Consider the following 57671-nt stretch of genomic DNA (forward strand, 5'->3'; position numbering starts at 1 on the left):
ATGTGAAGTATTTACCTTAATTTTACCATTTACATCGATTTCCTGAAGGACAACAGCGCGACCGGCTTCAATTAACGAATCTAGAGTTTTGTCTTTTTGTTTGCTCTCTTTAACACAAACAATTCCCAGAGCAATATGGTTTTCATCGATATCGAAGACTTCATGAGGTAACTTGCCTACCAACATATTAAGATCTCCGCCTTCTTGAACAAACTTCAACACCTCGGGTTTTAACTGGCGATAACCTTCTACATTTTTCTCGACCCAGTCCAGTGTATCCTTCATATTTTTTCCAACAGAGCTATAGGCTGACCTCTTAATTTCAATAACTCCATGCACACTCTGTTGCGGAACTAACGCAAAGCCTGCAGTATCAAATATCGCAGGTAAAGGTGTAGGACTCCAAATCATAAGATCCAACTGCTTTAACTTCTCTCCTACTTGAGCTGTACCGATAAGACTTCCTGTAGAGCATATATGTGGTGTCATAAAATTTCGAATTAGCTCAGTCACCGCAGATTCTGCATATGCACCAATAACAGCTGGATTGCTAGTAAACTTTATAATTTCATTATTAGCGGTAAGCGAATTTACCAGCTGTTCAGTATATGTTTTCCAAAAATAATCGCTCATTTTAAACCTCGAAACACATAACGCCCGCTTAAGGGGCAGCCAACGCTACTACCAACTTACCGCATAACACCGTAATCACAAAAACCAACGCATAGTAAAAATGCCGCGCGTTGGCTGTCCCTCTTGAAGCGTTTGTTATGCGTTTACTCAAAGATTTCATAGTAACGTTCAACATTTACCGTCACTTTGCCCCAGTTAGAAGCCTTAACTCTTTTTTGATGGCGCTCGAAAGCAGCTTTATCAGTGAACTCTTCATAAACGTCAAAACGAAGAGGATTCTCTGAATTTTCAGTGACGCTAAACGTAATACAACCAATCTCTTCTAGAGTAAGACGCTTATGGTTCACCAACTCATTTTTTACCAATTCAAGATCCGATTCAGGAACTAAAATAAAACCTTTTAATGTTACTTTTGACATGAATTCCCTCGTGACGCATAACGCTAAGCTAAGTGGCTAACAAACTTACCACTCACCTCAATTTGAGCACCTTAATCACAAAACTAAACCGAACCGAAAATGCCGAGCGTTTGTTAGTCCGTCTTAAGCGTTTTGTTAGTTTGCTACCGCGATAAACCCAAGGTTTAGCGCCAAGGTGCTGAATTGACAACCAAACTACTGGCTTTGAATGCAGATGTAAAATTGAAAACTACGAATATCAAATTCACACAACAAAACGAGCTTGGCTAAGAAGACTTTCATAGATGCCGACAACCGCAAATGCAATTTTCAATGCTCACACTTAACTTTCAAAACCAAAGAAGCAGCGCGCAAGAACATTGAGAAATGAATCTTACTAACACGAAAGAAATGAGTAACACGGAAGCCAATTAACCGAAAAACGGGCTACGCGAGATGCCTATTTCGCTGAAAAGTCTTTGGGAAATAACAGGTGTATAGCTAAAACGCAGAACCAAGCTTTTAGACCAAAACGCTTTTCTGCCCTTTGCAAACTAACGCTAAGCTAAGTGGCTAACAAACCTGCCACCCCACCCAATTTGAACACCTTAATCACACAACTAAACCGAATCAAAAATGCCAAGCGTTTGTTAGTCCGTCTTAAGCGCTTTGTTAGTTTGCCACCGCGATAAAGCCAAAGGTTTAGCGCCAAGGTGCTGAATTAACTATAAAACTACTTGTTTTGAACGCAGATGTAAAATTGAAAACGACAGAACTCAAAACCAACCAACAAAACGAGCTTGGCTAAGAAGCGACATGCGCGAGACAACCACAGTTTGAAGGATTAGAGCTGGCAAAGGATTCGTCCGATGAACTTAACAGCCAAGTACGACAAAACCTGTTGAGAGCAACTTAGCCCCCACAAAAAAGAAGCCGCGCCAAAGAACGTAGCGAAAAAGTTAGAACCAGTAAACGACTAACCCACCACAAACACTGCACACACAGTGCCCCCGGAAAGTTCGTGAGATTAGAAAACGAACAGGTGTATAGCTAGAACGCAAAAACCAGCTTTTAGACCAAAACGCTTTTCTGCCCTTTGCAAACTAACGCTAAGCTAAGTGGCTAACAAACTTACCACCCAACCCAATTTGAGCACCTTAATCACTAAACTAAACCGAACCGAAAATGCCGAGCGTTTGTTAGTCCGTCTTAAGCGTTTTGTTAGTTTGCTACCGCGATAAACCAAAGGTTTAGCGCCAAGGTGCTGAATTGACGACCAAACTACTGGCTTTAAACGAAGATGTAAAATTGAAAACTACGAATCTCAAACCCACACGCCAAACGTCCTTGGCTAAGAAGCGACATGCGCCAGACAACTACGGTTTGAAGGACAATAACTGGCAAAGGATTCGTTCGATGAACTTAACAGCCAAGTGCGACAAAGCCAGTTGAGAGCAACTTAGCCGCAACAAAAAAGAAACCACACCAAATAACGTGGCGAAAAAATTAGAGCCCGTAAACGACTAACCCACCACAAACACTGCACACATAGTGCCACCGGAAAGTTCATGAAATTAGAAAACGAACAGGTGTATAGCTAGAACGCAAAACCCAGCTTTTAAACCAAAACGCTTTTCTGCCCTTTGCAAACTAACGCTAAGCTAAGTGGCTAACAAACCTACCACCCAACCCAATTTGAACACCTTAATCACAAAACCAAACCGAACCAAAAATGCCAAGCGTTTGTTAGTCCGTCTTAAGCGTTTTGTTAGTTTGCTACCGCGATAAACCCAAGGTTTAGCGCCAAGGTGCTGAATTGACAACCAAACTACTGGCTTTGAACGCAGATGTAAAATTGAAAACTACGAATATCAAATTCACACAACAAAACGAGCTTGGCTAAGAAGACTTTCATAGATGCCGACAACCGCAAATGCAATTTTCAATGCTCACACTTAACTTTCAAAACCAAAGAAGCAGCGCGCAAGAACATTGAGAAATGAACCTTACTAACACGGAAGAAATGAGTAACACAGAAGCTAATTAACCGAAAAACAGGCTACGCGAGATGCCTATTTCGATGAAAAGTCTTTGGGAAATAACAGGTGTATAGCTAGAACGAAGAACCCAGCTTTTAGACCAAAACGCTTTTCTGCCCTTTGCAAACTAACGCCGCATTAAGGTGTGAGCAACGCTACCACGAAACTAAACCATACCACCGTAAACACAAAACCCAACGATGGAATGAAAAATGCCAAGCGTTGGGAATCACTCTTAAATGCTTTGTTATAAGGTTTGTTCACTTGAATACATTTCTGCCCACAACGTTTTCACCGTTAACAAAGTTCCAACTGCATTAAATAGTTGTAAAGCTTCAAGCTTATTCGAGCTTATACGCCCACGACCATGCATAACCCAATGTCGGTTTAAGTCATTAGGAACGCCACCCGAAAATGCTGAAGGTTTAAACAGATTTCTGACATATTCTTTGATAGAAAGCATCTTAAGAGTATCTATTCCTGCATAGTGATTACTTTCAATACCGTTCTTAATTGGATCTTGATAATGGGTTTTATTAACATCGAAATTATATATTTTAATAGACAATAAACCTTCAAATATTACTAAAAGTGCAGGAATACAAATCACATATTTCCCTGCAAGGTAACAGCTAATGCATTCATGCATTAGGTCTTTCCATTGCTCAGGGCAATCATCAAGTATGTCCTCAAGGAGACTTTCGGCATTTTGGTTATAGTTATTTTCCCAAGACTCTATTAGTAGGTTTTGATCGCTTTTCAATGGTTCAAAACTAGTAATACCCAACCAATTTATAAATGCAGGAATCGTCCAACCTTGTCTTGCCAAGTCAGCAACAGGCTCGCTCAACTCTGAGATAAGCCAATCATTGTATTTTTTAGAGAAATCGACAATATCAATATTCTTTAGGAACTCTATGATAGTTTTCGACATAATCTGAACCTTATAACGCCTTGTTAAGGGGTGAGCAACGCAATACCGAAGTTGTCGCATACCACCTTAATCACTTAAAACAACGCATAGTAAAAATGCCACGTGTTGCGAATCCCACTTGAACAATTTGTTATGCGTGTTGTTCCAGTGATTTTGTCATTGGAATACAATCCAGACTAATACCTCTTGGTGAATGGTAAGTAGATACTTTATCCCCCATAAATCCAAAAGAGCGATAGAAAGGTGCAGCATTTAAAGTGGACTCTAATTTTAGCAAGCACAAACCATTTTCTTTGGCCAAGATTTCTAAAAAATTGAGCATTTTTTTGGCCGCACCGACTCCAAAGTATTCAGGCGCTACAAAAATAGCGTCTACCATACCTGTTTCGATATTAAGCTTACCACTACCAATTACTTGACCATCAGTTTCAGAAACGTAAAAAGTATTAATTACATCTTGAACAAAGCCATCAGAAACTCCACCATGCGTCCACAAGGAGAGCTGTTCTTTCGTATAATGGGCTGCACATTTGTCTAAAATAGCGCGTCTTCTTAATTCATAAATTATGTGAACATCAGCTTCAGTAGCTTTTCTAACTACGATCAAAATAACTCCTCCGGTGTTTTACGCATAACGCTAAGCTAAGTGGCTAACAAACCTACCACCTAACCCAATTTGAGCACCTTAATCACGCAGCCAAACCGAATCAAAAATGCCGAGCGTTTGTTAGTCCGTCTTAAGCGTTTTGTTAGTTTGCTACCGCGACAAACCCAAAGTTTAGCGCCAAGGTGCTGAATTGACTACCAAACTACTGGCTTTGAACGCAGATGTAAAATTGAAAACTACGAATATCAAATTCACACAACAAAACGGGCTTGGCTAAGAAGACTTTCATAGATGCCGACAACCGCAAATGCAATTTTCAATGCTCACACTTAACTTTCAAAACCAAAGAAGCAGCGCGCAAGAACATTGAGAAATGAACCTTACTAACACGGAAGAAATGAGTAACACAGAAGCTAATTAACCGAAAAACGGGCTACGCGAGATGCCTATTTCGCTGAAAAGTCTTTGGGAAATAACAGGTGTATAGCTAGAACGAAGAACCCAGCTTTTAGACCAAAACGCTTTTCTGCCCTTTGCAAACTAACGCCGCGTTAAGTGGTGAGCAACGCCTACCACCATACCTAAACCATTGTGACATAAACACTTAACCAAAAATAAGCCGAAAATGCCGAGCGTTGGGAATCCGTCTTAAACGCTTTGTTATAAGCGTAGCCACGTTGCGCTCCGTATGTTGATTCACGTACGTAAACATACCAAACCCACAGAAATACTGATACATGTCGGTAGACACAGTTGCATATTGTTGTAGTATCATACCCATACTAAAACCAAGCTTAAAGAGCGAGAGCGCAGATGCAACTTTCCGTTATTCCAAACACCCTCGAAGATTTTAACTTACACGAGTTGACTACAATTCAACTCGGAGATGAGTTTTATTTTATTGCAGATGAAGTAACCGCTGCTCTTGACTACGCCGATAGAAAAGCACCAATCGATAAGTTAGATGCGGAAGACAAAATGCTGTCTCCTCATCCGATTGGAGGGCACATGTATGTCCTCATCAGTGAAGCCGCACTTTACGAACTAGTTTTCGCGAGTAAGAAACCAAACGCGAAAAAGTTCCAACGCTGGGTAACTAGAGAAGTTCTACCCGAGATTCGAAAGACGGGTCACTACGGAAAGGTAAAACTACCCGGTTTTGTAAACCGATTTAACTTGAACTATGGACGCGTTTCGAGAGGCTACTTTTCAGTAGTTAGTGAGTTATTCATTCGTCTATACGGTTCATTAGAAATGTTAGGCTATGAAATTCCAGACCAAGCTCAAGATGGCAAAGACATTCGACCAGATGTCAGCGTTGGTAGGCTATTTTCCAGTTACCTAACAGATAACCACCCTGAGCATGCTGATAGTTACCAAATGTATAGCCACCTATTTGGCAATGGGCACACTCGTGATGCTCGCGAGTATCCAAACGAACTATTACCGTTATTTATTAAGTTTGTTGATGAAGTTTGGATACCAAGTAAGGCAAAAGACTACTTTAAAGGACGAGACCCAGTAGCTCTTGAATACTTGCCTAAACTAATTGAAGTACACTAAACAGTGCAGAAGAGGTCGAAAGACCTCTTTTTTTTTGAGAGCTTATAACGCCGCAATAACACGTGCGAAAGACCGACTTACAAAACAAATTATACTCCAAACCGCGAATGCCGAATGTAAATAGCATCGTGTTGATTGCTTTGTTATACGAGCCTTGCTTTCGCTCCAATTAACTTGGTAAAGAACTGATTTACCAAGCTTTGCTGTAAATTGAGTTTAATTAGGCTGGCTCAATTAAGCGAGCAAAATATCCAATCAACAGCAATAACTGTGAAACGAAGCAATCCCTTTTTCTTACACCATTTGTACGATTTGGTTTCAGCCAGTTTGGAGCAGATAAACCAAATATCCCAACAACAATTGGGATTGAAAATGTTGAGGGAAAAACACTGATGCAGACTAAAATGAGGCATAACCAAAGAACAATTGAAGCGTAAACTAGCCGCTGAAACACCTGAATTTAGGGCAATAATAGTTCAATGCCGAACCTGATGAAACGAACACCAAAAGGCAACAAAGAAAAAGGAAAACCACCCTACTTTCACACCTAAAAAACTAATGGTTCAATCGCTGAACTGAACCAAAAAACTGCATTCTCAGAGTTCGTATAACGCTAAGCTAAGTGGCTAACAAACCTGCCACCTAACCCAATTTGAGCACCTTAATCACAAAACTAAACCAAACTGAAAATGCCGAGCGTTTGTTAGTCCGTCTTAAGCGTTTTGTTAGTTTGCTACCGCGATAAACCAAAGGTTTAGCGCCAAGGTGCTGAATTGACTACCAAACTACTGGCTTTGAACGGAGATGTAAAATTGAAAACTACGAATATCAAATTCACACAACAAAACGAGCTTGGCTAAGAAGACTTTCATAGATGCCGACAACCGCAAATGCAATTTTCAATGCTCACACTTAACTTTCAAAACCAAAGAAGCAGCGCGCAAGAACATTGAGAAATGAATCTTACTAACACGAAAGAAATGAGTAACACAGAAGCTAATTAACCGAAAAACAGGCTACGCGAGATGCCTATTTCGATGAAAAGTCTTTGGGAAATAACAGGTGTATAGCTAGAACGAAGAACCAAGCTTTTAGACCAAAACGCTTTTCTGCCCTTTGCAAACTAACGCCCGGCTAAGGGGTTGACAACGCTCCGCCGGACTCAAAAAACACACTGTAAACACTGGGCTTCAATTTTGTACTAAAGTCGCCAAGCGTTGGCAATCCCTCTTGAGCCGTTTGTTAGTTGCCCTCGTTCGACTCTAGTGCTAACATTTGTACACACGTAAACTTAGGGAGCTACTCATGGACACTAGAATTCAATTTCGTGTTGATGACGAAATTAAACGTTTAGCCCAACAAATGGCTGAGAGCCAAGGTCGCACACTCAGCGATGCTTGCCGTGAACTTACTGAACAAATGGCTGAGCAACAAAGAAAAACATTATCTCATGACGCTTGGTTAACTGAACAAATAAACCTAGCATTTGAGAAGTTTGACTCAGGAAAATCTTCATTTGTTGAACATAACTCTGCTAAAGCACGGATGGCTGAACGAAAGGCCAAAATTCGTAATCGAGGCCAGCAATGATTTTATGGGAAGAAGAATCGCTAAATGATCGTGAGAAGATCTTTGAGTTTCTTTATGACTTTAACCCTGATGCGGCTGAAAAAACTGATGAAATTATTGAGGCTAAAGTAGAAAACTTACTCGAACAACCATTGATGGGTGTTCAACGGGATGGAATTCGAGGACGATTACTCATTATTCCCGAAATCTCAATGATCGTTTCGTACTGGGTAGAAGGTTCAATTATTCGCATAATGCGAGTTCTACACCAGAAGCAGAAATTCCCTACCGATTGATTGTAATCGGTGGGCAACTAACGCCCAATTAAGGGGTGAACAACGCCTCCACCCAAACCTAAAGCATTGTGCCATAAACACTAAATTTGAAGTAGAAGCAAAAATGCCAAGCGTTGTGAATCCCTCTTAAATTGCTTGTTATGCAAAAATATTACCACCAAAGACAGAGTGGAATTTTTGAGAAATACTTTGGCTGTGCTGAGAGATTTCATCGATCAAATCTCGATAATAATTTGATTGATATTGAAACTCTTCACCAAGCGTCGCAGTTTTTCGCTTGAACTCTTCAATGTCAAATACGCCACTAGGTTCTGAGTCGTGAGCAAACTTATCACTACTTAGCATCGCCATAACCATCCCAAACATCTCGTATTGAGAACACAATGCATCATATTCTTTTCGTTGAGCTTTTGAAAGCTGCTCAACATGCCGAGAGCGTCTAGAGTTAATTGGTTCAATGTACTGAAAAAATGTATCAATGGCTTCAAATATTTTTGGGCAAAAATATTTTATATACCAAAGTTTAAAATATCTTTGTTGAAACTCAGCGTAAGTAAAGGCAACTATATTTGTATTGTTTATGTAGCTAAGCGCACCTTCTTGAAACCCCTCCTTAGAAACTAAAATTCCAATATGACCACCAGTTTCCTGTAGAACTGTTGTGAATGAGTGAACTACATGCTGAGCTACGGGCTTACCCCAGTTTTTGCACTCTATAATGTACTTTATTTGCTCTACGCTATTTCGATCAACTCCATAGACATCAATTTCCACACTTCCCCGAGGCGTTTTGATTTTTTTCTCAAGTTCAGCACTAATACCTACTTCATTGAGGATTTTGCAAACTCCAATCTGCAAGTCTTTCCAATTACTTGGTTTTGGGTCTTCGATCATAACGAAATCCTATTTTGCATAACGCCCAATTAAGGGGTGAGCAACGCTAGCACCCAACCTAAAGCATTGTACCGTAACCACTAGATTTGAAGTAGAAGCAAAAATGCCAAGCGTTGGGAATCCCTCTTAAATTGTTTGTTAGGTTTGTGCCTCGAAGCTCATTAGGTGATAACTTTCATGCCCTTTTTCGACTGTCTCTTGGATTGTGAATCCTTGAGAAATGTAAAAGTCGGTAGCATTGGCATTTTTAACAAGACTTTTGAGACTCAAGCTATTGCTTACTTTTTTTGCATGGTTCAATAATTTTAAACCGACACCTCGTTTAAGGTGTTGTGGACTAACAAACAGATGATGAATGAAGTTTTCAGAACTCCAAATGGAGATAAAACCAACAACTATGCCCTGCTCTACAGCAACCCAAATTTCTTCACCATCAGTATCTTTAGCAAAGTCTGTCAGACAATATGCAGTTGTATCAATGAAAGAAAAAGTAGTGACTCTGGATTCCAAGTAAATCCTTGCTGTAGCTTCATAATGATGAGGTTGAAACCTGATAATTTCCATGAACTTGCCTTAAAAACCTAACGCTTTGCTAAGTGGCTAACAAACCTACCACCTAACCCAATTTGAGCACCTTAATCACAAAACTAAACCGAACCGAAAATGCCAAGCGTTTGTTAGTCCGTCTTAAGCGCTTTGTTATGTGAATTTTATCAGCGTACATCCTGACAAAAACGAAACAAGTAACCATCAGGGGTTTGAGCTATAAATTGCTTTTGAGTTACCACCGAATCTCCGCACTGATAAGACTTAGATTCCAGAGGCAAATATATCGAATCCAATGATTGCTCACGTACACGAGCATAAATGCGCTCAATATCCGCGACATCCCATTGAAAGTTAACCCCTCTACCTAAAGGTGCTTCAAATTTACCAGGAACCCACTTGCGACTATTACCATCAATTCCCTCCAGCATGATATCTACGCCGTCGAGAGTTAAGTAAGCAAACTTTTCGTCAATACGTTCATACTTTAGAGCAAAGCCTAACACATTGATAAAGTAAGATTTACTAACATCCATATCGAAGCAATATAATTCTGGCACTACTCGTAATGTCATAATTTCCCTATTCACATAACGCCGCGTTAAGTAGTGAGCAACGCCACCACGAAACCTAACCATACCATCTTAAACACAAAACCTAACGATGGAATGAAAAATGCCAAGCGTTGGGAATCTGTCTTAAACGCCTTGTTATATTTATCTCAAGCCTCCCTAGGGAATTAAAAGGCACATTGTTATACTGAACGCCCTGTTGGAATGCAGATTTTTCACATGAATAGATTGATTACGTTGACTGAAGAACGCCTAACTAAAGCCAAAACACCCAAAGGGGGGTATAGCAAAGCCCAATTACAAGTGCTTGGCGTAAACTGGCCCCCAACTGGCGGGTGGAAGAAACGTTTGATTGGAAAGAAAGTTACGCTATATCGATTTATCGAATTTGTAAGGGCAAGCAGAAACAAGAGTTACCTTAACGAAATTGAAACGCTACTCCCAACATTGGTTCCGCCTGTTGACTACCTTGAACGGAATAAATCGGTAGCTAAAACTCAAATTACGCATAAGAAGAATCTAAGTAAGAAAGAGTTAAAACGTGAGCGCACAGCTGAAAAGAAAGCAAACCTAGCGCTCGAACGAGAATCTAAAATCCGAACCTATGGCATACAATTATGCATAAACGCTTTATTCGAAAAGGCAGATAAGACACTACACTACGTTGAGAAGCAATTTCTACATTCTTTGTCGCAGCAAAATGGTAGTTTAATTCCAAGTAGTGAAGTTTCACGTCTTTATCGAACTATGAAAAAACATGGCTTAGTACTGACTAGAGCCAATAGCGGAAACATCACACTATCTGGTTTCACGATGGCGAGTAAGATACAGCGAGCTCAATTGCTTTACGTTATTAGGCAAAGCGGGACGAACTATTGCAAAATAGGTATAAGCAAAGACCCTAAGAAACGTCTGCGTGACATGCAAACCTCTAGCCCAACAAAGCTGAAACTATCACTAGTCTTCGAAACGAAGAAGAACGCCATCAAGTTGGAAAAGAGTTTACATAAAGCATTTCACAAACAGCGCGCAAACGGCGAGTGGTTTCTAGACATTTCGGACGAGAAAGTCATTGAAACTATCGCAGATAGAGGAACTGTGAAAAAAGTTTTATAAACCTGAAACCATGCGAGAAATATAACGCCGCATTAAGGTGTGAGCGGCGCTTGGCTATACTTGAGCGAAGCGAAACTGCCAAGCGTTGCGAATCACTCTTAAATGCTTTGTTAGTTGCCTGGCCCCATTACTTTAAGATAGAAAGGCATCTATTCAATACAGGCTTATTAGCTATTATAACTAATTTCAAGCGCTTTCTAGTTCGTGTGATATTTTGAAATAGCATTTTAACAGAGTTATAGTATGTTCTTGATTGGTATATCAGCATACCGTTAGCATCGTATGTAAAAAATTCGTCAATAACAACTGCTACATTATCAAACTCTTGACCGATAACTGTATGGGAGGTTTTACTTGCGACATTAGCATACGATTGGTGGTGTTCTGCGTTGTACTGCGATGGTGTCAACTTCAAAACTGATCCGCACCAAAAGTTTTGGACACTGAGTTAAGTGAGTACAATCACTAACGAGGTGAACAATGACAACTAAGAAAATACGAATCAAACATGCTCCTGAATTTAAAGCTGAAGCACTTAAGTTAGCAGAGAAAGTGGGGGTCGCTGCGGCTGCACGGCAGCTATCGTTATATGAATCCCAGATCTATGGATGGCGTAAAGCCGTCAAAAAAGACGCGAAAGTCAGTGATAGAGAAAGAGAGCTCGCCACCGAAAATGCCAAACTCAAACGATTATTGGCAGAGCAAGCTGAAGAGCTAGATATCGTAAAAAAGGCCGCCACCTACTTCGCGAAAAATCTAAAGTAGATTGCTATGAGTTTATGCTCAAACACCTTATGCAATATAGGATTGTCCGTATGGCTAAGGTGTTTGGGGTTTCTCGAAGTGGGTTTTATTACTGGATTGATAATCGCAATAAAGTCACTCAACGAAACGAGCACCGCAAGCAACTTGATATCAAAGTTCGCGAAGTCTTTGATGATAAAAAGGAACGTGATGGTGCAAGGCGTATTCAAAAAGAACTTGAAGAAAATGGTAATAAGCACGATGTAAAAACCATCGCCGCGAGCATGAAGCGTCAGGGACTCGTTGCGAAGGCCGCCCGTAAGTTCAAAAGCACGACAGACAGTAAGCATAGGCTTCCCGTTGCCCCGAACTTGCTTGACCAAGACTTTAATGCGACAGCCCCAAATCAAAAATGGGCTGGAGATATCACCTATCTCGCGACTAGCGAAGGCTGGATGTATTTAGCTGTTATTATCGACCTGTATTCACGGCAAGTCGTTGGTTGGTCAATGAGTACAAGAATGACCGCAACTCTTGTCTGTGATGCGCTATCAATGGCTTTGTTCCGCAGAGGCATGCCAGAAGGAATGATTATCCATAGTGATAGAGGCAGCCAATATTGCTCAAAAGACTACCGAGACTTAATCGCAGCTCATAATTTAAAACAAAGTATGAGTAGGAAGGGAAATTGCTGGGATAACGCCTGTGTTGAAAGCTTTTTCCACACAATGAAAGTAGAAGCCATCCAATACGAGCCGATAATGACGCGAGAAGAGATGCGCCAAGCGCTTTTTGAATATATCGAAGTTGATTATAATCGAACAAGAAGGCACAGTGCTCTTGGGTATCTAAGCCCAGTTAACTTTGAAAAACAATATGTCGCTTAATGCGGTGTCCAGTCTGACTGGAGCAGATCAATCCTCTCTACAACATGGGTTTGAACAAAATCCACCACACAGACTCCACAACATTTTTATGTCTTTTGTACTTATTGCCAAAATAAACTCCTTTTTACATTGAAACACTTAACGCTTTGCTAAGTGGCTGGCAAAGCACTCAACCAGAAGCAACGCACCTTAATCATTAAACTCATTGGAACTGAAAATGCCAAGCGTTGCCAGTCCATTTAAGCAATTTGTTATGAAAAGGCGCTAAACCGTGCCACTTAACTCAATGCCAACGCCCTAGCCTCTGAAATAAGCGCCGACTGCTGGCCCACAATGATTACCTGAAAGTCACTCCAAGCAAACGCAAAAAGTGAGGAAACAAAGAAGTGCCGAACGATAAACTCACGGTGAAGATAATTGCCACAACTCGATCTAGTTTTAGAGCATAAAGTCACATGGCATATTATTCTTTCGACATATCCCAATAGGCTTAAAAGCAAAGGAAACAGCAAGATTTAAGCCTAAGAGGATTTTAATTAGATGGTAGAAAAGCACAGCCTTTGAAGAACAAAACCACCTACAAAAAGATACGTTAACAGCAGCTTCATAACGCCCTGTTAAGGGGTGAGCAACGCAATACCGAAGCCGCCGCATACCACCTTAAACACTAAAGCCAACGCATAGTGAGAATGCCACGCGTTGCGAATCCCTCTTGAACAGTTTGTTATAAGCACATTTTTGCGTAAACAACTGTACTATCTAACTCGCCAGATGGTAAGCGTCTTGCGTTGGCTAAATGAGCTTCAAGCTTGTAGCCACAACGCTTGGCTACTAACTGACTCCTGAGATTTGAACCAGCCATTTTTATTTCGACTCGTTGAGCCGACTTATTGATAAAAGCAAATTGCTCTACCAACCCAATAGCTTCACTCACATAGCCCAAACCAGTTTTTGATGTTTTCAACCAATAGCCAATCTCAAAGTAAGGCACACTCTTGTCTCTGACAATAAAACCAATTGCACCTACAAACATTCCAGTTTCTTTTTCGATGATATTGAACCAGAACTCATCTGAAACCCAAGGCAAAAATTGAGAAAGTTCACGCCTAGATTCATCTATCACTTGATACATTGCATCTGCATATTTTAATGATGGTGGAACCAATTCTAGCCTTTCACTTTCCATCTGGACTCCTGTTGATTGCACGTGCTTATAACGCTAAGCTAAGTGGCTAACAAACTTACCACTCACCTCAATTTGAGCACCTTAATCACAAAACTAAACCGAACCGAAAATGCCGAGCGTTTGTTAGTCCGTCTTAAGCGTTTTGTTAGTTTGCTACCGCGATAAACCCAAGGTTTAGCGCCAAGGTGCTGAATTGACAACCAAACTACTGGCTTTGAATGCAGATGTAAAATTGAAAACTACGAATATCAAATTCACACAACAAAACGGGCTTGGCTAAGAAGACTTTCATAGATGCCGATAACCGCAAATGCAATTTTCAATGCTCACACTTAACTTTCAAAACCAAAGAAGCAGCGCGCAAGAACATTGAGAAATGAATCTTACTAACACGGAAGAAATGAGTAACACGGAAGCCAATTAACCGAAAAACGGGCTACGCGAGATACCTATTTCGATGAAAAGTCTTTGGGAAATAACAGGTGTATAGCTAGAACGCAGAACCCAGCTTTTAGACCAAAACGCTTTTCTGCCCTTTGCAAACTAACGCTAAGCTAAGTGGCTAACAAACTTACCACCTAACCCAATTTGAACGCCTTAATCACAAAACCAAACCAAACTGAAAATGCCGAGCGTTTGTTAGTCCGTCTTAAGCGTTTTGTTAGTTTGCTACCGCGACAAATCCAAGGTTTAGCGCCAAGGTGCTGAATTGACCACCAAACTACTGGCTTTGAACGCAGATGTAAAATTGAAAACGACAGAACTCAAAACCAACCAACAAAACGGGCTTGGCTAAGAAGCGACATGCGCCGACCAACTACGGTTTGAAGGACTAGAACTGGCAAAGGATTCGTTCGATGAACTAAACAGCCAAGTGCGACAAAACCTGTTGAGAGCAATTTAGCCGCAACAAAAAAGAAACCACACCAAATAACGTGGCGAAACAGTTAGAACCCGTAAACGACTAACCCACCACAAACACTTCCCACATAGTGCCACCGGAAAGTTCGTGAGATTAGAAAACGAACAGGTGTATAGCTAGAACGCAAAACCCAGCTTTTAGACCAAAACGCTTTTCTGCCCTTTGCAAACTAACGCCCAATTAAGTAGTGAGCAACGCTACCACGTAGCTAAACCATTGTGCCGTAAACACTAAAGCTGATTCAAACTGAAAATGCCGAGCGTTGCGAATCTGCTTGAATTGCTTGTTATGACTCAATTCTTGATAGACGTTCTTCGACTTCTTCTTCATCAAACTCTTCGATTGCAAAGATTCCTTTCAGGCACTTCATACTGCCCAATAAGACAAATATTCCAGCTACCGAACCGAATAAGGAAAAGTAAGATATTAGACAAAATGTAGCAACAATTGATAACCAAACGCCTATACCCGCTACAAAGTTCAAACGTGACCGGAAAAGTACACGGTAAAGTGTTTTTGGGTATGCCTTGTAATTGACGATGGTCATCAGCGTAAACAGTGAAGCCCCCAAAGATAATGCATATGAGAAAATCGACACTCTGATCCAATTCGACTGAAATAATTCCAAATTCGAGCTCGCGCTCAATAAAGCCAGAAAAAACGCAAAACACCCAGCACATATAGCTGAATAACACCAAACCATATAGTTTAGATGTTCGATTGAGTAGAACTTCTTATCTGAGTTTTTCCTGTAAATATACATTTAGTACCTCGAACTCTCTCTGAGTCATAACGCCCACTTAAACGGACGGAAATAGTTGGCTAAAATTGTGAGGAACGAACAATAGCCAGCTGTTGACGTTCCGTTTAAAGTGCTTGTTATAAGGCACTTTCGTCAATTATTTTGAACTGCTTCGATACTGAAAGTGCCAGTATGACTGCCAAAATTAGTATTATTATTACTCGTATACTCATTGAAGGAACCAACGATTCAAGTAAAGTGAAACTCAACGCTGATGAACCGCCAACAAACATACCTAAAAACGTTCGTCTTTGTGTCCATCCGATCAGAGCTGAACATTGTGTACAGCGATACCTTGTCCTGTTTGCACTAAATAAAAACCAACTAAGTGCAATCTTCTGCTGACAATTAGGGCACTCTCGATGCTTCATACTAAATCAAACTCCATGTGACTTATAACGCTAAAGCTAAGTGGCTAACAAACCTGCCACCCACCTCAATTTGAACACCTTAATCACACAACTAAACCGAACCAAAAATGCCAAGCGTTTGTTAGTCCGTCTTAAGCGTTTTGTTAGTTTGCTACCGCGATAAACCCAAGGTTTAGCGCCAAGGTGCTGAATTGACCACCAAACTACTGGCTTTGAACGCAGATGTAAAATTGAAAACGACAGAACTCAAAACCAACCAACAAAACGAGCTTGGCTAAGAAGACTTTCATAGATGCCGACAACCGCAAATGCAATTTTCAATGCTCACACTTAACTTTCAAAACCAAAGAAGCAGCGCGCAAGAACATTGAGAAATGAATCTTACTAACACGAAAGAAATGAGTAACACGGAAGCCAATTAACCAAAAAACGGGCTACGCGAGATGCCTATTTCGCAGAAAAGTCTTTGGGAAATAACAGGTGTATAGCTAGAACGCAGAACCAAGCTTTTAGACCAAAACGCTTTTCTGCCCTTTGCAAACTAACGCCCAATTAAGGGGTGAACAACGCCTTCACCCAAACCTAAAGCATTGTGCCATAAACACTTAATTTGAAGTAGAACCAAAAATGCCAAGCGTTGGGAATCCCTCTTAAATTGCTCGTTATAAATATTTTTCGTAGCACTGTTCAAGCTGAACTTGCCCCCAAAGTTCGCACTCTTTCTCATGGATTAATTGAAATCCATTTTTGATATAGAGTGACTTTGAAACAGCTAAACCTGCAACTGTCCAAAGGACTACTTTGGAATAGTTTTCCTCAAGACAAAAGCTAAGTGCCTGCTTAATTAGAGTTTTTCCTAAACCTTTTCCGCGAGCCTTTGGATCTACTGAGAACCACCGAAGTTGAGCTTCAGTATTTGAGTTTTCACAAATACAAATCGTGCCGACCAATTCACCATCCATACGGGCCAACCAAATCTTCTCTCGTTTACCATTACGTTTTGCAAACTGAGCTAGAGGCTCTGCAACGTATGCTTCAAAGGTAAAGTCATAGCCATACTCTTTCGAGTAAAGTAAGCCATGCTGCTTAACGATATGACCTAAGTCTCCTGGTTCTAATGTATTGCTAATTATCATTACTGCTCCCTCGCGATGATTTTGACTGTATTTATAACGCTTTGCTAAGTGGCTGGCAAAGCACCTAACCAGAAGCAACGCACCTTAATCATTGAACTCATTGGAACTGAAAATGCCAAGCGTTGCCAGTCCATTTAAGCAATTTGTTATGAAAAAGCGCTAAACCGCGCCACTTAACTCAATGCCAACGCCCTAGCCTCTGAAATAAGCGCCGACTGCTGACCCACAATGATTACCTGAAAGTCACTTCAAGCGAACGCAAAAAGTGAGGTTGCAATGAAGTGCCGAACGATAAACTCACTGTGAAGATAATTGCCACAACTCGATCTAGTTTTAGAGCACAAAGCCTATTGGCATATTATTCTTTCGACATATCCCAATAGGCTTAAAAGCAAAGGAAACAGCAAGATTTAAGCCTAAGAAGATTTTAATTAGATGGTAGAAAAGCACAGCCTTTGATGAACAAAACTACCTACAAAAAGATACGTTAACAGCAGCTTCATAACGCTAAGCTAAGTGGCTAACAAACTTACCACCCAACCCAATTTGAACACCTTAATCACACAACTAAACCGAACCAAAAATGCCAAGCGTTTGTTAGTCCGTCTTAAGTGTTTTGTTAGTTTGCTACCGCGATAAACCCAAGGTTTAGCGCCAAGGTGCTGAATTGACAACCAAACTACTGGCTTTGAACGCAGATGTAAAATTGAAAACTACGAATATCAAATTCACACAACAAAACGGGCTTGGCTAAGAAGACTTTCATAGATGCCGACAACCGCAAATGCAATTTTCAATGCTCACACTTAACTTTCAAAACCAAAGAAGCAGCGCGCAAGAACATTGAGAAATGAACCTTACTAACACGGAAGAAATGAGTAACACAGAAGCTAATTAACCGAAAAACAGGCTACGCGAGATGCCTATTTCGATGAAAAGTCTTTGGGAAATAACAGGTGAATAGCTAGAACGCAGAACAAGGCTTTTAGACCACAAACGCTTTTCTGCCCTTTGCAAACTAACGCTAAGCTAAGTGGCTAACAAACCTGCCACCTAACCCAATTTGAACGCCTTAATCACAAAACCAAACCAAACTGAAAATGCCGAGCGTTTGTTAGTCCGTCTTAAGCGTTTTGTTAGTTTGCCACCGCGACAAACCAAAGGTTTAGCGCCAAGGTGCTGAATTGACTACCAAACTACTGGCTTTGAACGGAGATGTAAAATTGAAAACTACGAATATCAAATTCATACAACAAAACGGGCTTGGCTAAGAAGCGACATGCGCCAGACAACTACGGTTTGAAGGACAATAACTGACAAAGGATTTGTTCGATGAACTTAACAGCCAAGTGCGACAAAGCCAGTTAAGAACAACTTAGCCGCAACGAAAAAGAAGCCGCGCAAAAGAACGTAGCGAAAAAATTAGAACCCGTAAACGACTAACCCACAACAAACACTTCCCACATAGTGCCACCGGAAAGTTCGTGAGATTAGAAAACGAACAGGTGTATAGCTAGAACGCAAAACCCAGCTTTTAGACCAAAACGCTTTTCTGCCCTTTGCAAACTAACGCTAAGCTAAGTGGCTAACAAACCTACCAGCCACCTCAATTTGAACACCTTAATCACAAAACCAAACCGAACCAAAAATGCCAAGCGTTTGTTAGTCCGTCTTAAGCGTTTTGTTAGTTTGCTACCGCGACAAACCAAAGGTTTAGCGCCAAGGTGCTGAATTGACTACTAAACTACTGGCTTTGAACGTAGATGTAAAATTGAAAACGACAGAACTCAAAACCAACCAACAAAACGAGCTTGGCTAAGAAGCGACATGCGCGAGACAACCACAGTTTGAAGGATTAGAGCTGGCAAAGGATTCGTCCGATGAACTTAACAGCCAAGTACGACAAAACCTGTTGAGAGCAACTTAGCCCCCACAAAAAAGAAGCCGCGCCAAAGAACGTAGCGAAAAAGTTAGAACCAGTAAACGACTAACCCACCACAAACACTGCACACACAGTGCCACCGGAAAGTTCGTGAGATTAGAAAACGAATAGGTGTATAGCTAGAACGCAAAACCCAGCTTTTAGACCAACACGCTTTTCTGCCCTTTGCAAACTAACGCCCAATTAAGGTGTGAGTAACGCAACACCGAAGCTACAGTATTGCACCCTAAACACATGACTCAACGCATAGTAAAACCGCCAAGCGTTACGAATCACTCTTAAATTGTTTGTTAGGTGCGTAGCTTATTCTTGTACAACCTTTACCCATTTTGAGCGCCATTCTTGTGCTTCCATAGGATCAGGCCAGAATTCTTTTTGCTTGATGATCAAACCGTTTTCAACGGTATGAAAAGTAATAGCACGGGCTTTTTGAACACTATCTGTAATCGAAACATCAGTTACGACCGTTGCTCCGTCACAAACTACCGAATGAACTTCAAACTCCCAAACACCATTTGCGGGGTAATAGGAATTAATAGCTGTGAAATTTTCTCTACCCAATGTAAGTTCATTTGATTGAGGCCAAAAGCCTTCGAAATTAGGACTAAGCCACTCACTCGCTTTGGCAAGTCATTAGTTTTCATTGCATCCCAAAAAGCTAGGACAACTTCCTTTGAATTCATTATTTCCTCCAAGCACCTAACGCTAAGCTAAGTGGCTAACAAACCTACCCCCCAACCCAATTTGAGCACCTTAATCACAAAACTAAACCGAACTGAAAATGCCGAGCGTTTGTTAGTCCGTCTTAAGCGTTTTGTTAGTTTGCTACCGCGATAAACCCAAGGTTTAACGCCAAGGTGCTGAATTGACTACCAAACTACTGGCTTTGAACGGAGATGTAAAATTGAAAACTACGAATATCAAATTCATACAACAAAACGGGCTTGGCTAAGAAGCGACATGCGCCAGACAACCACAGTTTGAAGGATTAGAGCTGACAAAGGATTCGTTCGATGAACTTAACAGCCAAGTGCGACAAAGCCAGTTAAGAACAACTTAGCCGCAACGAAAAAGAAGCCGCGCAAAAGAACGTAGCGAAAAAGTTAGAACCCGTAAACGACTAACCCACAACAAACACTTCCCACATAGTGCCACCGGAAAGTTCGTGAGATTAGAAAACGAACAGGTGTATAGCTAGAACGCAAAACCCAGCTTTTAGACCAAAACGCTTTTCTGCCCTTTGCAAACTAACGCCGCGTTAAGTGGTGAGCAACGCAAACCACCCTACCTAAACCATTGTGCCGTAAACACTAAATTCAAGGCAAACCGAAAATGCCAAGCGTTGGGAATCCGTCTTAAACGCTTTGTTATATGTAAATATGACTATTGTTCATCACTTTGTATAATTGGTGCGTAACCTTTGAACTTAATGATACGTTTAGTTACTTTTCGCCCTTCCCCACCTAGACCGGCGGATATGCTAGAGCCATCAGTTGTAACACCCAAGTTTCCCTTACCGCTATTATCGTAATACTCTTCTATTTCAACTTCCTCTGCCGAATCTATACGCCGTGCAATAGCTAACTCTTGTTCAACCTTAGCACCGGATAATAGTATGCGAGATTCGATCTCAGCTTTCGTTGCTTCTTCGCTCAACTCGATAGATGTTTTTGAACTGGAGTCGTAGGAATAGCTTTCAACGAGCTTCTTTACTGCCAGCGAAATTAGATCTGTTGTAAATAACATATTTTAGATTCTCTACTTATTTAATATGACGAAACTGAGCTTTACATATAACGCTAAGCTAAGTGGCTAACAAACCTGCCACCTAACCCAATTTGAGCACCTTAATCACGCAGCCAAACCGAACCAAAAATGCCGAGCGTTTGTTAGTCCGTCTTAAGCGTTTTGTTAGTTTGCTACCGCGATAAACCCAAGGTTTAGCGCCAAGGTGCTGAATTGACGACCAAACTACTGGCTTTGAACGCAGATGTAAAATTGAAAACGACAGAACTCAAAACCAACCAACAAAACGAGCTTGGCTAAGAAGCGACATGCGCCGACCAACCACGGTTTGAGATATTTCTACTGACAAAGGATTCGTTCGCTGAACTTTAACACCCAAGTGCGACAAAGCCAGTTAAGCTCAACTTAGCCACAACGAAAAAGAAACCGCGCCACAGAACGTAGCGAAAAAGTTAGAACCCGTAAACGACTAACCCACCACAAACACTGCTCACATAGTGCCACCGGAAAGTTCGTGAGATTAGAAAATGAACAGGTGTATAGCTAGAACGCAAAACCCAGCTTTTAGACCAAAACGCTTTTCTGCCCTTTGCAAACTAACGCTAAGCTAAGTGGCTAACAAACCTGCCACCCAACCCAATTTGAACACCTTAATCACACAACTAAACCGAACCAAAAATGCCAAGCGTTTGTTAGTCCGTCTTAAGCGTTTTGTTAGTTTGCTACCGCGATAAACCCAAGGTTTAGCGCCAAGGTGCTGAATTGACAACCAAACTACTGGCTTTGAACGCAGATGTAAAATTGAAAACGACAGAACTCAAAACCAACCAACAAAACGAGCTTGGCTAAGAAGACTTTCATAGATGCCGACAACCGCAAATGCAATTTTCAATGCTCACACTTAACTTTCAAAACCAAAGAAGCAGCGCGCAAGAACATTAAGAAATGAATCTTACTAACACGAAAGAAATGAGTAACACGGAAGCCAATTAACCGGAAAACAGGCTACGCGAGATGCCTATTTCGATGAAAAATCTTTGGGAAATAACAGGTGTATAGCTAGAACGAAGAACCAAGCTTTTAGACCAAAAATGCTTTTCTACCCTTTGCAAACTAACGCTTTGCTAAGTGGCTGGCAAAGCACTCAACCAGAAGCAACGCACCTTAATCATTAAACTCATTGGAACTGAAAATGCCAAGCGTTGCCAGTCCATTTAAGCAATTTGTTATGAAAAGGCGCTAAACCGTGCCACTTAACTCAATGCCAACGCCCTAGCCTCTGAAATAAGCGCCGACTGCTGGCCCACAATGATTACCTGAAAGTCACTCCAAGCAAACGCAAAAAGTGAGGAAACAAAGAAGTGCCGAACGATAAACTCACGGTGAAGATAATTGCCACAACTCGATCTAGTTTTAGAGCATAAAGTCACATGGCATATTATTCTTTCGACATATCCCAATAGGCTTAAAAGCAAAGGAAACAGCAAGATTTAAGCCTAAGAGGATTTTAATTAGATGGTAGAAAAGCACAGCCTTTGAAGAACAAAACCACCTACAAAAAGATACGTTAACAGCAGCTTCATAACGCTAAGCTAAGTGGCTAACAAACCTGCCACCTAACCCAATTTGAACGCCTTAATCACAAAACCAAACCAAACTGAAAATGCCGAGCGTTTGTTAGTCCGTCTTAAGCGTTTTGTTAGTTTGCCACCGCGACAAACCAAAGGTTTAGCACCAAGGTGCTGAATTGACTACCAAACTACTGGCTTTGAACGGAGATGTAAAATTGAAAACGACGAATATCAAATTCATACAACAAAACGGGCTTGGCTAAGAAGACTTTCATAGATGCCGACAACCGCAAATGCAATTTTCAATGCTCACACTTAACTTTCAAAACCAAAGAAGCAGCGCGCAAGAACATTGAGAAATGAATCTTACTAACACGAAAGAAATGAGTAACACGGAAGCCAATTAGCCGAAAAACGGGCTACGCGAGATACCTATTTCGATGAAAAGTCTTTGGGAAATAACAGGTGTATAGCTAGAACGAAGAACCCAGCTTTTAGACCAAAACGCTTTTCTGCCCTTTGCAAACTAACGCCGCATTAAGGTGTGAGCGGCGCTTGGCTATACTTGAGCGAAGCGAAACTGCCAAGCGTTGCGAATCACTCTTAAATGCTTTGTTATACGCGTGCTGACACTACAACGGAACCTTCATAACCTTATGATTTAGCTCACTTTCAATATCAACCGCTAACCAGCCTAAAGACTCGTACAGCGGTGGTACATTGGTGTAAGCATACAAGTTACTTTGAACTGTTGCTGATACTTGGCTAACACCTCGGTTAATCAGTTCACTAGCAATACCTTGACCACGCCACTCCGGTAAAACATAAACAGCATTAAACCAAATAACTTCTGAGTCACCATGAGGTTCTTTGAAGCGCGAATATGAGAGACCACCAATAACTTGATTATCTCTGAGAGCAACAATCACCGGTGGGAGGTTACTTTCGGGTTTATAGGTATTTACGAACAGAAAATCAGACCATTCAGTTTGAAACAACTTTTCTAGAGCAACCCAATACTCACTATTTTCATCGCAATTTCTGAATACTACCTTGTTCATATTGGATTATTTCCTCAAAAGCGTATAACGCTAAGCTAAGTGGCTAACAAACCTGCCACCCAACCCAATTTGAACACCTTAATCACAAAACTAAACCGAACCGAAAATGCCGGGCGTTTGTTAGTCCGTCTTAAGCGTTTTGTTAGTTTGCTACCGCGACAAACCCAAGGTTTAGCGCCAAGGTGCTGAATTGACGACCAAACTACTGGCTTTGAACGTAGATATAAAATTGAAAACGACAGAACTCAAAACCAACCAACAAAACGAGCTTGGCTAAGAAGCGACATGCGCGAGACAACCACAGTTTGAAGGATTAGAGCTGGCAAAGGATTCGTCCGATGAACTTAACAGCCAAGTACGACAAAACCTGTTGAGAGCAACTTAGCCCCCACAAAAAAGAAGCCGCGCCAAAGAACGTAGCGAAAAAGTTAGAACCAGTAAACGACTAACCCACCACAAACACTGCACACACAGTGCCACCGGAAAGTTCGTTAGATTAGAAAACGAACAGGTGTATAGCTAGAACGAAGAACCGAGCTTTTAGACCAAAACGCTTTTCTGCCCGTTGCAAACTAACGCTAAGCTAAGTGGCTAACAAACTTACCACCTAACCCAATTTGAGCACCTTAATCACAAAACTAAACCGAACTGAAAATGCCGAGCGTTTGTTAGTCCGTCTTAAGCGTTTTGTTAGTTTGCTACCGCGATAAACCCAAGATTTAGCGCCAAGGTGCTGAATTGACGACCAAACTACTGGCTTTGAACGCAGATGTAAAATTGAAAACTACGAATATCAAATTCACACAACAAAACGGGATTAGCTAAGAAGACTTTCATAGATGCCGACAACCGCAAATGCAATTTTCAATGCTCACACTTAACTTTCAAAACCAAAGAAGCAGCGCGCAAGAACATTGAGAAATGAACCTTACTAACACAGAAGAAATGAGTAACACGGAAGCCAATTAAGTGAAAAACGGGCTACGCGAGATGCCTATTTCGATGAAAAGTCTTTGGGAAATAACAGGTGTATAGCTAGAACGCAAAACCCAGTTTTTAGACCAAAACGCTTTTCTGCCCTTTGCAAACTAACGCTGCGTTAAGGTGTGACAAGCGCTTGCCATACTGTGAGCGAAGCGAAACCGGCAAGCGTTTGGAATCACTCTTAAACGCTTTGTTATGCGATTTTTGCGCACATTATGTATTGAGGACCCGCTAGACCACCCAAATACTGTTCAAAACAGTTTTCAAAACCACCTTTTTCGTAACACACTTTTGCTCCTGGATTTTTGCAATTAACTGTCAGGTAAATCCAATTGAACGCTGAGTAGTGGGCTTTTAAGTAGGGAAAGAGAGCTTTGACCGCCTTCGTGCCTAACCCTTTACCTTGCTGACTAGTGTCGATAGCAAAAGCTCTTAATCCTAGCCCATCTGGCGGACAAAACTCATAGTTAGAAGAATAATCAACATCCAATTTGAAGAAACCGACTACTGAACCGTTGTTTTTTATGACATGTAAATGAGTTGTCTCACTTGCACTTGATATGAATTCATCAGCTGTACCAGCAAACTTAACTTGTTCATCAGCTAAACGAATAAGCTTAATTGCCCCAATATTTGATTCGTTAATCTTCTCTATTTCTACCATTTTGCTTCCATACTATTGAATCGCATAACGCCGCGTTAAGTGGTGAACAACGCCAACCACCAAACCTACCCCTTTGTACCTTAAACACTTAAGTTGACTTGAACCAAAACCGCCAAGCGTTGTGAATCCGCCTTAAACGCCTTGTTAGGCGAAGTTTTCCACCAATGTTTAAGTTGTTTTTAAAGCAGAGTACCCGAAACCAAATAAGCAACCAAACACCCACTGACTTTTTGTGATTCAAGAACCAGAAAAGCCACTATGTTTCAGCCGAAATTTCGACAACCACGAAATGCTGACCTTCAACAACAATGCAGGTTTTGAACCCGAAAATGCCAAAGCGACAAACTAGCAGCGAAATCGAAAGCCTCAATTGACTTGCCCTTGCCACATTTTGAGCAAGTCAAACTCACCACTATCCAACACTGAAAACCAATGAGGCAACCCACGAATTTTGGCATGTTTTACGGTTGGAGAGGTTCAATAATTTGAGCCGACAATACCAAATTGCCGACTTAGATAAACGAATGGTCAAAGATAACCAAGAAGATGAGAATAAAGAACTTTCCTGCCCATCGCCTAACGCCGCATTAAGGTGTGAGCGGCGCTTGGCTATACTTGAGCGAAGCGAAAACGCCAAGCGTTGCGAATCACTCTTAAATGCTTTGTTAACTGTATTTTTCCATGACGAAGTTTCTTAGTTTTTGACCACGAACCTCCATTTCTTGAGTTTGAACTACTTTAAACCCAAAATATTCATAAAATGGTCTGGCTGTAATACTTACTTCAGAATACAGACGCCTAATTCCACGTTGTTCTGCCATGCTAAGCACATGAGACATGAGTGCTTTGCCCACGCCCTGACCTTGATATTCATGATGACAAAAGAAGTGGTCAATTAACCCATTTGGTTGTAAATCAGTATAACCAACAATAGTGTTATCTACCTCAGCAACAAATGGTGACAAACCAGATATTCGCGTTTTCCAAACTGATAAATCAAGGCACTCTGGAGCCCATGCCTCTACTTGCTCTTGAGAGTAATCACGAATATTCACGTTACGAATCGTGTAAAAGTGAATACCCCAGAGTGCTTGAGCATCCGATTCAACGTACTCTCGAATTGTAATCATGCCACTGCCTCCGTAATACAGTTAACGCCGCATTAAGGTGTGAACAACGCGACCACCAAACTTAACCATACCACCTTAAACACTGAAGCCAACGCATAGTAAAAATGCCACGCGTTGCGAATCACTCTTAAACAGTTTGTTAGCAGTGTTTTAACGTCTTACCGCTGTTACTGTGACTTCAATAAGTACGTCACCTTCTAACGCAACACCTAGGCACGCTCGTTGAGGCCAGTGTTCTGGAGTTTCACCCAGCCACTCGCACCAAACTTTATCCATTTTAGGTTTATCTGGCATATTGGCGATAAACACCTGCGCACTTACTATTTGAGTTTTATCAGAACCCAATTCTTCGAGGTTTTGTTCTATCGTTTCTAGCGTCAGTTTAGTTTGGCCAACTATATCCAGAGAAGTGTCTGATGATGTTGCTACCGTCCATACCAAGTCTTTATATGCTGATGATTTATTTCGACCTTGATAGACACCCCGCTTCCTTTCAATCATTTTGTTCTCCTTGAACTGCTAACGCCTGCATAACACGTTTGCTACCATGCAGATTAAGCCTAAATTTACCACTTAACACGGTAAAACCAAAGAAACCTAGAACGCCGAATGTAGCAAATCGTGTTGATGCATTTGTTAAATGTAATTTACGCCATACCTACGTATCCTGGTGTTGATTGAATACGATAACACCAATTTTGAATTGCTGGATATTGAGTCAAATCGAAACCACCTTCATCTGCAACATGACTATAAGCATAAAGAGAAATATCAGCAATTGTCATTTCATCACCAACTAGATACCTAGTTTTACTCAATTGGCTTTCCATTAATTGTAGAGCTTTATGACCACCCTCTTGAAGTGAAACATATTCAGCTTTTCTTTCTTTTGGCATACCTAAATATTTTTGAATAAAACGAGCTACAGCAATGAATGGCTCATGACTGTATTGTTCGAAGAATAACCATTCATATACCTTTGCTTTTAAGTACGTATCTTTTGGTAGAAATGCTGTATTTTCAGAAAAGTACCCTAAAATTGCATTTGATTCGCACAGATAACGCCCATCATCTAATTCAACCGCAGGAATTTTTCCATTCGGGTATTTAGATAGAAATTCAGTTGTTTTTGTTTCACCATCTAAAATGTTCACATGAATCCACTCATGCTTAATATTTAAAAACGATAGTAACATCTTAACTTTTAAACAGTTTCCTGATTGTAGGTCACCATATACTTTCATTTACGCCCTCCTTGACGATTACATTTAACGCTAAAGCTAAGTGGCTAACAAACCTGCCACCCAACCCAATTTGAGCACCTTAATCACAAAACTAAACCGAACCAAAAATGCCGAGCGTTTGTTAGTCCGTCTTAAGCGTTTTGTTAGTTTGCTACCGCGATAAACCCAAGGTTTAGCGTCAAGGTGCTGAATTGACAACCAAACTACTGGCTTTGAACGCAGATGTAAAATTGAAAACGACAGAACTCAAAACCAACCAACAAAACGAGCTTGGCTAAGAAGACTTTCATAGATGCCGACAACAGCAAATGCAATTTTCAATGCTCACACTTAACTTTCAAAACCAAAGAAGCAGCGCGCAAGAACATTGAGAAATGAATCTTACTAACACGAAAGAAATGAATAACACAGAAGCTAATTAACTGAAAAACAGGCTACGTGAGATGCCTATTTCGATGAAAAGTCTTTGGGAAATAACAGGTGTATAGCTAGAACGCAGAACCAAGCTTTTAGACCAAAACGCTTTTCTGCCCTTTGCAAACTAACGCCCAATTAAGGGGTGAACAACGCCTCCACCCAAACCTAAAGCATTGTGCCATAGCCACTAAATTTGAAGTAGAAGCAAAAATGCCAAGCGTTGTGAATCCCTCTTAAATTGCTTGTTAGGTGCGTAGCTTATTCTTGTACAACCTTTACCCATTTTGAGCGCCATTCTTGTGCTTCCATAGGATCAGGCCAGAATTCTTTTTGCTTGATGATCAAACCGTTTTCAACGGTATGAAAAGTAATAGCACGGGCTTTTTGAACACTATCTGTAATCGAAACATCAGTTACGACCGTTGCTCCGTCACAAACTACCGAATGAACTTCAAACTCCCAAACACCATTTGCGGGGTAATAGGAATTAATAGCTGTGAAATTTTCTCTACCCAATGTAAGTTCATTTGATTGAGGCCAAAAGCCTTCGAAATTAGGACTAAGCCACTCACTCGCTTTGGCAAAGTCATTAGTTTTCATTGCATCCCAAAAAGCTAGGACAACTTCCTTTGAATTCATTATTTCCTCCAAGCACCTAACGAATGACATGGATTCCCCCTACCGAGGATATGCCACACTTATGTGGTACTTAATTGCACCGGAGGCACTATGTCTGATTATTCTTATTTCTGCGGTATCGACCTAGCTAAAAACCACTTCAGTCTTCATGCCGTAGACCAAAATGGTAAGGTCATACTTCATAAGTCGGTAACTCGCTCTAAACTACTGACTACAATAGCAAATATGCCACTCATGCGTATAGGCGTTGAAGCGTGTGGTGGTGCACATTATTGGGCAAGAACACTCAATAAACTTGGGCACGACGCCCGCATTATGGCCGTTAAATACGTAATTCCTTATCGAACTAAAGGAAAGAACGACCTTAATGATGCTGTTGCCATATGCGAAGCTGTTCAGCGTCCATCAACTCGCTTTGTACCCGTAAAATCCCCCGAGCAACAAGCCATCTTATCGGTACATAGAATGAGAGAGCATTGGGTTCGTGAACGCACCGCCCTTATGAATCGCATGCGCGCCCTACTCTCTGAGTTCGGGTTAATCATTCCTGTTGGCCGCTCTTCATTAATGAAACACGTTCCCTTAATCCTTGAAGATGCAGAAAATGAACTGCCACATCTCGCAAGAACGGTGATTGCCGATGCTTATCACCACCTTGGAGAGTTGAATCAACGTATCGCCGATACTGAACAAGTCTTCGAGTCTTTTGCTAAGGTCAGCGCTAATGTTCAACGAGTGATGAAGGTTCGTGGCATTGGACCGCAAACCGCTACTGCGATACTTGCTTCGATAGGCAATGGTTCTCAATTTGATAAAAGCCGTGATTTCTCTGCTTGGCTAGGACTCGTACCAAAGCAATATTCGACGGGAGGAAAGCCTCGCTTAGGTCGGATAACCAAACACGGCGACAAATACTTGCGAACACTATTAGTTCACGGGGCAAGGACAGTCATTGCTAACCTTGGCGACAAGCAAGATAAGCTAAGTCAGTGGTGTCGAGGCGTTCTAGAACGAAGAGGAATGAACCGAGCGATAGTGGCACTTGCCGCGAAGAACGCACGAATTATATGGTCGCTTTTACACAATCAAACCGAATATGAAAACTATGCTGCTTAAGTAGAAACTTAAGCAGCATAAAGAGTTAAAACCACCGGGTCATTGCAGACGCTAATGATGGAGATAGGTTAAGACCACTTGCGGAGAGCCTGTTAATGCGGCGGACACACTAGATGTCATCTAACGAATAAGGCACCGCAGTCGCGCAAGTCATCAGGGCCACGACGTATGCGAATCGTCGATAAGTAGGCCGAATGTAGAGCGGCAGTCCAAAACCCATCAACATAAGTTTAGCGGATGTTTGACAACCGGGGGAATCCATGTAGCCGTGTTAAGTGGTGAGCAACGCCCACCGAACTCAAGACAACATACCATAATCACCACACTAAAACTTGAAGCCAGAACTCGCAAGCGTTGGGAATCCGTCTTTAACACTTTGTTAGTTTGCCAACACGATGAAGCCAAAGTTTAGCGACAAGATGCTGAATTAATTACAAAACTACTGGCTTTGAACACCGAAATAAAATCGAAGACTACGAAACTCAGATTGAGCCACAAAACGAACTTGGCAAAGGAGACTTTCGCAGAACTTAACGACCACAAGTACCGTACTTCAATATTCAAATTCAAGCGGAAACACCAAAGAAACAGAGCCAAAGAACTTTGAGAAATGAACCTTACTGACACGAAAGAAATGAATAACACGGTAGCTAATTAACCGTGAAACTGGCTACGTGCGATGAGAGTTTCGATGACAAGTATTTGGGAACTACTAGGTGAATAGCAAGAACGTAGAACTAAGCTTTAGACCAAAAATGCTTTTCTGCCCTTTGCAAACTAACGCTAAGCTAAGTGGCTAACAAACCTGCCACCTAACCCAATTTGAACGCCTTAATCACAAAACCAAACCAAACTGAAAATGCCGAGCGTTTGTTAGTCCGTCTTAAGCGTTTTGTTAGTTTGCCACCGCGACAAACCAAAGGTTTAGCGCCAAGGTGCTGAATTGACTACCAAACTACTGGCTTTGAACGGAGATGTAAAATTGAAAACTACGAATATCAAATTCACACAACAAAACGGGCTTGGCTAAGAAGACTTTCATAGATGCCGACAACCGCAAATGCAATTTTCAATGCTCACACTTAACTTTCAAAACCAAAGAAGCAGCGCGCAAGAACATTGAGAAATGAACCTTACTAACACGGAAGAAATGAGTAACACAGAAGCTAATTAACCGAAAAACAGGCTACGCGAGATGCCTATTTCGATGAAAAGTCTTTGGGAAATAACAGGTGTATAGCTAGAACGAAGAACCAAGCTTTTAGACCAAAACGCTTTTCTGCCCTTTGCAAACTAACGCCGCATTAAGGTGTGAGCAACGCTACCACGAAACCCAACCATACCACCGTAAACACTGAGCCCAACGATGGAATGAAAAATGCCAAGCGTTGGGAATCACTCTTAAATGCTTTGTTAGAACTATTCACGCACAAAGCTTGCAACTAGCTTGGTTATCTTACCTTTAGTGTAATCAAGCCCAGCTTCTGCAAATGTATCCAAAGACATTTTTTTAAATGACGGCTCTATATCCCTTAATTTTCGTATTGCATCGGGATCAAATGCTAGCAACTCTCGTACAAGCCTTGCAGCCTCAATATATGAATCTAGATTGGTAAACTTGGAATAATCTGTTATTCCATAGTTGGCTGATAGGTAATTTTCTGAATACATAGTTGCTAACCCCTCCTCTATTACTGGAGCCCCTCTTGCACCACTCGGAGCAAGAAGATGTACAACTTCATGTGCAAGCTGATAATGAGCTAATACTTCATCATTAATAGCATTTGTATTTAGTTGAATAGCTATATTGCCACAATTGCCAGGAAACCAATTTTGAGGTCCATTTTCTTCAAATTCTAGCCCTACAAATGTCCATGACTTATCACGTTCACCATACAAAGCCTCAACTTCAGTTAACATACTCCCCAAACGACTAGCTAAAGTCCATGTGTAACCATCTTTGCTTGGTAATTCTTGAGTTATAAAATGTTTTTTGAGCACTCAAAATCTCCTTTTAGTTCTAACGCTAAGCTCAGTGGCTAACAAACCTACCACCTAACCCAATTTGAACACCTTAATCACTAAACTAAACCGAACCGAAAATGCCGAGCGTTTGTTAGTCCGTCTTAAGCGTTTTGTTAGTTTGCTACCGCGATAAACCAAAGGTTTAGCGCCAAGGTGCTGAATTGACTAACAAACTACTGGCTTTGAACGGAGATGTAAAATTGAAAACTACGAATATCAAATTCATACAACAAAACGGGCTTGGCTAAGAAGACTTTCATAGATGCCGACAACCGCAAATGCAATTTTCAATGCTCACACTTAACTTTCAAAACCAAAGAAGCAGCGCGCAAGAAAATTGAGAAATGAATCTTACTAACACGAAAGAAATGAGTAACACGGAAGTCAATTAACCGAAAAACGGGCTACGCGAGATGCCTATTTCGCTGAAAAGTCTTTGGGAAATAACAGGTGTATAGCTAGAACGCAGAACCAAGCTTTTAGACCAAAACGCTTTTCTGCCCTTTGCAAACTAACGCCCAATTAAGGTGTGAAGCACGCGACCCCAACACTCAATTTGACCACCATAAACACTGAGTTCAACTCAAACCAAAAATGCCAAGCGTGCTGAATCACTCTTAAATTGTTTGTTATAGCTCTGCTATTTTTTGCGCCATGAGCTCTCTAAATAATTTTGTTTGTGCTTCAAAGTTTTCTTGAGCTGTATAGAATTTCTTTAAATCTGCACGCTTGAATTCACCACCAGGTTTGCAATATGCGAGTGCCTTGCCGCGCTCTTCAAAAACAAAGTTGTATTCTATTTCAAGATCAGGAAAGTATAGCTGCATGAGAGTTTGAAATCGTTGTTGGTCACCCTTTTCTTGAAGACGATTTTTCTGCGAAAGTTCCATCGCCTCTTCAGCTGAATATTCACCCTTATACACAGGTATATAAATTAAATATAGCCCCGAAACATCAAGCTCCCATTTCTGAAAAAGAGTGTGCATTTCCTCAAGCTTTTCTCTCTTAAGTACTCGTTCTTGAAGCATTACTTTATTTCGAAAATCAGCCTTTGCTCGTCTCTCCTGAGCAAGATTTGTAATGTAAACACCTAACAATGCAGCTGCTGCAGTCACGATAGGCATCAAATCTGATGCTTTAAATGCCAACTCTTGTTCCAATTTTATCTCCTGAGCTATAACGCCCAATTAAGGGGTGAACAACGCCTCCACCCAAACCTAAAGCATTGTGCCATATACACTAAATTTGAAGTAGAAGCAAAAATGCCAAGCGTTGAGAATCCCTCTTAAATTGCTTGTTATATTTCAGTACGCTATAGGTGATTTAGGCTATACGTACCTACTAATTCGTTCTTTTCACTGGAGTTTCACCAGATCATCAGTAAGTTAAACTTAAAAGAGCGGTGGTTCTCCCAAAACATGGCAACACATTTTGAAAGTTGCTTAAATTTACTACTAATTTTGTTGATAATTTTCATACCCATAAGCTCTCCCTCCTTAGTCTGACTAGTTAAAAACCCCACAATTTCCGCTAAGAGAAACTGCACCATAAAAACAGGTGGATTTGACGCAAAGTAAATCGAGGCTGCCATCATCAGTCTCAGGAGACCACCACTGAGAGACGCATTCACGTTTCGGCTTTCGACTTAGTTTTAGCATTATAACGTATTGAACTGAAAAGAAATATAACGCCAAATTAAGGTGTGAACAACGCTAACACCTTACCTAACGCATTGTGCCATAAACACTAAACTTGCTTGAAGTGAGAGCGCCGAGCGTTGTGAATCACTCTTAAATTTATTGTTAAGCGTATTCTTTAACTGTGCTGCAATTCATATGTTTCTTGATCAATTTTGGTCGCTACATACTCTCGATGGCACGAAACTAATTTTTGGGGCAACGGGTTAGTTGCTAAAGGATTATGAATAACGATCCAGTCGTTACCATCAGTCACGCGGTTACAGCAATCGGAGCAAGAAAACAAGATTGCGCTTATACCAGCATATTTAGGTTGAAGAAAATAATCGATTGACACATCAGCACCTTTTGCTTTTTTGACGGCAGCTTTGAAATTAAAGCCACTATCCACAACACCACCAGTTTTTCTGTCAAATGTTACAAACTGACCACCTATAGGAAAAACGCTGCGAATTATTCTAGGTGGGTCAAAGTCAGCTCTTGCACTGGGCAGTTGGCAACCATTGATAGCTATAACGTAAGGTTCGGTTTTAGATATAATTCCCTTTCCAACATACTCATTGTATTTTCGGAATTTCTCTTCTATTGCGGATGTGTAACGTAATACAATCTGTTCGTCAGGAACGTCTTGTGCAATACCGGGCACTATTTCAGGAACCTTATCAGCTCCTTTTCCCGGCTGAGGTGCAATTGCCTCAAACCATATATTTCCATCAACGCTGCCAACGCAAACATCAGGCCCCGGTTTAGGGCAAGACACACCATGACCTTGCTCTATTAAACCTACAGTTAGGTCCATTTCCCAAAATCGTGCATCAAAATCTATAGCAAGCTGCTCAACAAAATGTAAGTCGCTTAATGGTTCGAATTTTAACCACAAAAACTCGGTCAATTCCCTACCGAAGAGCTCCATACGATGCTTACCATCACGGATATTTCTATATGCTGGATCTTCTATTTTTATATTGGTCCGAAATACGCTCATTTACACTCCATACGCTTAACGCTAAGCTAAGTGGCTAACAAACTTACCACCCACCTCAATCTGAGCACCTTAATCACGCAGCCAAACCGAACTGAAAATGCCAAGCGTTTGTTAGTCCGTCTTAAGCGTTTTGTTAGTTTGCTACCGCGATAAACCAAAGGTTTAGCGCCAAGGTGCTGAATTGACTACCAAACTACTGGCTTTGAACGGAGATGTAAAATTGAAAACTACGAATATCAAATTCACACAACAAAACGGGCTTGGCTAAGAAGACTTTCATAGATGCCGACAACCGCAAATGCAATTTTCAATGCCCACACTTAACTTTCAAAACCAAAGAAGCAGCGCGCAAGAACATTGAGAAATGAACCTTACTAACACGGAAGAAATGAGTAACACGGAAGCTAATTAACCGAGAAACGGGCTACGCGAGATGCCTATTTCGATGAAAAATCTTTGGGAAATAACAGGTGTATAGCTAGAACGAAGAACCAAGCTTTTAGACCAAAATGCTTTTCTGCCCTTTGCAAACTAACGCTTTGCTAAGTGGCTGGCAAAGCACTCAACCAGAAGCAACGCACTTTAATCATTAAACTCATTGGAACTGAAAATGCCAAGCGTTGCCAGTCCATTTAAGCAATTTGTTATGAAAAGGCGCTAAACCGTGCCACATAACTCAATGCCAACGCCCTAGCCTCTGAAATAAGCGCCGACTGCTGACACACAATGATTACCTGAAAGTCACTTCAAGCGAACGCAAAAAGTGAGGTTGCAAAGAAGAGCCGAACGATAAACTCATGGTGAAGATAATTGCCACAACTCGATCTAGTTTTAGAGCATAAAGTCAGATGGCATATTATTCTTTCGACATATCCCAATAGGCTTAAAAGCAAAGGAAACAGCAAGATTTAAGCCTAAGAAGATTTTAATTAGATGGTAGAAAAGCACAGCCTTTGAAGAACAAAACCACCTACAAAAAGATACGTTAACAGCAGCTTCATAACGCCCAATTAAGGGGTGAGCAACGCTACCACCCAACCTAAAACACTGTTCCGTAACCACTAAAAATGAAGTAGAAGCAAAAATGCCAAGCGTTGGGAATCCCTCTTAAATTGTTTGTTATATTTTTATTTATAGACGACCTTAAAGCGTTCTAAAACCAACAACATACCTTCTGTTGGATTAATCCCTAGTTCGTCGCACTCTAAGCTAAAAAACTTCCAATGAGCTTCGCGCCACCAACTCAATGACTTGTTACCCTCGCCCTCTTCTGCCGCAAACTCTGCTGCGACATCGCAGTATTTACATGTAGTGACTGAGGTGAGTTCGATGATACAGATTGGCTTTCCATCCCAGTCAGTAACAACTTGGAGGTGACCAACTTCTGGCATGAGTTCACCTTTTTGACTATACCAATACTCCAAGCTACACGAAGCTCGCTTTTCTCCGCGCAGTATAAGATCAGCACATAAATTGGCGTTGTACTCATCTGCGCAAAAATAGTCTGAACTGAAAGACCTATAACTTTTCGCAATTTCGCTAGGTAATGAGCTTAAATATTGGTTCAGATACGTCTGACTTCTTTCATCCATGTTCTTGAATCTCAATTAAAAATATAACGCCCAATTAAGGGGTGAACAACGCTGCCACCCACACCTAAATCATTGTGCCATAAACACTACAACTGAAGTAGAAGCAAAAATGCCAAGCGTTGGGAATCCCTCTTAAATTGTTTGTTATACGACTGGTACCTGCAGAGTCCCTTTAATGACGGTCACTGCTGAGCCTATTAACTTCGTACGCCCATTAGATAAAAGCTCGGTAGCAACATAACCACCTCGTTCAGAGGCCTGATAGCCTTGTAGTTTTAACTTACCCAGCTTTCCTGACCAATAAACAGTTAAAGCACAATGCGCAGAACCTGTAACGGGGTCTTCGTTTACACCTACCCAAGGTGCAAAGTACCTCGAAACAAAATCTAACTCGTTACTATTTGAACGTGTAGTAACTAGAACTCCACGCCCCTTGGTTTGTTTCATTGCCTCAAAATTTGGCTGGACGCTCAGTAATGTTTCCTCACTATCAATTTCAATGAAAACCTTCGAATCAAAGCTACCAAAGGTAACTATTTTACATGCCTCTATGCCTAAATTATCCAAAAGCACCTGACAGGGAGAAATGTCGAATTCAAGGATTGGTGACGGAAAATCCAGTTCAATTGTAGATTCGTTGACCAGTGCAGTTAAGGTGCCAGACAAGGTTTCAAAATTAACAGTATCGTGCGTACTTACTTGCCCCCTTTCTTTCAGGACATGAGCAACAGCAAGAGTTCCGTGACCGCATAGCTTTACCTCCGCTTTTGGAGTAAACCACTTTAGCGTCATATCAGAAAGCGATAAAAAAGCCGTTTCGGACACAGCCATTTCTTCAGCAATTGATAGCATTAAGCTATCACTTAAGCCATTGTTTGTTATACAGACTCCAGCAGGATTACCTTTGAATGCTTCACTTGTAAATGAATCAACCTGATAGATATCTAAGTCCATTTAGTTCTCCTAATTTAATAAAGTCGTATAACGCTAAGCTAAGTGGCTAACAAACCTGCCACCTAACCCAATTTGAGCACCTTAATCACAAAACTAAACCAAACTAAAAATGCCGAGCGTTTGTTAGTCCGTCTTAAGCGTTTTGTTAGTTTGCTACCGCGATAAACCCAAGGTTTAGCGCCAAGGTGCTGAATTGACGACCAAACTACTGGCTTTAAACGCAGATGTAAAATTGAAAACTACGAATATCAAATTCACACAACAAAACGGGCTTGGCTAAGAAGACTTTCATAGATGCCGACAACCGCAAATGCAATTTTCTCAATGCTCACACTTAACTTTCAAAACCAAAGAAGCAGCGCGCAAGAACATTAAGAAATGAACCTTACTAACACAGAAGAAATGAGTAACACGGAAGCCAATTAAGTGAAAAACGGGCTACGCGAGATGCCTATTTCGATGAAAAGTCTTTGGGAAATAACAGGTGTATAGCTAGAACGCAAAACCCAGCTTTTAGACCAAAACGCTTTTCTGCCCTTTGCAAACTAACGCTAGGCTAAGTGGCTAACAAACCTGCCACCTAACCCAATTTGAGCACCTTAATCACAAAACTAAACCGAACCAAAAATGCCGAGCGTTTGTTAGTCCGTCTTAAGCGTTTTGTTAGTTTGCTACCGCGATAAACCCAAGGTTTAGCGCCAAGGTGCTGAATTGACAATCAAACTACTGGCTTTGAACGAAGATGTAAAATTGAAAACTACGAATATCAAATTCACACAACAAAACGAGCTTGGCTAAGAAGACTTTCATAGATGCCGACAACCGCAAATGCAATTTTCAATGCTCACACTTAACTTTCAAAACCAAAGAAGCAGCGCGCAAGAACATTGAGAAATGAACCTTACTAACACGGAAGAAATGAGTAACACAGAAGCTAATTAACCGAAAAACAGGCTACGCGAGATGCCTATTTCGATGAAAAGTCTTTGGGAAATAACAGGTGTATAGCTAGAACGAAGAACCCAGCTTTTAGACCAAAACGCTTTTCTGCCCTTTGCAAACTAACGCTAAGCTAAGTGGCTAACAAACCTGCCACCTAACCCAATTTGAACGCCTTAATCACAAAACCAAACCAAACTGAAAATGCCGAGCGTTTGTTAGTCCGTCTTAAGCGTTTTGTTAGTTTGCCACCGCGACAAACCAAAGGTTTAGCACCAAGGTGCTGAATTGACTACCAAACTACTGGCTTTGAACGGAGATGTAAAATTGAAAACGACGAATATCAAATTCATACAACAAAACGGGCTTGGCTAAGAAGACTTTCATAGATGCCGACAACCGCAAATGCAATTTTCAATGCTCACACTTAACTTTCAAAACCAAAGAAGCAGCGCGCAAGAACATTGAGAAATGAATCTTACTAACACGAAAGAAATGAGTAACACGGAAGCCAATTAGCCGAAAAACGGGCTACGCGAGATACCTATTTCGATGAAAAGTCTTTGGGAAATAACAGGTGTATAGCTAGAACGAAGAACCCAGCTTTTAGACCAAAACGCTTTTCTGCCCTTTGCAAACTAACGCTAAGCTAAGTGGCTAACAAACCTGCCACCCCACCCAATTTGAACACCTTAATCACACAACTAAACCGAATCAAAAATGCCAAGCGTTTGTTAGTCCGTCTTAAGCGCTTTGTTAGTTTGCCACCGCGATAAAGCCAAAGGTTTAGCGCCAAGGTGCTGAATTAACTATAAAACTACTTGTTTTGAACGCAGATGTAAAATTGAAAACGACAGAACTCAAAACCAACCAACAAAACGAGCTTGGCTAAGAAGCGACATGCGCGAGACAACCACAGTTTGAAGGATTAGAGCTGGCAAAGGATTCGTCCGATGAACTTAACAGCCAAGTACGACAAAACCTGTTGAGAGCAACTTAGCCCCCACAAAAAAGAAGCCGCGCCAAAGAACGTAGCGAAAAAGTTAGAACCAGTAAACGACTAACCCACCACAAACACTGCACACACAGTGCCCCCGGAAAGTTCGTGAGATTAGAAAACGAACAGGTGTATAGCTAGAACGCAAAAACCAGCTTTTAGACCAAAACGCTTTTCTGCCCTTTGCAAACTAACGCTAAGCTAAGTGGCTAACAAACTTACCACCTAACCCAATTTGAACGCCTTAATCACAAAACCAAACCAAACTGAAAATGCCGAGCGTTTGTTAGTCCGTCTTAAGCGTTTTGTTAGTTTGCTACCGCGACAAATCCAAGGTTTAGCGCCAAGGTGCTGAATTGACCACCAAACTACTGGCTTTGAACGCAGATGTAAAATTGAAAACGACAGAACTCAAAACCAACCAACAAAACGGGCTTGGCTAAGAAGCGACATGCGCCGACCAACTACGGTTTGAAGGACTAGAACTGGCAAAGGATTCGTTCGATGAACTAAACAGCCAAGTGCGACAAAACCTGTTGAGAGCAATTTAGCCGCAACAAAAAAGAAACCACACCAAATAACGTGGCGAAACAGTTAGAACCCGTAAACGACTAACCCACCACAAACACTTCCCACATAGTGCCACCGGAAAGTTCGTGAGATTAGAAAACGAACAGGTGTATAGCTAGAACGCAAAACCCAGCTTTTAGACCAAAACGCTTTTCTGCCCTTTGCAAACTAACGCTAAGCTAAGTGGCTAACAAACCTGCCACCTAACCCAATTTGAGCACCTTAATCACAAAACTAAACCAAACTAAAAATGCCGAGCGTTTGTTAGTCCGTCTTAAGCGTTTTGTTAGTTTGCTACCGCGATAAACCCAAGGTTTAGCGCCAAGGTGCTGAATTGACGACCAAACTACTGGCTTTAAACGCAGATGTAAAATTGAAAACTACGAATATCAAATTCACACAACAAAACGGGCTTGGCTAAGAAGACTTTCATAGATGCCGACAACCGCAAATGCAATTTTCTCAATGCTCACACTTAACTTTCAAAACCAAAGAAGCAGCGCGCAAGAACATTAAGAAATGAACCTTACTAACACAGAAGAAATGAGTAACACGGAAGCCAATTAAGTGAAAAACGGGCTACGCGAGATGCCTATTTCGATGAAAAGTCTTTGGGAAATAACAGGTGTATAGCTAGAACGCAAAACCCAGCTTTTAGACCAAAACGCTTTTCTGCCCTTTGCAAACTAACGCTAAGCTAAGTGGCTAACAAACCTACCACCTAACCCAATTTGAGCACCTTAATCACGCAGCCAAACCGAATCAAAAATGCCGAGCGTTTGTTAGTCCGTCTTAAGCGTTTTGTTAGTTTGCTACCGCGACAAACCCAAAGTTTAGCGCCAAGGTGCTGAATTGACTACCAAACTACTGGCTTTGAACGCAGATGTAAAATTGAAAACTACGAATATCAAATTCACACAACAAAACGGGCTTGGCTAAGAAGACTTTCATAGATGCCGACAACCGCAAATGCAATTTTCAATGCTCACACTTAACTTTCAAAACCAAAGAAGCAGCGCGCAAGAACATTGAGAAATGAATCTTACTAACACGAAAGAAATGAATAACACAGAAGCTAATTAACTGAAAAACAGGCTACGTGAGATGCCTATTTCGATGAAAAGTCTTTGGGAAATAACAGGTGTATAGCTAGAACGCAGAACCAAGCTTTTAGACCAAAACGCTTTTCTGCCCTTTGCAAACTAACGCTAAGCTAAGTGGCTAACAAACCTACCACCTAACCCAATTTGAGCACCTTAATCACGCAGCCAAACCGAATCAAAAATGCCGAGCGTTTGTTAGTCCGTCTTAAGCGTTTTGTTAGTTTGCTACCGCGACAAACCCAAAGTTTAGCGCCAAGGTGCTGAATTGACTACCAAACTACTGGCTTTGAACGCAGATGTAAAATTGAAAACTACGAATATCAAATTCACACAACAAAACGGGCTTGGCTAAGAAGACTTTCATAGATGCCGACAACCGCAAATGCAATTTTCAATGCTCACACTTAACTTTCAAAACCAAAGAAGCAGCGCGCAAGAACATTGAGAAATGAACCTTACTAACACGGAAGAAATGAGTAACACAGAAGCTAATTAACCGAAAAACGGGCTACGCGAGATGCCTATTTCGCTGAAAAGTCTTTGGGAAATAACAGGTGTATAGCTAGAACGAAGAACCCAGCTTTTAGACCAAAACGCTTTTCTGCCCTTTGCAAACTAACGCTTTGCTAAGTGGCTGGCAAAGCACCTAACCAGAAGCAACCCACCTTAATCATGAAACTCATTGGAACTGAAAATGCCAAGCGTTGCCAGTCCATTTAAGCAATTTGTTATGAAAAGGCGCTAAACCGTGCCACTTAACTCAATGCCAACGCCCTAGCCTCTGAAATAAGCGCCGACTGCTGACCCACAATGATTACCTGAAAGTCACTCCAAGCGAACGCAAAAAGTGAGGTTGCAAAGAAGAGCCGAACGATAAACTCACGGTGAAGATAATTGCCACAACTCGGTCTAGTTTTAGAGCACAAAGCCTATTGGCATATTATTCTTTCGACATATCCCAATAGGCTTAAAAGCAAAGGAAACAGCAAGATTTAAGCCTAAGAAGATTTTAATTAGATGGTAGAAAAGCACAGCCTTTGAAGAACGAAACCACCTACAAAAAGATACATTAACAGCAGCTTCATAACGCCCTGCTAAGGGGTGAGCAACGCAATACCGAAGCCGCCGCATACCACCTTAACCACTAAATTCAACGCATAGTAAAAATGCCACGCGTTGCGAATCCCTCTTGAGCAGTTTGTTAGTTTGCAAACCCAAAGCGTTGATTTTACGTTATTTTAAATTTTGAAAACAATAAACTCTATGTGTTTTGATGCACTCAAGTCAGGCGTAGTTTCAAAGCGGCTACTCAATGAAACCACGTGGAACAAACAACGCCGCAGAAAACGAACTGACAACACCAAAAAGCACTTTTGGAAAACCAATCTCACAATGCGGACTTTCAACAAAGCCACCGAAACCACATGAACATACCACACCAGAGAAAACGCCATCTCAGCGAGTAAATCAGCTTTTGTACCAACAAACTCAACGAGCAGAGTTTCAGCAAAAAAGTTCGACTCAGTTAACCCCAAAGTCACCGTACCAAAGAACAAACCAAACGTTGAAACGATGCCAATTTTGGATTTTCACCACTCTAGTTAACACTAAAATTGAAAGCCAATACGACAACTTAAACCTTGAGCTTTTACCACTAGATCTTGCGATATAGCTGCGTTTTTCCTCTTGCAAACTAACGCTAAGCTAAGTGGCTAACAAACCTGCCACCCAACCCAATTTGAACACCTTAATCACAAAACTAAACCGAACCAAAAATGCCGAGCGTTTGTTAGTCCGTCTTAAGCGTTTTGTTAGTTTGCCACCGCGACAAACCAAAGGTTTAGCGCCAAGGTGCTGAATTGACAACCAAACTACTGGCTTTGAACGCAGATGTAAAATTGAAAACTACGAATATCAAATTCACACAACAAAACGGGCTTGGCTAAGAAGACTTTCATAGATGCCGACAACCGCAAATGCAATCTTCAATGCTCAAACTTAACCTTCAAAACCAAAGAAGCAGCGCGCAAGAACATTGAGAAATGAACCTTACTAACACAGAAGAAATGAGTAACACGGAAGCTAATTAACCGAAAAACGGGCTACGCGAGATGCCTATTTCGATGAAAAGTCTTTGGGAAATAACAGGTGTATAGCTAGAACGAAGAACCCAGCTTTTAGACCAAAACGCTTTTCTGCCCTTTGCAAACTAACGCCCTGTTAAGGTGTGAGTAACGCAATACCGATGCTTCCGCATACCACATTAAACACTAAACGCAACGCATAGTTAAAATGCCAAGCGTTGCGAATCACTCTTAAACAGTTTGTTAAATAACATTAATCAGCGATCCTTGCACCTATACTTAAGCCTCCAAACTCTTCCATGCTCATCAGATATGGTCGGTCAGTAAGAACTTGCCCACTACCTAGCGTGACATGCTCAGGCACCCACATTTTGTCGTCATTGTGGTAAACATAAACCAACCGTTTTGGACTCTCATCGACTAAGTTGTCAATGAGTTTTTTTGCATTATTGCTAGCATCTGTAATTTGACTAATAGAGTCTTTAATTAATACTGGACTGTTTGTCTCGATGATAAATTCCACCAAACATCCACGATAAGGAGTATTGAAATTATAGAGAACTCGTTTGTTAACCTTTTTCACAATTGAGTTTACCAGCCAACTAGCAAACCTTTCTTGATGGTTAGCAGTTTGTTCACCTAACTTATTAAAGTAACCAGTTAAAAATGGGAGGGCTATGCTTGCGGGTATGGCAATACTTAATATCGTTACCGGATCAGCAGCCTTTCGAACCGCTATATATGGTTTTGTCGCAACGAATTCAGGTGCGTTAGCTAATGCACTTGTGATTATGTCTTCATCAAGCTCAATATTGCTGTATTCAATCTCAACATCTCCAAATGAAACATCAGTTTCAGTGGGAATGTAGGCTGAGTTTAAGGCACTCATTTCTGTTGGAAACGGTCGATAAAATGACTTTGAGTACGTTGCAATAACAGCAAAAACATAGGTTTTTTCACCATCACGGCTAGTGAGCATTTTTGCCGCTAGAGTACGACCAAAAGTTGCTATTCTTGGATCATGATGAGCGTTCAAGGGTAAGCCATGTTTATTGATGGCAATCTCTGTACTTTTTAGAGCCTCTAAACTCATTTGATCACCATGTATATCAACCTTATTCGTCGACACTACTCCTAATACAAATTCTTCATAAATATCAGATTTTAGTTTTCTTAACGTACCTTTGTAGAACTCTTCTACTCCGTCAAAGTCATCAAAATCACTCACTTTAAGCTCCTGTTATTTAACGCTAAGCTAAGTGGCTAACAAACTTACCACCTAACCCAATTTGAGCACCTTAATCACAAAACTAAACCGAACTGAAAATGCCGAGCGTTTGTTAGTCCGTCTTAAGCGTTTTGTTAGTTTGCTACCGCGACAAACCAAAGGTTTAGCGCCAAGGTGCTGAATTGACTACTAAACTACTGGCTTTGAACGTAGATGTAAAATTGAAAACGACAGAACTCAAAACCAACCAACAAAACGAGCTTGGCTAAGAAGCGACATGCGCGAGACAACCACAGTTTGAAGGATTAGAGCTGGCAAAGGATTCGTCCGATGAACTTAACAGCCAAGTACGACAAAACCTGTTGAGAGCAACTTAGCCCCCACAAAAAAGAAGCCGCGCCAAAGAACGTAGCGAAAAAGTTAGAACCAGTAAACGACTAACCCACCACAAACACTGCACACACAGTGCCACCGGAAAGTTCGTGAGATTAGAAAACGAACAGGTGTATAGCTAGAACGCAAAAACCAGCTTTTAGACCAAAACGCTTTTCTGCCCTTTGCAAACTAACGCCGCGTTAAGTGGTGAGCAACGCTACCACCTGACCTAAACCATTGTGCCGTAAACACTAAAGCCGAATCAAACCGAAAATGCCAAGCGTTGGGAATCCGTCTTAAACGCTTTGTTATATTTATGATACCTCTATACCTTTTCCCACTTTATAAGAGATTTTCTTCTAGCCACGATGAGATAGTAAATACTGATTGCAATAGAGAATGCTGAGCTTGCTATGAGAGCATTTGTTAAGGTATCCATGAACATAGAATTCTCTTGGGCTAGGCTAAACAGATACGTTATAAGCAGGTATACGAAGAAGAATTCAATGAATTTCAAGACTATGTTTGTCGGAAGAGACTCCCAATATACCGGTTTTAACTGGATGCCTCGATTTCGCAAAAATCTATATACAATTGTCTTGTCTGTATTACAAGAAAGCCCCAAAACCTTTAGGTGATTGTCAGCTCTTTCTAACTTATCTTGATAACTCATAAATCTCCCCTAAATGGAAGACGATACCAAAATTTGGAAGATTGGATTTAGAGTAGCTTCATGATTTGAAAATAAATATAACGCCCTGTTAAGGGGTGAGCAACGCAATACCAAAGCCGCTGCATACCACCTTAAACACCAAAACCAACGCATAGTAAAAATGCCACGCGTTGCGAATCCCTCTTGAACAGTTTGTTAGCAGTATTTATTTCACCTGAACTTCATTCAAGCGGAACCTCATTGCCTCACAAGCTAAATCAACTAATTTTCCGATATTTCTATTGTTTTCCACTGCCTTTTCGTAATAATCCCGATCAGCAGATTTACCATACTTATAATCAACACTCTCGTCATAACAAGCATTACGCACAGCGCTCAGAGCGGTGTAGACTGATTCAGAGAAAAATGGTTTGTTCTTTTCTAATGTTGTGGAAAAAGCATTAAAAGGGTTTATGAATTGGTTATACCTTTCGGCTTTCCTTTCTTCTTCACTTTGAGAAGGATCAATATGATCAAAAATTGGACGCAACTGTGAAGTAACAATTTTTAATTCAACTAGAAGTTCCCAAGCATCACCATAAATTCTGTACTCTTTGTCAAACTGGACTTGAGAAACAAACACAGAGTGCTGTAGTTGCGCATCTAAACGTTGGTTTGCCGACGTTAAATCTTGTTCAAGTTTCTTTAGCTCAATAGCTAAATCACTTTTGTTTCGCTCAATGATTCTACTGAGCCAAATTTTGCTGATAAACGCAAACAATCCACCAAGCACCAACGTTACGCCACCGAGTAACTCAACAACTTCTCGATAATATTCCAACTGAAACTCCAAAAATACTGCTAACGCCCAATTAAGGTGTGAGGCACGCAATACCAATGTTACCGCATATCACCCTAATCACTTAAACCGATGCATAGCAAAAATGCCACGCGTGCCGAATCACTCTTAAATTGTTTGGTAGCAGACAATTAGTACGCCCAAACGATCCTTTTAGGAGCTTTACTTAATTGAAAGTATTTCACGAACTTTTGGGCTTGAATAATGCTACTTTCATTCACAAGGCTCTGAAATGCATATACGAACAGAGCTAACGCAATGAAGATCAAAGCCGAAAACCATACTATGTTATATGTCCCTACATTTATATCAAACAAGCCTGGAATGAAAAACTTTTGATACGCTATAACCGCTGCAAAGCAACCCAATAAAGCAGACAGATAATATTTAAGTGCAGCTATGGTTTGAGATCTATATTTTTCATATCGAATTGCTTTAGGGGAAGAAAACTTCGGTAATAAAGAAAACTGCCTTTCTTTAAAGTCTAGATACTTTTCTGATGATTTATAAAGAGCAAACAATGTCTGCCTTTTCTCATGCTCCATAATGACTAGTGTTTGCTCATAGGGTATATGCACCTTATATGAACTCTCTATCAATTTTTCAATCGTATATGCCTTGCCACCACTTTCAGGATCTTTTAAACAACAGTTTAAGAACTCCAGTTGCTTGATTTTATAAACTCTACCTGAGTCCAGTACTGAGTGGAAAAACTTAAGCACAGCTAAAAGCCCTAGAATTGCAGAGCTAGGCTTCAAAAACTGAAGGATATGGGTTAGAACCTCTGAGCTTTCCATTTTACTCCTAACTAAATTTTGACTGCTAACGCCGCGTTAAGTGGTGAGCAACGCTACCACCTGACCTAAACCATTGTGCCGTAAACACTAAAGCCGAATCAAACCGAAAATGCCAAGCGTTGGGAATCCGTCTTAAACGCTTTGTTATATTTATGATACCTCTATACCTTTTCCCACTTTATAAGAGATTTTCTTCTAGCCACGATGAGATAGTAAATACTGATTGCAATAGAGAATGCTGAGCTTGCTATGAGAGCATTTGTTAAGGTATCCATGAACATAGAATTCTCTTGGGCTAGGCTAAACAGATACGTTATAAGCAGGTATACGAAGAAGAATTCAATGAATTTCAAGACTATGTTTGTCGGAAGAGACTCCCAATATACCGGTTTTAACTGGATGCCTCGATTTCGCAAAAATCTATATACAATTGTCTTGTCTGTATTACAAGAAAGCCCCAAAACCTTTAGGTGATTGTCAGCTCTTTCTAACTTATCTTGATAACTCATAAATCTCCCCTAAATGGAAGACGATACCAAAATTTGGAAGATTGGATTTAGAGTAGCTTCATGATTTGAAAATAAATATAACGCCCTGTTAAGGTGTGAGCAACGCAATACAAAAGCCTCCGCAAACCACCTTAAACACTAAGCACAACGCATAGTAAAAATGCCACGCGTTGCGAATCACTCTTAAACAGTTTGTTATGTGTGTTGTTTTTTCAATGACCCTGGCGATTTTTCCCCTAACTTCTCAGCTATACCCGTAACATCAACACCTTCATAATCCAACTTTTTAACTATGCGGCTTCTTACACTTTTTAAATATTCAAGAAGATGCAATACATGTGAAGTATTTACCTTAATTTTACCATTTACATCGATTTCCTGAAGGACAACAGCGCGACCGGCTTCAATTAACGAATCTAGAGTTTTGTCTTTTTGTTTGCTCTCTTTAACACAAACAATTCCCAGAGCAATATGGTTTTCATCGATATCGAAGACTTCATGAGGTAACTTGCCTACCAACATATTAAGATCTCCGCCTTCTTGAACAAACTTCAACACCTCGGGTTTTAACTGGCGATAACCTTCTACATTTTTCTCGACCCAGTCCAGTGTATCCTTCATATTTTTTCCAACAGAGCTATAGGCTGACCTCTTAATTTCAATAACTCCATGCACACTCTGTTGCGGAACTAACGCAAAGCCTGCAGTATCAAATATCGCAGGTAAAGGTGTAGGACTCCAAATCATAAGATCCAACTGCTTTAACTTCTCTCCTACTTGAGCTGTACCGATAAGACTTCCTGTAGAGCATATATGTGGTGTCATAAAATTTCGAATTAGCTCAGTCACCGCAGATTCTGCATATGCACCAATAACAGCTGGATTGCTAGTAAACTTTATAATTTCATTATTAGCGGTAAGCGAATTTACCAGCTGTTCAGTATATGTTTTCCAAAAATAATCGCTCATTTTAAACCTCGAAACACATAACGCTAAGCTAAGTGGCTAACAAACTTACCACCCAACCCAATTTGAGCACCTTAATCACTAAACTAAACCGAACCGAAAATGCCGAGCGTTTGTTAGTCCGTCTTAAGCGTTTTGTTAGTTTGCTACCGCGATAAACCAAAGGTTTAGCGCCAAGGTGCTGAATTGACGACCAAACTACTGGCTTTAAACGAAGATGTAAAATTGAAAACTACGAATCTCAAACCCACACGCCAAACGTCCTTGGCTAAGAAGCGACATGCGCCAGACAACTACGGTTTGAAGGACAATAACTGGCAAAGGATTCGTTCGATGAACTTAACAGCCAAGTGCGACAAAGCCAGTTGAGAGCAACTTAGCCGCAACAAAAAAGAAACCACACCAAATAACGTGGCGAAAAAATTAGAGCCCGTAAACGACTAACCCACCACAAACACTGCACACATAGTGCCACCGGAAAGTTCATGAAATTAGAAAACGAACAGGTGTATAGCTAGAACGCAAAACCCAGCTTTTAAACCAAAACGCTTTTCTGCCCTTTGCAAACTAACGCTAAGCTAAGTGGCTAACAAACCTACCACCCAACCCAATTTGAACACCTTAATCACAAAACCAAACCGAACCAAAAATGCCAAGCGTTTGTTAGTCCGTCTTAAGCGTTTTGTTAGTTTGCTACCGCGATAAACCCAAGGTTTAGCGCCAAGGTGCTGAATTGACAACCAAACTACTGGCTTTGAACGCAGATGTAAAATTGAAAACTACGAATATCAAATTCACACAACAAAACGAGCTTGGCTAAGAAGACTTTCATAGATGCCGACAACCGCAAATGCAATTTTCAATGCTCACACTTAACTTTCAAAACCAAAGAAGCAGCGCGCAAGAACATTGAGAAATGAACCTTACTAACACGGAAGAAATGAGTAACACAGAAGCTAATTAACCGAAAAACAGGCTACGCGAGATGCCTATTTCGATGAAAAGTCTTTGGGAAATAACAGGTGTATAGCTAGAACGAAGAACCCAGCTTTTAGACCAAAACGCTTTTCTGCCCTTTGCAAACTAACAGCTATTAGACGGTAAATTTCTATATTTAAATATAGAATTCATCTATCTAGTATCTTAATTACGTTAACCATACCCCGTATTTATGTAAAATAACAGTAACTTAAGTGCTAAGTCTCACTGCCTTCATCCCAAAATGATGAATTTTTCCATATAGCCTGAATCAATGTGCCAAACTGCAAACCATGTATGTATAAACAGTTAAGGCCGAAATGAAAAATTCACCTTTTTTATCTTATATACAAGAGTATATGCTTGGTAGGCACTATGCTCTTCGTACAACAAAATCTTATATATATTGGATTCATCAATATATTTTGTATCATGATAAAAAGCACCCCAAAAGCTTAACATCGAGACATGTTGAAGACTTCTTGACACACTTGGTTGTTAATAAAAAGTCAGCAAAGAAAACACAAAGCCTTGCGCTCAATGCGTTGGTTTTTCTATACAAAGAGATCATCCAAGAACCGGTCGATCTCGACATGCAATTTCGGCGTTCAGACAAGTCTCGAAAATTGCCAACAGTGATGACTCAAGAAGAAATAAGCCGACTCTTTAGCCACTGTTCGATCAACTACAAGCTGCCGTATCAATTAATGTATGGATCAGGTCTGCGTTTAATGGAGTGTGTACGCTTGCGAATACAAGATATCGACTTTGAATATAAATCTGTACGTGTATGGCAAGGAAAGGGGGGCAAAAACCGCTTGGTAACCATCGCTCCGGAGCTTTTTTCCAGCATTAAACAGCAGCAACAGAGGTCCGTAAACTATTACCAGCAAGATATACATGATGACGCATTTTCAGGTGTGCACATGCCCGACGCACTCGCAAAAAAATATCCAAACGCAGAAAAAAGCTCAAATTGGCAATTTCTCTTTCCATCCCCTCGTTTGTCTATCGATGTAAAAACAGGTGAATTACGTAGACATCATATTCATCCGACGGCGCTACAAAAGCACATTAAGATAGCGGCTCAAAAAGCGAATATTGAAAAAAATATCTCATGCCACACTTTAAGGCATTCATTTGCGACACATCTTCTTCAAAGCGGCGCTGATATTAGAACGGTTCAAGAACAACTTGGACACTCTGATTTAAAAACGACACAAATTTATACTCACATCATTGATCGAGGGGCTAATGGCGTTGTTAGCCCCCTATCAAGAATATTTCAAAGTAAATGAGTGTTCCCCTTGTATGCTGTGAGTGACAATTTCATTTTAAATAAGCCGTCTTACCATTACTTTTTACGGACCACTGGATAATCAGAGCCATGAAGCTCTTGTACAAAACCCGAGCCATCGCCGCTATGTGTAACCCATACTTTCTCTTTCGCGCGTGTCATAGCGACATAGAATAAACGTCGTTCTTCAGCATAAGGAAACTCATCTGACGATTCTGTTAATGCACCATCGATGTGCAGTTGCTTCTTCTTCGCAGGGAACTGACCTTCATCCACACAAAGAATAATCACAAAATCGGCTTCTTTGCCCTTACTGGCGTGACAAGTCATGAAATTGATATCGATTGAGGTATAGATTTTTTTCCATTCTTCCAGTAATTCTGGTTTGTGGTAATGATTACGGCCCAGCAGCAATACAGACTTATTGGTTTTGCCTTTGGATTGTCGGTTTAATTGATCAAGGATTTTTTCGACTTCTTTGCTTGGCGCACTGTAGACGGCCTTTTGTTTCTGTTGCTTAAAGCTGTTTAGTTCTTTGGGCAATTGAATTGGGTTTTCCTGTACAAATCGGTTCGCAACAGCACCTAACTGATTATTAAATCGGTAAGTCGTATCCAAGTGGTGAATTGTTGAACTCTTAAAACGCGATTTAAACCCCGTGGTTAAATCAACATCTGCCCCTGCAAACTGGTAGATAGATTGCCAATCATCACCTACTGCAAAGATAGAGGCTTGGTGGTCGGCTTTCGACTGGTTACACAATGCTTCAACCAGAGCAAGGCGATCAGGAGAGATATCTTGGTATTCATCGATCATGATAAATTTCCAAGGAGAGATAAACTTGCCCTTTTCAACGTATTGAGTCGCTCGACTGATCATGATAGAGAAGTCGATATGATTCTCTTCTTTTAGTGCTTTTTGCCAAGCGGTAACACATGGCCAACACAGTGAAAGTTCACTATTCAAACGTGTGTAGTCTTTATGGTCGATGAGCCGTTCTTGTACTTCTTTTTTTGATAAGCCCGATGCATTCAACTGCTCAAGTTGTTTTTCTAGCCAACCTATCAATTTAAGGTTAGAGACGTGGCTGCCAAGCTCGTCATCACCGGTTAAATAGGCGATTGGCCATTTGGACAGGTGCTTTTGCCAGCGCTTGAAGTTGGTTGGTGTCATCCAGTGCTTTTTCAACCAATCAATACACCATGCTTGGCGTTGATTGTCATCTAAAGCGAGGGGGGAGATAACAACCCGTTCACTTTCGACTTGATTCAGTATTTTTAAACCTAACTGATGAAAAGTACTGACTTCGACTTTGTCGGCTGATAAACCAATTTTGCTGTCGAGACGTTGCTTCATTTCGATAGCGGCTTCACGTCCAAATGCGAGCAATAACAGTTCTTCAGCTTGGGCCTGATGACTTTGCAATAAATAAGAGACGCGAGCCGTCAATACGCTTGTTTTTCCAGAACCCGCCCCCGCAAGGATCAGGTTATGGTCGTCGTTCATCAAAACGGCGTATTGCTGAGACAAATTCAATGGGGACGACTCACATTGCGCAAACAATACCGCCCAGTTTTGTCTTTCTGTCTCTAACCATTGCAGGTTGCGTTCCGCTTGCTTGATTTCGGTTTCCGATAACCATTGCTGCATTGTCGCGACACGCTTTGGCATGCGTTGAACGGCTTCTTCTAAGCTCATGTTCATGCTTTCCAAACCAAAGTTAACCATGTCAACCCAAGCGTTGACCTTAGAATGCGGTAAGAAGGCAGGAAGTTGCTCTAGACGTGTCAGTTCGGCTTCCCACTGAGGGACATGTTCAGCCAGCTGTTGACACTGTGTGTCATGCCATTTTTGGTATGCTGCAACCGCTGAGCGAGCAAACTGACGACACTGAGCCCAAGGAAGGCCTTGAACTAACCAACAGCGTTGCTTCCCATCTTGTTGATGAGCAAAGAACTGCAACGATCCCCAAAACAAGCCACGTTTTATCGCGATCTTGCCACTCCAAATAGTAAACGGGATGCGTTCTTCACTTCCCACCGAAGATAACCGTAGACGTGGACCATCAAGCTCAACCTGATGATACTCATTTTGAATAAAAAACTGTGCAGTCTTATTAGCGCTTAGCTGCATTGGAGCATGCTCTTTAATTAGGAATAGTGAATTTATATCATGATGCAATGATAATTAATAATATCTCATCTCTTATCGACGCTTTCATGACCACTTAAGGGCAATTATGGATAAGTATCAAATTGTTGTGCTTGATTTCTGTTAGGATTATGGTTTTAGTGTGTTAAGTGAGCAACTGTGGACTTCTCTGCCAAATTACGTCTTTATTGGGCGAATAAAACCATAAATTACAGTGTATTAATCCTCATAACTCTGCTCGGTGTTGTGGTGCCTACTTGGTACTATGGACAAAACACACTCATCACACCTCTCATTTTAGGTATCATCGCAGCCGCGCTAGCAGAAAGCGACGATAGCTTCACTGGTCGCTTGAAAGCTCTCAGTCTTACGTTTATCTGCTTTGCGATCGCGGCCTTTTCTATTGAATTACTTTTCAATACACCTTGGTTGTTCGCACTAGGGCTTTTTGTCTCAACATTTTCGTTCATTATACTTGGTGCGATTGGGCCTAAATACGCGAGTATTGCATTCGGCTCTCTGCTGGTCGCCATCTATACCATGCTCGGTGCTCATGAAAGCACCAACCTATGGTTTCAGCCATTGCTATTACTGACAGGGGCCGCTTGGTACTACTTTATGTCAATGATTTGGCAAATTGTATGGCCAATGCAACCTGTCCAGCAAAACCTTGCTACGGTATTTGATCAGATCGGCACTTACATGGAATCCAAGGCCGAGCTATTCTACCCAGTATCAGACCTTATTCCTCAACCTCACCGTATTATTGAGTCTAAATTAAACGCAAGTACTGTGAATGCACTCAACATGTGTAAAGCAACACTGCTTAACCGCTCTAAACGAGGGCATATTGACGGCCCTAGTGATAGATTCCTAAATACCTACTTTATTGCCCAAGACATTCATGAACGAGTGAGCTCAACCCACTATCGCTATCAAGAACTGGCCAAGCACTTCGAACGTTCAGATGTGCTATTCCGCTTTAAATACCTACTAGAGGCACAAGCCACAGCGTGTAAAGAAGTCGCGAGTTCACTTAAAGTCGGCGCAGAGTATCAACACGGTGACAAATCTGTTTTAGCTCTTGATGAACTGATGTCCTCCCTCACTCACCTTCATCAGAAGAATAAACCTGAATGGAAACCGTTGTTGAACCAGTTAGATTACCTTTTCAATAACTTAGCCACTGTTGAAAAGCAGCTATCAAACATCAGCAACCCAGACGTCATAAAGTTAGAAGAAGGTGTATTAAACGATACCAATCCACATACGTTAACAGCCATGTGGCAAAAGATCAGAGCGAACCTGAATACCGATTCTATGTTGTTTCGCCACGCCGCTCGGATGGCAATCACACTGACGCTTGGCTACGGGATAATTCAAGGTTTTGATATCGAACGTGGCTATTGGATCCTATTGACGACCTTATTCGTGTGCCAACCCAATTACAGTGCCACTCGACAAAAGCTGACCGCTCGAGTCATTGGCACAGTCGCTGGCTTGTTGATTGGGGTTCTGCTATTAACATTCTTCCCTTCTCAAGAGAGCCAACTGGTATTCATCGTTGTCAGTGGCGTGATGTTCTTCGCGTTACGCATTAACAACTATGGTTTCGCTACTGGTTTTATCACCTTATTGGTCTTATTTTGCTTTAATCAACTTGGTGAGGGTTATGCGGTCGTTCTACCGAGATTGGCCGATACCTTTATTGGCTGCGCCCTTGCTGTTTTAGCGGTGATTTACATATTACCTGACTGGCAATCGAAACGACTTCACAAAGTCATGGCTGATGCCCTCGATGCCAATAAAAATTATTTGGATCAAATCATTGGCCAATATCGCATCGGGAAAAAGGACACCTTAAATTATCGTATTGCCCGCCGTAACGCACACAATAACGACGCTAATCTCACCCTCGCTATCAGCAGCATGTTAGTTGAACCCGGCAAATATCGAACCTCTGAAGATGAAAGTTTTCGATTTTTGACGCTTAACCACGCTATGCTCAGCTACATTTCGGCCTTGGGAGCGCATAGAACTCGCATTGACGATGAAGCGACACATAAACTCGTTCTAGACGCACACAGCGTCATACACGAGCACTTAGATGCGCTCAATGAGCAACTGTTCTCTCATCAAGAGCAATGCGAAGTGAAAAATGCTTACGACCCTGAACTGGACCAGCGCTTGAATGAGTGGCGAGAAGAAGATGAAAGCTCGGTCAGAATGGTTTTACAACAACTCCATTTGATTTATCGGATGCTTCCCGAGTTACATACGCTAGCAACCAAATTCGCGGTCAAGGTAAAAATAGACAAACCGCTTGAAAGCGATCACTCTGAGTAGAAAACAAATGAATTAAAAACAAAAAGATAGCGAACGATGGTTAAATATTGAACACCGCATATCTTCACACTTCCACCTAACCACACGACGTAACCAGTGGCACTACCGTCATAACCCCCATATCGCAATAGCTTGGGGGTTTTTACATTATAATAATATTCCTGACATGGATTGACCTCCCCATAACATCGCCTAACACTTTTCGGACAATAAACAAGCAAGGCGATTTATAGTGTATTAGTTCTCGGAAGTAACAAATTGCAATGAATTATTCATTGAATATTGTTTGATTTCACGCACCAATAGTCTATGCTCAATTGAGCATATGGATTTGCACCAAGGTCACATTATGAATACACAACAATTTGAAGAGTTTAAACAACAGTTACAACATCTTAATTCGCAGCAACTGAAAGTGTTACAAGGCGAAATAGATGGTAACCTTGAGAGCGACAAACGTACCGTGCTTACTGATGAAGAGTTAAACGCGCTAAATGACCTGTTCAGTTAATAGGCAGATCACTATTTTTGCTTAAGTTCACATTTTCGCTTAAGTTCACATTTTCAACGTAGACTTCATCTGTTCACCATCGCGCTCAAAATATCGCCCGCCTAGACTCATTTCATACGTCAATAAAAGGTTCTGCTATGTCGATATCTGGTATTCAACCTGGTTACGCCATTATCCAGCAGTCAGCAAACATGGCTGAAGAAGCCGCAATCGAGCTCAACCAAGCCTCCCAACATTCTCTAGAATCCGACGATACTTTCCAAGCTAGCGATCTCAGTTTTAATCAAATTGCACCTGAAAAATCTCTTTCTTCAAAAGACAAACAACCTGAACTTATTCCATCCTCAAGTGAAGCCTTGCTAAAACTGACACAAAGTGCAAATTATAATCGTATTGGTGCGAGTGTCGTTAATCGTCAAAACGATGCCATTGGTCGTATTCTCGATATCCATATCTAATCTAGACACGATCTTACGTCTTTTCTATGTCCTTAACCTGATAGTTTCAATCACTCTCGATGCTTTTTGTCGCGATAAGTCCACAAACTGTAACTCATTATATCTGATGCTTGTTTCTGGTTTATTACTCGGTAGAATCAGCGCAAACTATTCTTGCCGCACAAATTTGACTTCGTAGTAATTATGCCAAAACTCAACCTGCATCGCCGTGACTATGTTTCTATTTTAGGAGGTGCCATCTCCGCAGACGAATTAGAAAATAAGCTGCAACCTCATTTTGAGAAGCCAGTCAATAAACTGACTCCAAGCCCGTACCTGACAGAAAAAAATCTATCGCGCCGTTGGGCTTCTCTCGACAATTCAGAATCACAGCAACAGTTGCTTGATCCCCATACTCAAAGTCAGATGCAAGCCTATGAAAAAAACATCGAGCATTTTATTGGCACCGTTAAAGTTCCTGTTGGCATATCCGGTCCTTTAAGAGTTAATGGCCTATTTGCAAAAGGCGATTACCTCGTTCCGTTAGCAACCACAGAAGCGGCGCTTGTTGCGTCTTATAACCGCGGATCAACATTGATCACCGCTTGTGGCGGCGCAAGTGCGATGTTACTCAATGAAGGCGTGACACGTACACCAGGTTTCGCATTTCGGGGCTTAGTTGAAGCAGGACAATTTGTGGCTTGGGCGGTTACCCAATACGACCAGTTTAAAACATTGGCAGAGTCTACCACTTCACACGGTAAACTGACTGACATCAATATCAACATCGAAGGCAATCATGTCTATTTGGTGTTCGAATTTCTAACCGGAGACGCGTCCGGTCAGAATATGGTGACGATTGCGACCAACGCTGTTTTTGAGTACATCATTGAAAATACGCCGGTCAAACCCGATCACGCGTTCCTTGATGGCAACTTGTCAGGCGACAAAAAAGCCAATACTCAAACCTTGCGTAGCGTTCGTGGTAAAAAGGTCACAGCCGAGGTGAATATCTCTGCAGAGCTTGTCGCTAAGTACCTACATACCACGCCAGAAAAGATGGTCCAGTTTGGTCAAATGACCACCGTCGGTGGCGCTTTGAGTGGTACTATCGGTATCAACGCTCATTATGCAAATGCGCTTGCGGCACTTTACATTGCTTGTGGCCAAGACGCAGCGTGTGTGGCTGAATCTGCAATTGGTATGACACGAATGGAACTGAACAAAGAAGGCGGCTTATACGCGAGCGTAACACTGCCGAACTTGATGTTAGGGACAGTCGGAGGCGGTACCAGCCTACCAAGCCAAAAGGCGTGTCTAGACTTGCTAGGACTGCACGGCAACGGTAAATCACAAGCCCTAGCTGAAGTCTGTGCTGCATTATGTTTAGCCGGTGAACTATCAATTGTTGGCGCGTTTTGTGCTGGTCATTTTTCGCGAGCTCATCACAAGTTAGCGCGCTAATTTCTGTTATAAGATCTTAAACCTACCGTTGTCACGCATTGAGTGAGTTGTGAATGGATTACTTACATTTATCAAGAGTGAGTCTTAAACACCTCACTGCGCTGCATATTATGCTGAACACACACAGCGTCACTCAAACCTCAGAACAACTCTTTGTCAGCCCTTCAAGTATAAGCAAAACATTATCTCAGCTACGTGACATCCTCAACGACGAGCTTTTCTATCGAGACGGCACCCAACTTATCCCGACTCCCTTTGCTCTGAAGATAGCTCCAACCGTTCACGCGATCCTTTCCAGCATGAATGGGTTGCTTCATCAGAAAAGTTTTACCCCTCAAGAATACCAAGGCAGCTTTTCTCTTTCGATGCGTGAAAGTACCTTTGAGGTGTTCGCGTCGAAGATAAGTAAAATCACGACTAGACTGG

40 protein-coding genes, 1 other RNA gene and 1 pseudogene (2 of these 42 running past the window's edge) are annotated in these 57671 nt (G+C 41.3%); 12 read left to right on the plus strand and 30 right to left on the minus strand.

What is annotated here, in order from left to right:
* The 4 genes from OCU36_RS19710 to OCU36_RS19735 all read right to left on the minus strand — a co-directional run.
* On the minus strand, window positions 1-633 hold the 5' portion of the coding sequence (locus OCU36_RS19710; RefSeq protein WP_050907594.1) for a DUF6602 domain-containing protein. It extends 141 nt beyond the left edge of the window; only the first 633 of its 774 coding nucleotides appear in the window; its start codon is at window positions 631-633; its stop codon lies off the left edge, out of view.
* A gap of 143 nt (window positions 634-776) precedes the next feature.
* Entirely contained in the window at window positions 777-1052 is a 276-nt protein-coding gene (locus OCU36_RS19720; protein ID WP_261840178.1) for a putative quinol monooxygenase, read from the minus strand.
* A 2265-nt stretch (window positions 1053-3317) separates the two neighbouring features.
* Window positions 3318-4004 (minus strand): hypothetical protein, encoded by a 687-nt coding sequence (locus OCU36_RS19725; RefSeq protein WP_261840179.1) that lies wholly within the window; start codon window positions 4002-4004, stop codon window positions 3318-3320.
* A gap of 130 nt (window positions 4005-4134) precedes the next feature.
* Window positions 4135-4611, minus strand: coding sequence for a GNAT family N-acetyltransferase (locus OCU36_RS19735; protein ID WP_261840180.1), 477 nt, complete (start codon window positions 4609-4611; stop codon window positions 4135-4137).
* A gap of 813 nt (window positions 4612-5424) precedes the next feature.
* Here OCU36_RS19735 and OCU36_RS19740 point away from each other — a divergent pair.
* The 3 genes from OCU36_RS19740 to OCU36_RS19750 all read left to right on the plus strand — a co-directional run bounded on the left by OCU36_RS19740 (window position 5425) and on the right by OCU36_RS19750 (window position 8039).
* Window positions 5425-6174 (plus strand): BRO-N domain-containing protein, encoded by a 750-nt coding sequence (locus OCU36_RS19740; protein ID WP_099167608.1) that lies wholly within the window; start codon window positions 5425-5427, stop codon window positions 6172-6174.
* A 1305-nt stretch (window positions 6175-7479) separates the two neighbouring features.
* Complete coding sequence (locus OCU36_RS19745; protein ID WP_017040620.1) at window positions 7480-7764, plus strand: type II toxin-antitoxin system RelB/DinJ family antitoxin; 285 nt, start codon at window positions 7480-7482, stop codon at window positions 7762-7764.
* Entirely contained in the window at window positions 7761-8039 is a 279-nt protein-coding gene (locus OCU36_RS19750; protein ID WP_017038685.1) for a type II toxin-antitoxin system RelE/ParE family toxin, read from the plus strand. The genes OCU36_RS19745 and OCU36_RS19750 overlap by 4 nt, the downstream gene beginning before the upstream one ends.
* A gap of 138 nt (window positions 8040-8177) precedes the next feature.
* On the opposite strand, the gene OCU36_RS19755 is transcribed toward OCU36_RS19750, so the two are convergent.
* From OCU36_RS19755 to OCU36_RS19765, 3 genes are all read right to left on the minus strand, one after another.
* A complete protein-coding gene (locus tag OCU36_RS19755; protein ID WP_261840181.1) occupies window positions 8178-8933 on the minus strand; it encodes a restriction endonuclease in 756 nt (251 codons plus the stop codon).
* 138 nt (window positions 8934-9071) lie between these two features.
* Window positions 9072-9497 (minus strand): GNAT family N-acetyltransferase, encoded by a 426-nt coding sequence (locus OCU36_RS19760; protein ID WP_170907996.1) that lies wholly within the window; start codon window positions 9495-9497, stop codon window positions 9072-9074.
* A 149-nt stretch (window positions 9498-9646) separates the two neighbouring features.
* A complete protein-coding gene (locus OCU36_RS19765; protein WP_261840172.1) occupies window positions 9647-10054 on the minus strand; it encodes a bleomycin resistance protein in 408 nt (135 codons plus the stop codon).
* A 216-nt stretch (window positions 10055-10270) separates the two neighbouring features.
* Here OCU36_RS19765 and OCU36_RS19770 point away from each other — a divergent pair, with 216 nt between their 5' ends.
* Both OCU36_RS19770 and OCU36_RS19775 read left to right on the plus strand, forming a co-directional pair.
* Entirely contained in the window at window positions 10271-11167 is an 897-nt protein-coding gene (locus tag OCU36_RS19770) for a GIY-YIG nuclease family protein (protein WP_261840182.1), read from the plus strand.
* Window positions 11168-11647: 480 nt separating this feature from the next.
* Window positions 11648-12798, plus strand: a protein-coding gene (locus OCU36_RS19775) for an IS3 family transposase (protein WP_261837465.1) whose coding sequence is annotated in 2 segments (ribosomal slippage) — window positions 11648-11891 and window positions 11891-12798 — 1152 coding nt in all. Because the reading frame shifts where the segments join, the coding sequence is not laid out codon by codon here.
* Between the two features lie 724 nt (window positions 12799-13522).
* On the opposite strand, the gene OCU36_RS19785 is transcribed toward OCU36_RS19775, so the two are convergent.
* The 10 genes and pseudogenes from OCU36_RS19785 to OCU36_RS19840 form a co-directional block, all read right to left on the minus strand.
* A complete protein-coding gene (locus OCU36_RS19785; RefSeq protein WP_261840183.1) occupies window positions 13523-13984 on the minus strand; it encodes a GNAT family N-acetyltransferase in 462 nt (153 codons plus the stop codon).
* 2757 nt (window positions 13985-16741) lie between these two features.
* Complete coding sequence (locus OCU36_RS19790) at window positions 16742-17215, minus strand: GNAT family N-acetyltransferase (protein ID WP_261840184.1); 474 nt, start codon at window positions 17213-17215, stop codon at window positions 16742-16744.
* A gap of 2245 nt (window positions 17216-19460) precedes the next feature.
* Window positions 19461-19840: pseudogene (locus tag OCU36_RS19800) on the minus strand (nuclear transport factor 2 family protein).
* 700 nt (window positions 19841-20540) lie between these two features.
* A complete protein-coding gene (locus tag OCU36_RS19805; protein WP_261840185.1) occupies window positions 20541-20903 on the minus strand; it encodes a hypothetical protein in 363 nt (120 codons plus the stop codon).
* A gap of 2203 nt (window positions 20904-23106) precedes the next feature.
* Window positions 23107-23535 carry a GNAT family N-acetyltransferase gene (locus OCU36_RS19810; RefSeq protein WP_261840186.1) on the minus strand — a complete coding sequence of 143 codons (429 nt, stop codon included), beginning with the start codon at window positions 23533-23535 and terminating at the stop codon, window positions 23107-23109.
* A 1177-nt stretch (window positions 23536-24712) separates the two neighbouring features.
* A complete protein-coding gene (locus tag OCU36_RS19815) occupies window positions 24713-25183 on the minus strand; it encodes a GNAT family N-acetyltransferase (protein ID WP_170903739.1) in 471 nt (156 codons plus the stop codon).
* A gap of 665 nt (window positions 25184-25848) precedes the next feature.
* Window positions 25849-26313, minus strand: a complete 465-nt coding sequence (locus OCU36_RS19820; RefSeq protein WP_261840187.1) for a GNAT family N-acetyltransferase — start codon at window positions 26311-26313, stop codon at window positions 25849-25851.
* A gap of 150 nt (window positions 26314-26463) precedes the next feature.
* A complete protein-coding gene (locus tag OCU36_RS19830; RefSeq protein ID WP_261840188.1) occupies window positions 26464-26814 on the minus strand; it encodes a RidA family protein in 351 nt (116 codons plus the stop codon).
* A 146-nt stretch (window positions 26815-26960) separates the two neighbouring features.
* A complete protein-coding gene (locus OCU36_RS19835; RefSeq protein WP_261840189.1) occupies window positions 26961-27557 on the minus strand; it encodes a glutathione S-transferase family protein in 597 nt (198 codons plus the stop codon).
* A gap of 675 nt (window positions 27558-28232) precedes the next feature.
* On the minus strand, window positions 28233-28613 hold the full coding sequence (locus tag OCU36_RS19840; protein WP_258633640.1) for a nuclear transport factor 2 family protein: 381 nt from the start codon (window positions 28611-28613) through the stop codon (window positions 28233-28235).
* Window positions 28614-28703: 90 nt separating this feature from the next.
* On the opposite strand from OCU36_RS19840, the gene OCU36_RS19845 reads away from it, so the two are divergent.
* On the plus strand, window positions 28704-29729 hold the full coding sequence (locus tag OCU36_RS19845) for an IS110-like element ISVisp6 family transposase (protein WP_261839017.1): 1026 nt from the start codon (window positions 28704-28706) through the stop codon (window positions 29727-29729).
* 1419 nt (window positions 29730-31148) lie between these two features.
* Here OCU36_RS19845 and OCU36_RS19850 read toward each other — a convergent pair.
* The 12 genes from OCU36_RS19850 to OCU36_RS19920 form a co-directional block, all read right to left on the minus strand.
* Window positions 31149-31730 carry a hypothetical protein gene (locus tag OCU36_RS19850; protein ID WP_261840190.1) on the minus strand — a complete coding sequence of 194 codons (582 nt, stop codon included), beginning with the start codon at window positions 31728-31730 and terminating at the stop codon, window positions 31149-31151.
* 653 nt (window positions 31731-32383) lie between these two features.
* The gene (locus tag OCU36_RS19860) at window positions 32384-32914 is read right to left on the minus strand and encodes a hypothetical protein (protein WP_261840191.1); all 531 of its coding nucleotides are present in this window, start codon (window positions 32912-32914) and stop codon (window positions 32384-32386) included.
* Window positions 32915-33332: 418 nt separating this feature from the next.
* An RNA gene (locus tag OCU36_RS19865) (hammerhead ribozyme type II) lies at window positions 33333-33393 on the minus strand.
* A gap of 176 nt (window positions 33394-33569) precedes the next feature.
* On the minus strand, window positions 33570-34436 hold the full coding sequence (locus tag OCU36_RS19870) for a hypothetical protein (protein WP_261840192.1): 867 nt from the start codon (window positions 34434-34436) through the stop codon (window positions 33570-33572).
* A gap of 1127 nt (window positions 34437-35563) precedes the next feature.
* Window positions 35564-36028, minus strand: coding sequence for an ASCH domain-containing protein (locus OCU36_RS19875; protein ID WP_261840193.1), 465 nt, complete (start codon window positions 36026-36028; stop codon window positions 35564-35566).
* A gap of 144 nt (window positions 36029-36172) precedes the next feature.
* Window positions 36173-36982, minus strand: coding sequence for a PhzF family phenazine biosynthesis protein (locus OCU36_RS19880; RefSeq protein WP_261840194.1), 810 nt, complete (start codon window positions 36980-36982; stop codon window positions 36173-36175).
* Window positions 36983-42928: 5946 nt separating this feature from the next.
* Window positions 42929-43903 (minus strand): hypothetical protein, encoded by a 975-nt coding sequence (locus OCU36_RS19895; protein ID WP_261840196.1) that lies wholly within the window; start codon window positions 43901-43903, stop codon window positions 42929-42931.
* A 700-nt stretch (window positions 43904-44603) separates the two neighbouring features.
* Window positions 44604-44951, minus strand: coding sequence for a DUF6404 family protein (locus tag OCU36_RS20135; RefSeq protein WP_390206958.1), 348 nt, complete (start codon window positions 44949-44951; stop codon window positions 44604-44606).
* Window positions 44952-45156: 205 nt separating this feature from the next.
* Complete coding sequence (locus tag OCU36_RS19905; RefSeq protein ID WP_261840197.1) at window positions 45157-45771, minus strand: hypothetical protein; 615 nt, start codon at window positions 45769-45771, stop codon at window positions 45157-45159.
* A 149-nt stretch (window positions 45772-45920) separates the two neighbouring features.
* Window positions 45921-46586, minus strand: coding sequence for a hypothetical protein (locus OCU36_RS19910; protein ID WP_261840198.1), 666 nt, complete (start codon window positions 46584-46586; stop codon window positions 45921-45923).
* Window positions 46587-46747: 161 nt separating this feature from the next.
* The gene (locus tag OCU36_RS20140; RefSeq protein ID WP_390206958.1) at window positions 46748-47095 is read right to left on the minus strand and encodes a DUF6404 family protein; all 348 of its coding nucleotides are present in this window, start codon (window positions 47093-47095) and stop codon (window positions 46748-46750) included.
* A 195-nt stretch (window positions 47096-47290) separates the two neighbouring features.
* Entirely contained in the window at window positions 47291-48064 is a 774-nt protein-coding gene (locus OCU36_RS19920; protein ID WP_050907594.1) for a DUF6602 domain-containing protein, read from the minus strand.
* 1295 nt (window positions 48065-49359) lie between these two features.
* Between OCU36_RS19920 and OCU36_RS19925 the strand changes: the two genes are divergently transcribed.
* Entirely contained in the window at window positions 49360-50337 is a 978-nt protein-coding gene (locus OCU36_RS19925; RefSeq protein ID WP_261840199.1) for an integron integrase, read from the plus strand.
* Window positions 50338-50393: 56 nt separating this feature from the next.
* On the opposite strand, the gene helD is transcribed toward OCU36_RS19925, so the two are convergent.
* Window positions 50394-52469 (minus strand): DNA helicase IV, encoded by a 2076-nt coding sequence (gene helD / locus OCU36_RS19930; protein ID WP_261840200.1) that lies wholly within the window; start codon window positions 52467-52469, stop codon window positions 50394-50396.
* A gap of 177 nt (window positions 52470-52646) precedes the next feature.
* On the opposite strand from helD, the gene yccS reads away from it, so the two are divergent.
* The 5 genes from yccS to OCU36_RS19955 all read left to right on the plus strand — a co-directional run.
* On the plus strand, window positions 52647-54833 hold the full coding sequence (gene yccS / locus OCU36_RS19935; RefSeq protein WP_261840201.1) for a YccS family putative transporter: 2187 nt from the start codon (window positions 52647-52649) through the stop codon (window positions 54831-54833).
* Window positions 54834-55158: 325 nt separating this feature from the next.
* Window positions 55159-55344, plus strand: a complete 186-nt coding sequence (locus OCU36_RS19940) for a hypothetical protein (protein ID WP_261840202.1) — start codon at window positions 55159-55161, stop codon at window positions 55342-55344.
* 137 nt (window positions 55345-55481) lie between these two features.
* Window positions 55482-55802, plus strand: a complete 321-nt coding sequence (locus tag OCU36_RS19945; protein ID WP_261840203.1) for a hypothetical protein — start codon at window positions 55482-55484, stop codon at window positions 55800-55802.
* 183 nt (window positions 55803-55985) lie between these two features.
* Entirely contained in the window at window positions 55986-57245 is a 1260-nt protein-coding gene (locus OCU36_RS19950; protein ID WP_261840204.1) for a hydroxymethylglutaryl-CoA reductase, read from the plus strand.
* Window positions 57246-57298: 53 nt separating this feature from the next.
* Window positions 57299-57671, plus strand: partial view of a LysR family transcriptional regulator gene (locus OCU36_RS19955; protein WP_261840205.1) — the start only. It continues 548 nt past the right edge of the window; only the first 373 of its 921 coding nucleotides appear in the window; its start codon is at window positions 57299-57301; the stop codon falls past the right edge of the window.

It is taken from the genome of Vibrio artabrorum, assembly GCF_024347295.1.
In the GTDB taxonomy this organism is placed as follows: Bacteria; Pseudomonadota; Gammaproteobacteria; order Enterobacterales; family Vibrionaceae; genus Vibrio; species Vibrio artabrorum.

Excerpts from the sequence above, each read along its gene's own strand:
- OCU36_RS19910 (WP_261840198.1), bottom strand. The coding sequence starts at position 46,586 with ATGGAAAGCTCAGAGGTTCTAACCCATATCCTTCAGTTTTTGAAGCCT.
- OCU36_RS19725 (WP_261840179.1), bottom strand. The coding sequence starts at position 4,004 with ATGTCGAAAACTATCATAGAGTTCCTAAAGAATATTGATATTGTCGAT.
- OCU36_RS19820 (WP_261840187.1), bottom strand. The coding sequence starts at position 26,313 with ATGATTACAATTCGAGAGTACGTTGAATCGGATGCTCAAGCACTCTGG.
- OCU36_RS19920 (WP_050907594.1), bottom strand. The coding sequence starts at position 48,064 with ATGAGCGATTATTTTTGGAAAACATATACTGAACAGCTGGTAAATTCG.
- OCU36_RS19760 (WP_170907996.1), bottom strand. The coding sequence starts at position 9,497 with ATGGAAATTATCAGGTTTCAACCTCATCATTATGAAGCTACAGCAAGG.
- OCU36_RS19745 (WP_017040620.1), top strand. The coding sequence starts at position 7,480 with ATGGACACTAGAATTCAATTTCGTGTTGATGACGAAATTAAACGTTTA.
- OCU36_RS19830 (WP_261840188.1), bottom strand. The coding sequence starts at position 26,814 with ATGATTGAAAGGAAGCGGGGTGTCTATCAAGGTCGAAATAAATCATCA.
- OCU36_RS20135 (WP_390206958.1), bottom strand. The coding sequence starts at position 44,951 with ATGAGTTATCAAGATAAGTTAGAAAGAGCTGACAATCACCTAAAGGTT.
- OCU36_RS19805 (WP_261840185.1), bottom strand. The coding sequence starts at position 20,903 with ATGTTATTTACAACAGATCTAATTTCGCTGGCAGTAAAGAAGCTCGTT.
- OCU36_RS19770 (WP_261840182.1), top strand. The coding sequence starts at position 10,271 with ATGAATAGATTGATTACGTTGACTGAAGAACGCCTAACTAAAGCCAAA.
- OCU36_RS19720 (WP_261840178.1), bottom strand. The coding sequence starts at position 1,052 with ATGTCAAAAGTAACATTAAAAGGTTTTATTTTAGTTCCTGAATCGGAT.
- OCU36_RS19755 (WP_261840181.1), bottom strand. The coding sequence starts at position 8,933 with ATGATCGAAGACCCAAAACCAAGTAATTGGAAAGACTTGCAGATTGGA.
- OCU36_RS19785 (WP_261840183.1), bottom strand. The coding sequence starts at position 13,984 with ATGGAAAGTGAAAGGCTAGAATTGGTTCCACCATCATTAAAATATGCA.
- OCU36_RS19750 (WP_017038685.1), top strand. The coding sequence starts at position 7,761 with ATGATTTTATGGGAAGAAGAATCGCTAAATGATCGTGAGAAGATCTTT.
- OCU36_RS19765 (WP_261840172.1), bottom strand. The coding sequence starts at position 10,054 with ATGACATTACGAGTAGTGCCAGAATTATATTGCTTCGATATGGATGTT.
- OCU36_RS19880 (WP_261840194.1), bottom strand. The coding sequence starts at position 36,982 with ATGGACTTAGATATCTATCAGGTTGATTCATTTACAAGTGAAGCATTC.
- OCU36_RS20140 (WP_390206958.1), bottom strand. The coding sequence starts at position 47,095 with ATGAGTTATCAAGATAAGTTAGAAAGAGCTGACAATCACCTAAAGGTT.
- OCU36_RS19925 (WP_261840199.1), top strand. The coding sequence starts at position 49,360 with ATGAAAAATTCACCTTTTTTATCTTATATACAAGAGTATATGCTTGGT.
- OCU36_RS19740 (WP_099167608.1), top strand. The coding sequence starts at position 5,425 with ATGCAACTTTCCGTTATTCCAAACACCCTCGAAGATTTTAACTTACAC.
- helD (WP_261840200.1), bottom strand. The coding sequence starts at position 52,469 with ATGCAGCTAAGCGCTAATAAGACTGCACAGTTTTTTATTCAAAATGAG.
- OCU36_RS19810 (WP_261840186.1), bottom strand. The coding sequence starts at position 23,535 with ATGAACAAGGTAGTATTCAGAAATTGCGATGAAAATAGTGAGTATTGG.
- OCU36_RS19940 (WP_261840202.1), top strand. The coding sequence starts at position 55,159 with ATGGATTTGCACCAAGGTCACATTATGAATACACAACAATTTGAAGAG.
- OCU36_RS19845 (WP_261839017.1), top strand. The coding sequence starts at position 28,704 with ATGTCTGATTATTCTTATTTCTGCGGTATCGACCTAGCTAAAAACCAC.
- OCU36_RS19875 (WP_261840193.1), bottom strand. The coding sequence starts at position 36,028 with ATGGATGAAAGAAGTCAGACGTATCTGAACCAATATTTAAGCTCATTA.
- OCU36_RS19835 (WP_261840189.1), bottom strand. The coding sequence starts at position 27,557 with ATGAAAGTATATGGTGACCTACAATCAGGAAACTGTTTAAAAGTTAAG.
- OCU36_RS19815 (WP_170903739.1), bottom strand. The coding sequence starts at position 25,183 with ATGGTAGAAATAGAGAAGATTAACGAATCAAATATTGGGGCAATTAAG.
- OCU36_RS19840 (WP_258633640.1), bottom strand. The coding sequence starts at position 28,613 with ATGAATTCAAAGGAAGTTGTCCTAGCTTTTTGGGATGCAATGAAAACT.
- OCU36_RS19870 (WP_261840192.1), bottom strand. The coding sequence starts at position 34,436 with ATGAGCGTATTTCGGACCAATATAAAAATAGAAGATCCAGCATATAGA.
- OCU36_RS19945 (WP_261840203.1), top strand. The coding sequence starts at position 55,482 with ATGTCGATATCTGGTATTCAACCTGGTTACGCCATTATCCAGCAGTCA.
- OCU36_RS19790 (WP_261840184.1), bottom strand. The coding sequence starts at position 17,215 with ATGATAATTAGCAATACATTAGAACCAGGAGACTTAGGTCATATCGTT.
- OCU36_RS19950 (WP_261840204.1), top strand. The coding sequence starts at position 55,986 with ATGCCAAAACTCAACCTGCATCGCCGTGACTATGTTTCTATTTTAGGA.